This window comes from Pedobacter sp. N23S346 (genome assembly GCF_048515415.1).
In the GTDB taxonomy this organism is placed as follows: Bacteria; Bacteroidota; Bacteroidia; order Sphingobacteriales; family Sphingobacteriaceae; genus Pedobacter.
Genome location: NZ_JBLYEE010000018.1, coordinates 1 through 57,671, shown reverse-complemented (window position 1 = coordinate 57,671; position 57,671 = coordinate 1). Strand labels below are relative to the sequence as shown.

The window sequence follows — 57,671 nt, the reverse complement described above, 5'->3', positions numbered from 1 at the left end:
CTTTAAACTAGCCTTATCCTTTAAAAGTGATTTCTGAAAGGCAGCAGAAACAGCATAATAAGCCTTTTCAGTCGAAATACCGTATACAGATTTCGAATTAAAATAGGCATTGAGTTCTGCGCTGTAACCTCCACCCAACTTAAACGAATTCTGCGTATTTAAACTAAAGGAAACCTGGGCATTTTCAAATTCTCCAATTTCACCATCACCCTGATAAATATTATTGTAAACGTTTGCAAAATTCGTAGCATTCCACCAATTGAAATAATTCGTTTGTCCGGTAAAACTGATTCCGTAATTCACCAGGCTTTTCAAATTCTCTGGGCGCTCGTAGGTAGTATTAATATTATCTATTTGCCCCGAAACCCAGGTAATCACATCATTGGTTTTACTATAATTTAGTGCTGTAGTATATTTTCCTTTTAATACGTGACTAAATACTATATTCTGGGTAAGCTCTGGCATGAGAGACGGATTTCCTTCATAATATAAAAGTGGATCTCTGAATACCCTGAATGGGTTTAAATCACCATAATCTGGTCGCTGCACCCTTCGGCTGTAAGCCAATTGAAATTGATGATTTTCTCCTGCGGTTTTATTCAGCGCTAAATTTGGAAATAACTGAAAGTAATCTCGTTTTAGTACCGCGCCCGTTGTTACCTGATTGCCCACAGTGTTTGTATATTCTCCCCTTAAACCCAATTGAACCGTAAGCGTTTTAAAGGAGCTATTTAGATTGAGATAAGCTGCATGAATCTGTTCCTCGTATTTAAAATAGTTACTGCTTTGGGCATCATAAACCCAATTGCCATTCATTAAATTTTGGTAAACCAGGTTATTATCAGAGTTGATGTAAGAACTTTTTAAACCACTCTCCAATTTCACCTTCTCTTTAAGCTGATCGGTATAATCTATCTTTGCCACATATACATCTGTTTGGGCCGGTACATAACCCTTTCTATTGCTTAACTGAACTGCCGAAGAAGCCGTGGCAGCAGCATAAGTATCTAAATTTAAACGGGAGGTGAAGCCATTACTGGCAAAATCTAAATCTGCACTGAGTGTCCTGTTTTCCTTTTTAAATTGATGCAGGTAATTCAGGTTATAAGTTAAATTACGCCAACTTTGCTGATCGTAATTGGTTGTGGCCAGATTAGATTGAACTACTCCAGCCTGATCTAAAATGATGTTGTCAGTTTTACTATTGTGCAAATATTTACCAATATTCCCATTAATTAAGAATCCGATTGTATTTTGTTTATCCAAATCTAAATCCATCCCTAAACGGAAGTTATTAGTATTTAGTGGCTCATTTGTTTCTGTATGTTGATTTGAAATCCGATCATAATTACCAGTTACTATTCCACCGTTGTAAAACCTCCTTTTAAAATCTAAATATTCTGTCTCTCCCCTATATGCATAGTTATAGCTTGCATAGATATTGAAACCTGCATTTTTATAATTGAGATTAAAGCCCGATCCGTATCTGGCTTTTCGCCCTGCACCACCGTTAACAGCAATAGAACCATTCATTCCCTTGATTTGATTTTTCTTCATTACTATATTAATGATTCCGGCATTTCCGGCAGCGTCATATTTAGCAGATGGGTTAGCCATAATCTCAATTTTAGAAACAGATGAAGAATTGGTTCCCTTTAACAAAACGCCTAATTCTGACGGGGATAGATAAGTCAGTTTACCATTAATCATCACGTTTACACCCGCCCTGCCTTTTAATGAAATTTTACCTTCGTCGTCTACTTTCACACCTGGCGCCCTTTGCAACAATTCTAACGCAGTATTTCCTTCCGATAAAATGCTATTTTCTACATTGATCGTCATTTTATCTACGCTTTGTTCGATTACCTTTTTTTGAACAGAAATAGTTACCGCATTTAATGTCTGCGCATCCTCTATCAATTTTAGTTTCCCTAAAAACGCTACATGTTTTTGCTCCGTGAGCTGAAAAATTTCAGTTTGATGACTGATAAAGCCCATATTGGAGATCTTTACGCGATACTGTCCACGCGATACATTTGAAAAAGAGAACCGACCCAAAGAATCAGTCAGTGTTCCTTTAATTCCCTTTCCTTCTATATTTTGAAGGGCAACGGATGCAAATTCGACCGGAGAACCACTTTCCATCACAACCAAACCATTTATTGCTGCTTCAGATTGTGCAAACACAGATTTATGGATCAGAAAAAATAAAAACAGTAGAAAAATAACAGGCAATATTCTGCCAACATCAGGTTTTTCACCCGAAGCAATAGTAGAGATTCTCGACATAACTTATGTTTTAAGGGATACTGGATTTTTATGTTTTTTTGTCTTCTTCTTTTTACCCCACCAGATGTAAAAACCTGTTATGGGTAAACTTGCGCAAATTAAGCTGGCAATAAAGAAAAATATCTTGCTTGTAAGGCCGGCAAACGCACCGACATGTAAAGCATAATTTAGCTTGCGTAACTGATCTGGAAATGCTAAGTCTGACAATCTTTTTCCCGCAGATTTAGTTAACTGAAGTGTTGTAGGGTTGAAATATAGATCCCTCCAATGGCCATTAATCATATCAGTACAGGCATAAATAGGCTCTGTAGGTTCATCAGGAAAGGAAATGATGATTTGATCTTTATTATAAAGTGCGAATTCTTTTTGCACCTTTATCCAAACCAGATCTGCATGAGCCAGCATGGTAGAAGGAGCTGCATTGAAAACCTCATGATCAGGCTTATGTGGAACACTATTGCCACCTGCTAACCAGTAAACGCTTTTATTAAACCAAGAAAAGCTCATCATTAAGCCAGTAATGCACATTACCAGAGCCAGCAATAAGGAATAGAAACCAAGTACATTGTGCAAATCATAATTTATACGCTTAAACTTTGCCTTCCATTTTATTTTAAAACTTTGATCCTTCCCTGTTCTATTCCATTTTTTTGGCCACCACAGCACTAATCCTGAGATTAATAAAACGAAGAAAATTAGTGTTGACCATCCAATAACCTGCTTGCCAATTTTATCAGGCAACCAAAGTCTCCTGTGGCCTTCATCAATAAATTCAAAAAAATCTTCATGGTGAACCATGGCTGTAACTTTTGCGGTATAGGGATTTACATACACTACAGAATCAGAATTGATGGTTACCGCAGCAGACTTATTTTCGCCATGGTACCAAACCGAATGAACCTCCTTATCTGGTAATGCTTTTTTAACAGAAAAGTACAATTCAGATGGTGGCAAAATAACTCCCCCGGCCGGCTTTTCGGCAAACAACCAGGGAGAGCTAATATTTTTTATTTCCTGCTCCAAAACCAATATGCAGCCCGTTATTCCTAAAATAACAATTACAATACCCGAGGCTAAACCAAGCCAAAGGTGAAGCCATGCATTTAATTTTTTGAGCGATTTAAAGAACATTCTTTATCTGCTATTTGAATTTAACCAATTTAGTTAACCCATTCACGCCGTCTAATTTAGCTCCCCTAACAACAGTTCCAGAAGTTAAGTTGTAAGCATAAATATAATACCCTTCTGCAGTTAATGCCCCAATATAGGCTACATCGCCATCTAACAATACGTTTGCCGAATAAGGATTTGGAATACTCTTAGGGATGTTAAGTTTTGTTTTCGTTTTATTCACTACATCTATCAAATAATAATCAGCAATGTATTTTCCGCTATAGTCTTGCCAGGTAGAAATTTGGGCCTTATCAAAAATCTTAACAATTGCTTTTCCGTTTCCTAAATAAAACAAATCGGTTGCTTCTTCTTTTGTTCTATCTGTAAGTTCGAACTGATAATTTGCATCAATTGCTGTTGCACCATTAGCTACACGGTAAATTGAAAAAGAACCACCTGTTTCTCCTGCAATCCAGATTGTTGGTGCATTAATGAAATAAGCGTAACCACCATCAATAAATGTTCCTGGTGAATTTAGTGTATAATGTGCCGGTTGATTAAAACGCGTATCTTTAGTGATAGTAACAGCGCTCACATTTGGGAACTCCATTGAAGCCAAATAAACCTCTTTTAATGGCAGAGAAGTACTTTCATTAGTCAGGTTATAACTGATATAAAGTTTATTACCCATAAAAACTGCAGAATTTCCCCAATAATAATATCCGGCTATCGGTTTAGGAATATTGATATTTCCTGAAGCCGTGATGGTCATCGTTTCTACATTCAGCGTAGCATATTCAAATTGCAAGGCTTCTTTCATGCTAAACAACACTAAGGTTTTTTCATCTTTCCAGGCATAAAAACTGGAATAATAAGCCCAACTAATTTGAGTGAATGGAATTTCTTTGATTACCTGATTAACCTTATTACTTGAAGTAAACTTGATAAGATTCCCTGCATCATTTGTTCCATAAAAATATTCGCCACGCTGCGTGATAATACTAGTAGTAGTTTCAGCACCATTACCTGCTGTTGTTAAAGTACCTGAATTAAGAATTGTAGTATTTAATATGTAGGTTGCTGCTGGTGTGCCAGCGTTAACTACTAACCCATAATTTTTTTCAGTAACTTCTTCTGCTGTTGGCGAACTTTTCTTACAGGCTGAAAAAGCAATTATCGCGATAGCGACTAAAGACAAAAGAGATTGTTTTTTAAGTGTTGTAAACATGATTGTAAATTTATTTAATGAAATAACGGAGTTTGATAAATGCAGAGCGTCCTGGTTTTTGTAATCTGAAATTGTCATATAAGAGTTCGTTAGTGAAGTTATTTACCTCGGCTGAGATGTTGTATCGCCCATTCGCCATACTGTAAGCCAATGCGATGTTGTGAGAAAACTGAGTCTGAATCTTATTTTTCGATTCGATACTTCCCCTGCTTTCCCAGTTTAAGTAAAACCAATTTACAAACTGGCTCGATAGACTTAGTTGTAACCGTGTTCCCGGTTCCCAAATATCATTTTGACCAATTTCGAGATTGGCATTTGCATATAACCACGGCTGATTTGGCACCCTGTCGCCATAAGTCATATCCAATACCGTAGTATTTGGCTCGTAAAGTTGCTGACTTATAGCTTTTTGATAAGTACCATTTACACTGAAATTTAATAATGTTGCATAGCGATACAGGAGTTCTAGTTCCACACCATTAATTTTCGCGCCTGCGAGATTGTTATAAACTGAGTAAACACCGCCACTGGGAATAAAGTAAATAAAGTCTTTAGCATTCCTGTAGAAATAAGCACTTTCAATCCCTAAGCTGTGTTTTTCATTGATCTGGAGGTTATAGTATGCACCGAAATTGATGTTATCACTATTTTCTGGCTTAAGATTGATATTGGCTGTTACATCAATTCCATTCCCAAACAATTCATCACCTTCTTGTAACCGATAAGCATGTTCATACGAGAACTTTACACCTGCAGCCTCGCTAATGCGGTATCTGCTGGCGATACCATATCCAAAATAGTTATTTGAAATTTCCGAGTCGGTTTTTACATAAGTTTGATTCTGCGAAAAAACGGCATTTCGAACCAGAGAACTAAGCGAATAAAACTTACCGAACACAGATGTGGTTAGTTGCTTATTAAAAGCATTATTTTGATAGGCAAGACCAGCAACCTGTTTGGCTATGGTATTGGGTTCATCAAAAGTATTCGTTTTGATAAGGCCTAAATCTTCCGTTGCCTGTCGGGCAAAGTGGCTGTAGTTATAATTCAGGTTTAAGCTATGGTTAGGGTTGATTTCATAACTAAAATTTGCCCTTGCCAAACTAGATATATTTCTATAATGGTAAATACTTTTTATGCCATAAAGCTCGCCAGAAATAGGCTCTGCTCTTCCTCGTCCACCCCAGGAATAGACATAATTTGCCGTATCAGGTACAGTAGATCTCATGATTGATGTGGAAGCAAAAAGCGTTGCCGTTAAACCATTTGTTAGAAAATTGCTTTTCTTATATTTAATAGATGGCATAAAGAACTTTTCACGGTTCGTAACCTCTCCTATTACTTTATTTTGGTTAGCTCCGGTTTGTATTTCCTTGTACATATCCGAATAAAGGAAATTTACCTCGAATTGATCAGCCCACGATTTATTGGTAAAGCCAATACCTACCTGCCCCATCGTAGAACGATAAGCACTATGAAATCTCCTCACATCTCTTTCCACAAGCTCGTTATTTTCGACCACTTTAATTGCAGCATCATATTCAGGATTACTGCGCATCAAATAATCATTATCTGATGAATTATGAAAACCATTAAAAGTAAATGTCAGCCCTGTTTTTTTGTCTTTGTACTTACCCGAAAGTGCAGCCCTAAGCGTGTTGAACGAGCCATAACTCACACTAGCATCCAGATATTTCGAAACAGATTGATTGGTAACGATGTTCACTGCACCACCAAGGGCATCGGCTCCCAACTCTACCGGAACAACACCTTTATACACCTCAATACGTTCGGCCAGATTTACTGGAATGTTATTTAATCCCAACGAACTTCCAAAAGACTCCATTGGTATTCCATCAATAAAAAAACGAATCTGACGTCCTGAAAGGCCATTTAACGTAAAGTTGAAATCAGACCCTAAGCCACCATTTTCCCTGACTTTAACGCCTGTACTTTTATTAAGGATTTGATTAAGATCGGCACTGGTATTCTGAAATGCCTTAAGGTCTATCACGTTTACGGTAAAGCCAGATTGCTTGAGTTCAGTTGCTGTCGTTCTCCCCTGAACTTCTACATTCTGTAAACTGTTATCATCAGGCAGAAGAGAAACATTTAAGGCAAAAGGCTTTCGGGAAACCAAATTAATCTCCTGACTTTTAGACTGATAACCAACAAAAGATATCACAATGGTGTAACGTCCGGGATTGATGGCAGATAGTTTAAAAAATCCGTTCACATCGGTCGTTGCCCCAACCTTTGTACCTTTCAAAGAAATTGATGCGCCACTTATAGCCGTTGTTTGATCAGTTATATAACCATTTATCTCTGCTGTTTGCTGAGCAAGAACTGTGGTGGAGAGAAATAGGAAAAAGAGTAAAAATTTTAATCGATACATTATTTTAATATTGTGCATTTACAAGGGAGTAGCACAACTTTCATTTTTCCGAAGGTGGAAAATGAAAAAAAATTAAAAAAATGAAATTAGTTCGTCAACCTATCAATCCGCATGATGAAATCGGTATCACCAGCAAGTTGTAAGCCCTTTTTTAAAGTACCCGTTTTGATGTTATACAGCCAGATAAAATTGCCTTCCGTAGTAGAATTTACGGAGATATAAGCAGTGTTACCTTCTACAATTACGCATTCTCTCCTGGTGCCTTTATCTAAAGGAAGATTAAGTTTTTTGGCAGATTGAGTTTGTAAATCGATGATGTAAAACTCAAAGTGTGCAGTACTGTAGTGATCATTTAAATCTTTATAAAGATCTTTTCTCTCGGCCCTGATAATTGCTTTATTCCCACCCAAATACCACATGCCGTAAGCATGATTTTTTAGTTTTGCAGAAATATCAAAGAAATAATGCTGATCAATGCGATCTTCGTTTGTTTTAATTCGAAATATTCCCGTCGGCATTTCCGGCCGGTTTCCTAACGCAATACCAGGGCAAGACATGAAATAATAGTCTGAATGCTGATCTACAAAACCATAAGATTGAATGGTATTTTGTCCACCGGGATAAGTTGACCTGACATCCTTCTCCGTTTTTATCTTTTTCATTACCGGATAAGCAATTTCGGCTACATAAAAAGTATCGCTGGTAAAATAGTTAGATATGCCTTGGGGAGCATGATAAGTATAACCGACAAATAGCTGGTTTTTTCGCTTCTCTACAAAACCAATAGATTGTGTACTAAATTTACCTGAAGGATGATCTGTCTGAAGATTCCCCGCAGCAATAACTTTCATTGTTTTGATCTCAATTAAAGCATATTTGGTTTGGTTATAACCAGATAAGTTCAAACCTGTAAGCAATAAAGTATCCTGATTTACCCAATTGAAATTTTCAATGGAAAAATCTTTTAAAGTCAATGCACCACTCGTTTTGAGTAGACCAGACTCAATAAAAAATTTCGAGAATAAAGCAGTTTTACGATTAAGATGATAGAAAAACCCATTCTTCACAAAAACATCTCTGTCCATATCTTTTCCATCCAAAACTACGCCGCTGGCTTCTGGCTTGATTATTCCATGCTCTAACGTATTTTGAGTTAATAAATATTCTTTGCCATCCTTCGCTAAAATGTAGAGGCTGTATTTTGCCTGATGATCAGATTTTGATTTACAGCCATAACCCATCGCAAGAAAGGCAATTATTACCAGTTTAATCGCTAGGTTGCGCGGAATCAGGGTAGAGTATGCCATAAATTAAATTCCGAACTGAGTAGTAATTTGCTGTTGCATGACTGGAGGCATATCTAAAAGGTTTTTTTCGCTGATTACAATTACACCTTTTTTGCCATTGCTATTTTTTAGAATAATATAAGTCTGGCCCTTTTTCAAAACGGTAGGCTGCTCAAGGCCATGAGCAATAGAGATATCACGTTTTGGTGAAATCAGAATGCTTCCGGTTAAGTCTATAGCTCCATCTACACTACTAATTTTGGCAATGGTATTTGGCCCAACCGAAGCGCTGTAACCTTGCTCATCAATGTGCTTTACCTGATGGCTTGAAGTATTAATAAAAGATATTGATGCTGTGGTCTGTACGTTGTTTGGTGTAAAAAACATATAAGCTAAACTTCCTAAAATAACCATAAATAATGTGGCTGCAATAGCACCTATCCACATAAAATACATTTTAGTTTTTAAATGTAATGGTTTAGCTTCGGGAGGTATAATAGATCTGATCTCCTGCCACATTTCCTTTTTAAGCATCTCTTTGTCATCTGGCAAACCATCCAGATCCAACTCATCAACATCTTCATTAAAGAGCCATTCCTCTACCTGTTTCCGCTCTTCTGGCGTACAGCTATTTGAATGGTATCTTTCTAAAAGTTCGTTGTTAATGCTCATATTGAATAATATCCGCCTAAAAAAGATGGGATTACAAACTTAATAAATTATCGCTTCTAAATAGAAGTAGCTTAATCACCGATTTACCGTAAGTATGCATTTAAAAAAATTAATAGCTGGCTAAACCAGTCTTTAATCTGGTCATTGCTTTTGTGATATGGTATTCAACGGCTCGTTCAGAAATGGAAAGCAATTCTGCAATTTCTTTATTCGCCATGCCTTGCTCCCTGCTCATCTTATAAACTCTTTTGCACTGGCAGGGTAAAGTATCTACTAATACCTCAACCTTTCCTTTTAGATCATTAAACAAAACCTGCTCTTCGGTGCAATTACTTGATACTGAGCAATCCATTACATGAAATTCATTGTGCTTTTGCCTGTTAACCTTATTCCGAATGTATTCGAAGGCTTTAAACTTTGCAGATCTGACCAAATAATGCTCTATTTTCTCTATTTCAAGTTCGGAACGGCGCTCCCAAAGCGACTTAAATATTTCCTGAACCATACCCTTGGCCGGCTCTACCTCTTTGATATTATTGTAACAAACCGCAAATACTTTTTCCCAGTAAAGCTCATAGACCTTTTCGAAAGATTGATAGTCAATCTTTATGCTGCTTTCCTGATATGAGTTATGGTGAAGTTTCAAAACAATTCTTGGTTCGCGACAAAGGTAGCTATTTAGATTAAATAAAAATAAGGTTCTTGTATTTGATGGGCCAGTGAACCCCTATCTGCCTAGCAGCACCTATCCCCGGGAGGGAAAGGGCGTAGGAAAAAGCATTTATCTTACCTAGCGATGGGCACTCGCTATCTCCACCCTGCTATCCGGCCTAGGAGATGATGGAAGGAGAAGCCGTTGAAATTTTTGCATCACCGTTCAAACACCCCAAACCCAAGGTAACGCGAACGGCTCCTAAAACAAATCCTTTATTATAACCAAATCGAGCCCTTGCGCTACCGCTCCTCAAATTTCGACGAGCTAATCCGACATCAAATCCAAGCCTTGATTTTTTTGTTACTTTTTTGATCAAGCAAAAAAGTAAGAGCCCTTCGGCGGCCAGCCGAGGCAAGCCAGCGCAGCGGAAAAACAGCCTACGAACGAATTACAGTTCTTTGGTCTCTTTATTGGCTTTAGTAAGTTCAAAATATTCTAGGATGCCTTCTGGCAATAAAAAACTGATAAGGGTTTGTTCGGCTGGATTCAAGGGATATGTAGTTCTTATAAACTACAAAAGAAAGAAATTATTCCATTCCCCCAACTTTTCCGATTGATGCAGAATCATTTAATGCGAAGGTCAAAGCGTTCAGAGCAACATCCAGAGGTGTGCGAGATATCAAATTCTTCTTGTTCAGGTTATCGAAAATATATGCTTAATTTTTATCTCCCCCAACTTTTCCGCTTGATCCGGTTTTATCTGAATAAATTGGATTGAAATAAAATAAAAAACCCCTTAAATCATACGAATTAAGGGGTTTTGATGACTTTTAGAAGTCTAATCGTCGGGATGGCAGGATTCGAACCTACGACCTCCTGCTCCCAAAGCAGGCGCGATACCGGGCTACGCTACATCCCGAACTTTTTGGTATCACCTTTTTTTAATCCTTTTTAAAAGTGGATTGAACTTTTGTCGGGATGGCAGGATTCGAACCTACGACCTCCTGCTCCCAAAGCAGGCGCGATACCGGGCTACGCTACATCCCGAACTTGGTATCTTCTTTTTTATTCCTTATTTCTAAGGGCTGCAAAGTAACAATTTTAAAATGACATATTCACATTTTATTATTACTTTTTTTTTGTGCGGAGAGGGCGGGATTCGAACCCGCGGTACCGTTACCAGTACGACAGTTTAGCAAACTGTTCCTTTCGGCCACTCAGGCACCTCTCCTTTTCAACCTCTAAATTTGTCCTACCGACCTTGTTTTGAGGTCTGCAAATATAGTAAAACAAGTTATTCTACAAAAGAAAATTACAAAACTTGTTGATAATCTATGCGCACATGATAGATACTCATAAGCATCGTCTTGAATATCAATTTGATAGTTTCAATATCTTTTAATGTTAAATCGCAGTTATCTAATTGATTTTGTTCCAATTTGTAATTAATTATCCGTTCAACGATGTCATTTATGCTCTGCGCATCCGGATTTTTCAGACTTCTTGAGGCTGCTTCGACAGAATCTGCTAACATTAACACACCAGTTTCCTTGCTAAAAGGGATCGGTCCGGGGTAGCGGAAAATGTTTTCATCCACAAATTTTTCAGGAGAATTTTTCAAAAACGACTGATAAAAATAATCTACCCGCGTATTTCCATGATGTGTTCTGATGAAATCAATAATCGCTTCCGGGATTAAATTTTTCCGAAGAATCTCAATTCCCTTATGCACATGCTGAATAATAATCTGCGCACTTTGTTCATATGGCAGTTTATCGTGCGGACTAACAGCTGTATTTTGGTTCTCGATGAAGTATTGCGGGTTATCAACCTTTCCAATATCATGATAAAGTGCTCCTGCCCTAACGAGTACCGAATTACCACCAATTTTAAATATTGCAGCTTCTGCCAGGTTCGCCACCTGTAAAGAGTGCTGAAAAGTACCAGGGGCCTTAAAAGCCAGCTCACGCAGTAACTTATTGTTGGTATTGGTCAGCTCAATCAGTGCCACATCAGAAGTGATCCCAAAAATACGTTCAAACAAATAAATTAATGGATAAGCAAGCAGTGAAAGTAGCACACTAAACACAAATGGAATAAAATTACCCCATTCAATTTCACGGAATGAACCTTCTCTAAGCAATGCAATACCTACAAACGACACAAAATAGGCCATCAGGATAAACAAAGCCGAAACCAGAAACCGTTCACGTTTCACAAAGTTCTTTATACTAAATATGGCCACCATGCCCGCAGTAACCTGATAGAAAACAAACTCAAAACTATTTGCCACAAAGAAACCGGCAATTAAAATTACCAGTAAATGGAGATAGAGCGCCAGCCTGGTATCAAACAGAATCCTGATGATAATCGGGACGACACAAAATGGAATATAGTATAAACTTGGAATTTCGATCTTAATTGCCCAGGTAAGTGCCAAAAGCATACCAGTCGTCACAATAAGGATCAGGGACAACTGACGATTATCAGAAAAGATATCTTTCCGAAACAGGAATAAAAACGACATCAATATCGTTAACATAAAGCTCACCAGCACTACCTGACCAAGGTATACCAATGCCTTGCTCCCAATGGTCTTGGTTTGCGCATCGTAAGTGGCTTTGTAAGATTCTAATTTCTGATAAATCTCATCATCAATCACATCATTCTTCGATACAATTAACTCCCCCTTTTGCACCATCCCTTTGGTTGTAGAAATATTATCTACCGTATTTTGCTGAATAATCTGCGTTAACCGCTCATCAAATATAATATTCGGGGTAATGTGATCTTCCGCCAGGTTAGCAACCAGATCAACCATTACCTGGTTCGGTGATTTAAAATTGGCTTTGAAATGAAGCAATGCAGTCTCAGTTGTAAAAACATCCTGCGTGTTTTTCTGGTTGGCTACATTATTTTCCATCAGGGAAAAATCATAGTGTTTACCGTTTGTTTGCTGCTTGGCATTTAGGCCGATAATCCCCCGCTGATAAATATTACTGAGCAGCCGGTAAGATTCCGTTTTAAACTTCAGCTTATCCTTTTCATCCAGCTGTTTGGATTTCCACTTAATATCGAACTCATTAATATAGGCTTCCAGCGCATTGCGGCTAATAGACGGATCGTACTGGTAAACCGGCAACACATCTTTCAGCGCGTTCTTCTTATCGGTATTTACCTGTGGATTGGTTTTTAAAATGGCGAAGCTAAATGGAGAGATCAAATCCTTATTCATCCATACTTTCCCCTTTTCAAATTCGTATCTAAACCGGGGTTGTTTTGGTAGGAAGAGCGTAATAACGAAAACCGTAAATACCATCATTACATATTTCAGATTCGATGAATATTTACGATAAAGGATTTTGTGTGAATTTTTCTTGATTTTAGCCAAAACGATTAGATTATTGTATTGTCAAAAATAACATTTTTATCTAATATACATTTTACTGATTTTGTTTGCGATTACCGGATTTTATAATTTACTTTATGATATCAAATTAATATCAATTATGTATCAGGAAAAAATTATTAGCCCGCCATCCGGGTATCTAACATTTGCACTATCGCTATTATTATTAGCCGGATCTATTTTCTGCTTTGTTTCAGAATCATTTATCTGGGGAGCCATAATACTAGCTATTGATCTGTTCCTGATCTTCCCGGGCTTTCTCATTATCAACCCCAATCAATCAATGGTATTAACTTTATTCGGCAAATACACCGGCACTGTTAAAGCTGATGGTTTCTTCTGGGTAAATCCACTTACCACCAAAAGAAGACTTTCTTTAAAGGCCAATAACCTGAACGGACAACAATTAAAAGTAAACGATAAATTGGGCAACCCGATTGAAATTGCAGCCGTTGTGGTATGGAAAGTGAATGAAACGGCAAAAGCGGTATTCTCTGTAGAAAACTATATGCAGTATGTAAATATCCAAAGCGAAGCTGCAGTAAGGCACCTGGCTAATATCTTTCCGTATGATCATTCTGAAGGGGAGGAATCCAGCATCACGCTAAAAGATGGCGCAGAACAGGTAAGTGAAATTTTAGAAAAAGAATTAAATGAACGTCTTTCCAGAGCAGGAATCGATGTTTTGGAGGCACGTATTTCTCACCTGGCTTATGCCCCGGAAATTGCCAGTGCCATGTTACAACGCCAGCAAGCCACCGCAGTAATTGCAGCCCGGAAACTAATTGTTGAAGGTGCAGTTGGTATGGTAGAAATGGCACTGGAGAAATTATCGCAAAAAGGAATTGTAGAACTGGATGAAGAACGTAAAGCCGCAATGGTGAGTAACTTATTGGTAGTGCTTTGTGGCGACAGACACGTACAGCCCGTAGTAAATACCGGAACGCTGTATAATTAATATGGAATTCCAGGAAAAACAAGGATTAAAAATCTGGTGGTTATACCTTATAACAGGGGTAAGTATTTTTCCTGCGCTGGCTATAATGCTATTTGACAAGAGTGGACTTAATTTGGAGGAGCTCAAAAACATGTATTTTGCGCCCCTCCTCGCCTTATTTTCTCCATTCTTAATTATTTTTTTGATTGAGAAAAGTACACTCACCTTAAAGATAGATCAATACGGCATAGCTTACCGGTACTTTCCATTTCAATTTAAATATAAAAGCCAACGCTGGGCGAACATAGAAAAAGCATACATCAGAAAATATGATGCTTTTTCTGAATATGGCGGCTATGGGGTAAAGAGCCGGCTTTGGTTTAAAATTAACGACAAGGCTTACCTCTTAAATGATGGAAACCGCGGTTTACAGCTCGAACTCAAGAATGGTAAAAAATTGCTTTTCAGCACGAATAAAATGGAGGAAATGGAGTTGTTCCTTATTAATATGAAAACAAGGTATAATATACAGGCAATACAATAGAAATGGCGGAGAAAGATAAAAAAGCTTTTGTATTACGGATCAGTCCTGCTTTATTAAAAGAAGTAGAAACCTGGGCTGCCGATGATTTCAGAAGTATAAACGGACAAATTGAGTTTCTCTTGAATCAGGCACTCAAATCGAGAAAAAGAAGTAAAACTAAAGAAGAATAATTACAAGATCAGCTGAATGGTTATTTTTGTTTTAATCACTTCTCATTTTAGATATTCCTCCAACGAATTATCAAGTTGACACATCTCCTAAGCGTATTTTTATGCACTTTGCTAACTAACTTTAAAAAGCACAAGCCCTACCGAAGAGCGCCGCTAAAAACAATATTAAATGTGAAAAATTACCATGCCTCCGCGGCATAGAGCGGGAAAATATCTATATAAATTAACTTTGTCCACACGATAGTCCAAAGAGGAATATAGTTATTTGTAGTTATTTCCTATGCATCAAAAGATAGTTCCAGATTGGGGAGGTTAAAGGCAGCAAATAAATATCAAAATCAGTCTTTCTTATAACAACCGATATAAAACACTTAAATTCACACTAAATGACAGCTTAATCATTACTGTCATTTCAAAAAATACATAACTTAGCGGTCTAACCAAAAAGTTCATAAAAATTTAATTCATGAAAGAAGTTGTAATTGTATCAGCTGTAAGAACCCCTATTGGCAGTTTCGGCGGCTCCCTAGCTCAATTTTCTGCTACACAATTAGGAGGTTTTGCCATAAAGGCTGCAATAGAAAAAGCTGGTCTGGCACCAGAACAAATCCAGGAAGTATATATGGGAAACGTATTGTCTGCTAATTTAGGGCAGGCACCTGCAACCCAGGCTGCAAAACTGGCCGGCTTACCAGATCTACCAGCTACCACTATCAATAAAGTTTGTGCATCAGGCACCAAAGCCATTATGTTGGCTGCGCAAAGTATAGCAAATGGCGATCAGGATATTATAGTTGCCGGCGGAATGGAAAGCATGAGTAACGTACCTTTTTATCTGGATAAGGCCAGAAATGGTTATCGCCTAGGGCATGGACAGATTACCGATGGCCTGGTTAAAGATGGTCTGTGGGATGTTTATAACGATTACCACATGGGCTCAGCGGCAGAACTTTGTGCAAGCGAATGCAACATCACTCGCGAAGAGCAGGATAATTTTGCAATCGAATCCTATAAAAGAGCGCAAAATGCACAGACAAATGGCAAGTTTGCAGGTGAAATTATTGCCATTGAAGTGAAAGACCGGAAAGGTGAGGTTACGTTCGTAGATACAGACGATGAACCTACAGCGGTGAAATTTGATAAAATCCCATCATTAAAACCTGTATTTAAAAAAGACGGAACCGTTACGGCTGCAAATGCTTCTACATTAAATGATGGCGCAGCGGCGCTTGTATTAATGAGCGCAGATAAAGCCAAAGAATTAGGCATAAAACCATTGGCTAAAATCTTAGGTTTCGCAGATGCACAACAGGCACCAGAATGGTTCACCACATCACCATCTAAAGCGATTCCTTTAGCTTTACAAAAAGCCAATATTGACATTAAAGACGTTGATTACTTTGAAATAAACGAGGCTTTTTCTGTAGTTTCCATCGCAAATAACCAAAAGATGAACTTAAAAGCAGACCAGGTAAATGTAAATGGTGGCGCCGTTTCTTTAGGTCACCCGCTTGGCGCATCCGGGGCCAGAATTGTGGTCACTTTACTGTCAGTGCTGGAGCAAAATAATGGCAAAATTGGCGTTGCAGGCATATGTAATGGCGGTGGTGGGGCCAGCGCACTGGTTATTGAGAAAATTTAATAAATGAAAATCAAATATTATATCCTTTTCATTTTTGCTTTGTTGAGCCTGAACACTATGGCGCAACAAAGCAAAAACAATCTTGATGTTTTTCAGGATTCGCTTATCCGGATTTCAACAGCTACCATAGCAGCAGAAACAGATCCTAAGAAAGCAGAAATTAATGGCCGGTTTGTAAAAACTTTGGTAGAAGCCTTAAAAACGCCCAACTCTTTTGCTTACCCGTTCGATTCATTGAAAAATGTTTCAGTGATTAAATCACCAGATAAATCTTTCCGAATTTTAAGCTGGTATGTGCAGCAGGAGAATGGAACTTACCGGTATTTTGGAACTATCCAGATGAATACCGGCAATGGTCCGCTAAAACTTTATCCTTTAATTGATCAAACAGATAATATTACCGATGAAAATGCCATCGCCAGCAACCAGGTATGGTTTGGTGCACGTTATTATGAAATTGTTCCGGTAACCAGTGGCAACCGCCTGCCTTATTATATATTATTGGGCTGGAAGGGAAATACTCAGAACACCACGAAAAAGGTAATAGAAATCCTTTCGTTTGATAAGGAACAGGTAAATTTCGGGGCACCTGTATTCGACGGTAAAGAACTGAAGGGTAAAAACAGGGTGATTTTCGAATATACCAAATCCAATGCAATGACGCTGAAGGTAGATCAGAAAGCAGGAATGATCGTTTTTGACCACCTTGCGCCTCTCGATCCTGAAATGGTAGGAAAGTATGAGTTTTATGGATCTGATGGCACCTTCGATGGATTCAAGATAATTGGTGGACGATTAAAATTGCAGGAAGGCTTAGAATTAAATAACGATCCTAGCGCAATGGACGAGTTATATGCCGATCCAAAGAAAAATGTAAAACCAATTCGAAAGTTCTGATTTAGGAAAATCCTAACATCTTCATTACCTCCTCACTAAGTTAAAAATTTGTGAGTTTGCCCTCTGCTGACTATATTGCGCCTTGCAAACTAGCTTAAACAACACACAAATTCTGAATTCATAAACTAAAACCAATAAATGTTTTATGCAAACATCAATTGAAACCAAAGACGATTTCTTTAGCAGCAAAGTATTGGGTCATCCGGCAGGTTTATTCGTACTTTTCTTTACTGAGATGTGGGAAAGATTTTCGTACTATGGGATGCGGGCCTTGCTCGTTTTATTTCTAACTTCATCTATTTTAGGGGATAACCCCGGTTGGGGCTGGCCTCGTGAACATGCCTTAGCCATTTATGGCTCTTATACTTCTCTCGCTTATCTCACCCCAATTTTAGGCGGTTTCATTGCCGATAGATTTATTGGTTACCGCTGGGCAATCATTCTCGGAGCCTTCCTGATGACCCTCGGTCACTTATCTATGGCTTTCGAATTCAATCCAATTTTCATGTACCTGGGTTTGTGCCTTTTGGTTGTTGGAAATGGATTTTTTAAGCCAAACATGACTTCAATTTTATCACACATGTATAAAAAGCATCCTGAAAAGAAAGATGGTGCTTATACTATTTTTTACATGGGCGTTAATTCTGGTGCTTTTTTAGGCATGCTTCTTTGTGGATACATTGGCGAAAATCCTAACTGGGGCTGGAGTTATGGCTTCGGATTGGCTGGTATTTTTATGTTTGTGGGCATGCTGCAATTCTATTTCACTAAAAACATTTTTGGCTCTATCGGTTTAAAGCCAGAGAAAAGCAATGTGGTTGTAGATGAAGACGAAGATCCGGCAGAGGCTCAGAAAAATCCTTTTTCCATCTTTGATATTGTGCTAATTGCCTTAATCTCAATCATTGGTCTGGTATGGATTATTAATGATCCTGTTTCAAAAATTACAGGTTCAACCATTTTTAACTTTAGAGTAGGTTCGCTTACCGGAGATAATCTGGCTATTATTATTGCCTTAGCACTTTTCATTTTCATTCTGGTAAAAAGGATTGCACAATATGCACCGAAACTTCGTGATAAAATGATCGTGGTTATTGTACTCGCTTTCATTACGATTTTCTTCTGGGCATCTTTCGAACAGGCAGGTGGCTCCATGACAATCTTCGCCAAAGACTACACGGCCAGATTGCTGGAAGGAAACGCAAAAATCATCTTCAACGTGGCCAATACTTTAATTACGGTGGTACCATTGGTGATTATTACGTATGTATTGTTTAGCTTATTCAGGAAAACTTTTGGGAAATTTGCCCTTGGAAATATTATTCTTGCTGCAGGTTTCTTATTGATCTGGGGGCTGGTAATTTACATGTTAAAAAACCAATACAGTGATGTAAAAGCCGAAGTTCCGGCAACCTGGTTTGGTGTACTGAACTCATTATTTATCATTTCCTGCGCTCCAATTGTATCAAAACTCTGGGAAAGCAAATTTAATCCTTCTGCAACTATGAAAAATGGCATGGGAATGATTCTTTTAGGAATCGGATTTGCAGCTTTAGCTTACGGATCAAGTTCAATTCCATCGGGTGCAAAAGTAGCTTCAGTGAGCATGATCTGGCTTATTTTAGCTTATTTTTTCCACACCATGGGAGAATTGTTCATCTCTCCGGTAGGTTTATCATACGTTTCAAAGCTTGTTCCGGGTAGAATGATTGGAATTATGTTTGGTATTTGGTATTTGGCTATTGCCATCGGAAATAAAATAGCGGGTACAATGGGTGGAATGATCGATAAAATTACTGCTCAATATTCAATGTCTACCTTCTTTTTAATTTTCACTTTAATCCCTGTTGGCCTGGGTATTTTCATTATGTTGCTAACGCCGATGATTAAGAAACTAATGCACGGGGTTAAATAATATGCAAATTACAACTGAAAAAACGCCTTCTATTGAAACATTAGAAGCGATTCAAAATTTTGAAGGTAAATATCCGAAGCAACTCTGGTATTTATCCCTGGTAGAAATGTGGGAACGTTTCTGTTTCTATGGCATGCGTGGTGTACTGGCATTTTTCATGGTTGATCAATTGGGATTAACCGATCAAAAATCCAACCTGCAATATGGTGCGATCCAGGCTTTTGTTTATGCCTTCACCTTTATCGGCGGGATCTTTGCCGATAAGATTTTAGGCTTTAGAAAATCGCTTTTCTGGGGTGGTTCACTGATGATTGTTGGAAACCTGATTCTTGCCTTTTCACCACATGATTTGTTCTATGTTGGCATTACACTATCCATTATCGGTACAGGCTTTTTCAAACCCAATATTTCATCCATGGTTGGCGAGCTTTACCATGAAAAAGACAATAGAAGAGATGCAGGTTACGGATTGTTTTATGCGGGAATCAATGTGGGTGGCTTGCTAGGTGGCGCCATGTGTATCTACCTGGGAAAATATGTTTCCTGGAATTTATGCTTCCTTTCGGCTGCTTTGGTAATGGCCTTTGGGATTGGCACTTTCATCTTCACTAAAAAATATCTGGGTCCGATTGGTAATTCTCCCCTACTACATTTACAAAAGGCGAAGCGAACTGTTTATGAGATTGTGGTTTATATCGGTTCCCTTTTATGCATCCCGCTGATTTTCATCATGGTGAGGAACACGGCTTATACTGATTATTTTATGTATACGCTTGGGGTAGTTGCATTGGTCTATTTTTTCTACGAAATGTTCAGTATCAAAGAAGTTAAAGCAAGATATAAATTGCTTGCGGCTTTCATTTTTATTCTATGTTACTTCATTTTTATGGCGATTTCAGAACAAAGTGGTGGATCACTTTCTCTGTTTGCGAAAGACAATTTAGACCATGGCCTGTTGTTCTTTTCTATCGATCCAAACGTAGTGAACAACAGCGTAAACTCATTCTTTGTGATTGTGTTTAGTCCTTTGGTAGGCTTATTATGGATTGGTATGTACAAGCGCAAAATTGAACCCAATACCGTGGTAAAATTTGGGTTAGGATTTGTATTATTAGCCGTGAGTTTTTACGTTTTTTATGCCACCAGATTTTTCGCAAATGAACAAGGCATCAGTTCTTTAAATATTTTTACACTGGGTTACTTACTGCTAACGCTGGGTGAATTATGCATTGGCCCGATTGGGATGTCGATCATCACTAAATTATCACCAAAAAGGATGTTTGGGATGATGATGGGCATGTGGTTCCTTTTCAGTGCTTTTGGTCAGCTTGCTGCCGGGAAATTAGGTGCAGAGATGTCGAACATCGAAAATGCATCCCTAATGGCTAAATTAACATCTTACACTGAAGGTTATAAATCCCTTGCCCTCTACTCTTTAATTGCAGGAATATTTTTAATTGTATTCTCTCAGTTGATTAAGAAACTGATGCAAGAAGTGAGATAGAAAACATTTTTTAATACATTTTAAACCGTATCAATCCTGTTGATGCGGTTTTTTAAATTTATAATATTTACTTTCGCCCTCTAAAGCTAAAATCACTTTTAGCCCAAAATGCATTTTATATAAAACGAACAAACGTGTCAGACAGTTTAGTAATCATTCCTACCTATAATGAAAAGGAGAATATTGAAAGAATTATCCGAAAGGTATTTTCATTAAACCAACCTTTTCATGTGCTGATTATTGATGATGGCTCACCGGATGGCACTGCAGATATTGTAAAATCATTACAGGCTGAATATGAAGGTCATCTTTTTATTGTAGAACGTGCTGGCAAACAGGGGTTAGGTACAGCATATATCTATGGATTCAATTGGGCGCTGCAAAAAGACTATCAATTTATTTTTGAAATGGATGCTGATTTTTCTCATAATCCAGACGACCTTGCCCGCTTGCGTAAAGCTTGCATTAACGGTGCAGATGTAGCCATTGGATCAAGATATGTGAAAGGTGTAAATGTGGTTAACTGGCCAATGGGCAGGGTTTTAATGTCGTACTTTGCCTCCATGTATGTTCGTTTTATCACCAGGATTAATATTCAGGATGCAACTGCCGGCTTTAAATGCTACAAGAGAATTGTATTGGAAACTATTCCTTTAGAAAAGATCCGCTTCGTAGGCTATGCCTTTCAGATTGAAATGAAATTCACGGCCATTAAGTTTGGCTTTAATGTGGTTGAAGTACCTATTATTTTCACGGATAGAACGGAAGGAACCTCAAAAATGAGTACCCGAATTTTCCGCGAGGCTTTTTTAGGGGTAATTCAAATGAAAGTGAGCAGTTGGTTTAGGGATTATAAGAGAAGGGGTTAGAAAAAGAGGTTAGCGTAGGTTAGGGGTTAGTATAGGTTAGAAAAAAGGTTTAGAGAAGAGGTTAGTGTAGTTTAGAAGGTTAGCCCTATCCACCTCAGGATTTTATAGTTCAATTGATCTATTTGTCTGTGGCTAATAGAATATATATATATTCACCTGCCTAACTTTGCACCCAAGACTCACGACTTTGGACTCTCGACTTAAGACTCAAAACTCCCAATTCAAAACTCCGAACTCAAGACTCCCTACTTCCTCTAATCATCGCGCCATAATCCTGTTGTTTTTCCATGGCGGTAATGGTCATGATTAATCTTTTTGTACGGGTTGGTTCTGTTTTAGCTTCATTGATCCATTTGATAAAATAGTTTTGATGAGATTTCGGTTGTTGCAGGAAACGAGTGAGAAGCGTTTCATCTTCAGCGAGGCACACCTCTAAATCTGCAGGCATTTCAATTTTAAAGTCAAGATCTTCTTCCAGCCACAATTCTACTTTGGCTCCTGCTTCTTTTCTTATCTTTTTCCGAAGGGTGGTATTAATGGCAATGATAAAATCGCCTTCCCCCATTGGTACGGTCGCTATTCCGGCAATTTCCAGGTCATCGAGCTTTCCTTTCACCCTGAAAGATACTTTGCAATCAGGCTTAAGTTCATTCGCTATGGTAGCAGGTATGAAGATATAACTCCAACCTGTTTTTTCACCCATTTGCCCGAATCGTTCTATTTCTGCCTTGATGTGGATCATGTTTTCTTAATAAATTAGATGATAATGTACACTTCTCCCTCCACCGGAAGATGCTAAAACGCCAAGTTTTTCAAGTTCCTGTAAATCGCGGGTGGCAGTTGCTTTTGATGTTTTAGTGATAGAAATATACTTTTTAGTAGTCATGCCTCCTTCAAATCCAGCTGGCCCAAAACTATACATCTTTTGCAAAACCTTTAACTGGCGCTCATTGAGATTACCTTTAACGGAGTCAAATACCTTGATCTTTCTCAATGTAAAATCAATCATTTGTTTAGCCTCAAGCTGTGCATTTAAAGCTATCTCTAAAAAGTATTTCAGCCAATCAGAAATATTATTACTCTTTTGAGCATTTTTCAGTGCCAGGTAATAAGCATCTTTATTTCTCTCAATTGTATTAGAAAGACTTAACATAACCGGTCGACCGAGGGTTTGGGAAAGTACTTGTTCAGCAATTGCTCTTCCAATACGTCCATTTCCATCTTCATAAGGATGGATGCTTTCGAAATATAAATGAGCTATCCCTGCCCTGATTACAGGATCCTTAATTTCTGTTGATCCATTAGGTTTCGTATTAATTAACCATTTAAAAAAAAGATTCATTTCTTTTTTAATCACAGCTGATGGCGGTGCTTCAAAATGAATTTGCTCTTTATCAATCCCACCGGATATAATCCGCATGGGCTCATCACCTTTTCGCCATGCAGCCACATTAATATGTTTACTGTCTCCAAAAAGGAGTTTATGCCAGTGATGCAATGTTTGTTCATTTAATTCTTTATCGAAGGTATTTCTTACTTCAATCATCAAATCGGCGATACCAGATGCCCTTTTATCTTTTACAATTTCAGCGGTCTTATTTAGTCCAAGATTATTTTTAATAGATGACATTACATCTTCCCGACTAAGAAATTCACCTTCAATAGCAGAGGTGTTAATCGCTTCAGAGAGAATTAATTCTAGTAACGTTTGTTGTTTAATCTCATTCGGTAATGCATTTATCAAAGCATTAACCGCACCAGTTTCCTGAGCAAAGTCGTAAAGTTTTCCTTCTATTTTTAATGTAGAAAAAGTGAAATTTGGCCAGTCTGATAATTCCCAGTTATAACTCATGAGCCGAATATACGATTTATTCGGCTCAAAAAATAACCAATTCATGAGCCGATTAACAATCCTATTCGGCTCATGCTTAATCTGCAGCTACCGGATTCATGTGAATATCCAGCTTGGCGAACTTTAAAACCTCCACACTGGGGAAGCCGAAATCTTCCACTATCTTACCCAAAATCAAATAACACCCCTTCCCTTTAAACGGATAGATTGGTGTAGTATTCGGAAAATGGGTGGTATCAAAAAAATCACCATTCGCATCCAGAAAAGTACCAAACCACATTTTGGTATTCTTAATTGTATGTACTGTTTTTTCACAAACATAATTGCCTACCATCCGAACTGTTTTACCAACATTTCCGCTTAGATCTGCCGCCATTACATCGCCACGGTAACTCGTTTTCAGGAAATCGAACATATCAAAATTTAAGGGATAGCCCAGCAGCTCCAGTTCCACGTAAGCATCTTCGAGTGCTGAATTTTCTAATGCAGGCAAACTGTATTCTTTACTTTCCAGATTGAATAGTTCTGCAGCATCGATCTTTTTTTGCTTATGGCCGAGGTAATTATAAATTTCCCAAAGCAGTGTTTTTTTGTCTTTCCCGGTAAACCTTAAAGCACCAAGTCTGATTAATAAAATGGCCTGCTCCAATGTGATCTTCGTTCGCTTTACAAACTGCTCCAAATCTTTAAAAGGGCCATTTCTCCGTCGCTCCTGCGGAATCTGCTCAATCATTTTATTCTCCAGACCTTGCACTGCCATAAACCCGAGATAGGCCTCGTTGCCATTGATGTTTACCACTTCATCGCTGTGGTTTACACAGGGCAAATGTACTTTTGCACCCATTTTCTGAAGCTCATGAACGTAAACCCAGCGGCTGTAAAACCCTCCATAGTTATTTAAAACGGCTACCATAAATTCTTTCGGATAATAGGTTTTAAGGTATAAACTCTGGTAACTTTCTACGGCAAATGATGCAGAGTGCGCTTTTGAAAAACTATACCCGGCAAATGAAGAAATCTGTCTCCAGACTTCTGTAATCAATTCTTCTGAATGCCCTTGGAGCTTAGCAGAGTAGAAAAACTTATTTACCAGTTCTTCAAAAGCAAGCTTTGAACGGTACTTGCCACTCATGGCCTTTCGCAATACATCGGCATCAGCCAGATCCAGGCCGGCAAAATAATGGCAAACCTTGATCACATCTTCCTGGTAAACCATTACGCCATAAGTTTCTTTCAATTGTTCTTCCATCTCCTTGCAGAGGTAAACCACTTTATCTGGAGCATGATAACGCTCGATAAAAGATTTCATCATGCCTGAACTTGCCACACCCGGCCGAATAATCGAACTGGCAGCCACCAGTGTTAAATAATCTTCGCATTTAAGCTTTTTGAGCAATTGCCGCATGGCAGGCGATTCAATATAAAAACAGCCTACAGGTTGTCCTTCGCGCAGAATCGCATTTAATTTAGGGTCATTCTTAAAATTCTTGAAATCATGAATATCAATCTCCTTATTTTGGTTTTGCCTGATGAGCTGAACAGCCTCCCGTATGTGTCCAATTCCCCGCTGACTTAACACATCAAACTTTTCATAACCAATGGCTTCTGCCTCATACATATCCCACTGCACGGTAACAAAACCTTTTGGTGGCAAATCCAATGCGGTGTAATAGGTAATTGGTTCATCAGAAATTAAAATGCCACCCGCATGAATCGAGCGTTGGTTGGGCATACTTCTCATGTGCTGATGAACAGCCACCACCCTTCGGTAAGTGGCATTCTGCTGATTTTCGCGTTCTTTGGTTGGATCAGTAAAACTATCGATTTCTTCTTTCGGCAATCCCAACACTTTTCCAATTTCACGAATAATTGCCCGGTCTTTAAACGTGCTCATCGTTCCTAAAAAGGCAACATGCCATTTAGGGTATTTTTTAAAAACGTATTTCTGGATCGTCTCCCGCTCATCCCAGGCAAAATCGATATCGAAATCTGGCGGACTGGTGCGCTTCTCGTGCAGGAACCGTTCGAAATATAAATCAAGATCTATAGGGTCTACATCGGTAATCCGCAGGCAATAGGCTACAATACTATTGGCTCCCGAACCCCTGCCCACATGATAAAACTTGCACTTGCCCATGGCGTAACGAACAATATCATAGGTAATTAAAAAGTATGCACAGTAATTTTTAAACTCTATGATTTTGAGTTCCTTTTCTATCCTTGCCCTGGCGACTGGATTATCATCTCCATAACGATAAGTTAAACCTTTGTACGCAATTCGCCTGAGCAATACCTGATCAAATGCCTCCCCTTCTTTGGTATATGCAAATCTATTTTTAGACTTTACCTGAGGCTCGAAGTAAACGCTCAGGTCGCAGGCATCCATTAGCTTTTGTGTATTTTCGATAATAAAGGGAAAAGTCTCGAATTTTGATTTAAGTGCTTCTTCTGGAATTAAAACTTCGTCTAGACTACATTTGGAATCAGCAGGCACCATACTCAACAATGTATTCATTTCAATGGCCCTCAGGTATTCGTGTAGACGATGCTCAACGCGATTGCCCACCGTAACCGGATGCCAAACCACCAGTTTTTCCTGCTGCTGAAGTAATGGATGTTTATAAAGGAAATTTAGCTGACTGCTTTTGATGCCAACAAATTCATTTGATTTAAGCTTGCGGTTAAAGCTTTTAGTGAAGGGATAAATGATAAAAGCATTTTCAAAAGCAGGTGCATCATTTGGCAATGCCTGATCTTCAATGTTGTGGATACTTAGAAACTCATTCAGTTCACGCATCCCTTCTTTACTTTTTGCAATACCAAAATATAAAAGCTGGCTATCTTTCTGAAATTCGATCCCTGCAATTGGTTTTAAATGATAGGCTGTATTTCCTGCCTGTATCTCATCTGGTTCTTTGGCAATTCCTTGCTTACAACATTCCCTTATAAATTCAATTGCTCCGGTAGAATTGTTGATATCAGTCAATACCATTTGATGAATACCTAAAGCACGGGCCTTTGATACGATGGTTGGAATACTCATCGTTCCATATTTCAGGCTGTAAGAGGAATGTATATTGAGAAACATTTTAGTTTTCAGTTTTTCGTCTTTTGTTTATTGTTTCCTTATTTTCCATTTTGCCTCTTCCATCTTCTCCTCCCTATTTCCTTACCCATTTCCCATCCTCCATTACCCATTTTCCCTCTTCCCTAAAATATCCTGCCCTACCCATCCAGTTTTGTTGCCGTACCCAGATCAGAATTGATGAAGGTTCTGATTCTCGATTTTTTACGTTCTTCAACCGGTTGATTCTCTTCTTCTTGTTGCTCCTCCACGTGTTTTTTTCGGGGATTATATTTGATAACCTTCCCATGCTCATCCCGTTCCGGGCGCCTTACAATGCAGGCTTTCACTACCGATTCAATACCATAATGGTTGCGGACTTTATCCATTGCCTGATATAAATCGTATTCTTCTTCGGAGGTGTGATATAAACCAATCTGTTCAAAGCCACTTACCAAATGCGAGAGCCGAACGCCAATCAGGCGCAACAACATCCGTTTCGAATAAAGCTTTTTAAACAAGTCGTGCGCTTTGTTAATTAGCAAAGAATCTAGCGAGGTATAAGGAATCCGGGCCTGTTGAGTTACAGTTTCAAAATTTGAATACCGGATGGTTACAGTAATACAGGCCGTTAGTTTTTGCTGGCTCCGAAGATCATAAGTTAAATTGGTGACCATTCCACTCAGTATGGCTCTCATTTTTGAAATATCCATACTATCACTTTCAAAGGTTGTTTGTGTACCAATCGATTTTCTCTCGCGATATGGCACCACTGGAGAAAGATCAATTCCGTTGGCTTTTTGCCAAATCCCTAAACCATGTTGGCCTAGAATTTTAAACATCAGTTCCTGAGGAATTTCGGCTAAAGTCTGCACTTTTCTCACCCCCATTTCACTCAGTTTTTTATGCGTGGCATCGCCAATTCCCGGTATTTTATGAACAGCCAAAGGATTTAAAAAAGGCTGAACCCCCGGAAAAGGAATTTCCATTTCACCGTTTGGCTTACACTCATTGGTTACAATTTTAGAGACGGTTTTATTTACAGATAAACCAAAAGAAATGGGCAAACCAGTTTGCTTGATAATGGTTTGCCTGAGCTCGGAAGCAAACTTCATGCAACCAAAAAACTTATCCATACCCGTCATATCGATATAATGTTCATCAATACTGGCCTTTTCAAAAAGGGGAACACGTTCTGAAATAATCTCCGTAATCTCATGAGAGGCCTTTGAATAATCATCCATATTTCCCCTCACAAAAACAGCCTGCGGACAAAGCTGCTTGGCCATTCTGCCCGGCATCGCCGCATGTACACCAAACTTCCGCGCTTCATAACTGCAAGATGTAACCACTCCCCGATCTGTACTACCACCTACAATAATCGGCATTCCAATTAATTTGGGATTCTTTTTTAATTCCACCGACACAAAAAAAGCATCCTGATCCATATGAATAATCTTTTTATCCTTGTCCGTCATCCCATCACCAGTTTAAATTCTTACATATTCCATAAAACAAAATTACTATTATTTTTAGCTAAATGGATTTTAAAGCTATGCAAATTATCAACAATATACTAACATTTTTAGTTTTTATGTTCTAGATTCAATTAGCCATCTGAAAAAAGATAAATGAGGCAATGGCGGAGGTTTTCAAGACAAAATAGTGCAAACTGCAAAAGCAAGACAAAAAATACGCTGATATTTCTAACAGCGCATTCTAAAAAAACTAATTTACTCCTGCAAGAACCTCCATATAGCTGTTATTGTCTAACTATTGTAAGTTCAGTACGCCTGTTTAACTGGTGTTTCACATCGCTTCAGGTAATAATACCGAAAAACAAGGCATTAATAACTGGGCAAATTCCGATTCCCAATACGGGGATTGTCAAACCGAATTGATTCAAAATCAGATCTGATGCAGAGCTATTAAAATTTGAAGAAACTGGGGGAAGGATCTCTTTCGAAAAAGACTAATACCTTTTAATAAAAAGAAAGAGGGAAATTGGTAAGAGTAACTACAGGATAGCAAAAAGTTTGTAAATCGTAGGAATCTAAACGTTAGGGCTCCAAGTACAAAACAGTGTAAATCGAAATAATTTAGTAAACGACTTCTGTTATTCACTAATTAACGAGAAAAAACATAAAATCTTTTGAAGCACCTGTAGCATTTATAATGCCTTACCGGAACAAAGGGCATAAGTACTTTAAAAATAAAACCTCTTGGCACCCGGTAAGTCTCCGGATTTTTGCAAGATGGACATGCAGGACATATCTCTGGCGGGTGACTAATTACATTGGATGACATAATAATAAGGAGTTTGATGGCTTAAACAAAAATATCCATAATCATTGGAAAATCATATAGTTATGAGTAAAAATACTTTCTAAATTTAAATAAAACAGTAAAACCATCGTCATATTTAGCTTTCTATTTTCAATGGTGTTATTTATAAAAAACTTTTTGTTGTTTAAGCTTGTTAAATACTAAAAGCAGTGAAAGCGAATATTAAAAAAAGTGATATGAGTAATAAGGAAAAAGACAACAACGAAGATAAAACAAAAGGAACAGCTAAAGAAAAAGCTTCTTTTGATCAAAATGGAAAAGGTGCATCAGAAAAATATGGCGCAGCCGGATCTACCCCCAACGAATCTGCAGACGAAGACGGTACTGGTACAGCAAAGAAGCAAGCAAAAAAATAGAAAGAGTAAACTCTTTCTATTTTTCGTAAATGCTCATTTTTTCAGCAAGTTCGATAATACTTTTGATCTTTAGCTTTTGGAATAACCTAAGCTTGTATGTACTTACTGTACCCATTTGTAACTTAAGTTGGTTAGAAATTTCTAAAACACCAATTCCTTTAGTTAACAATTCTGCAACTTCTAACTCTCTCCCTGATAACTTAGTGAAAGGATTATCTGCATCATTTCCTAAAATACTATTGAACATATTTTCTTTAACGTTTCTGCTCGAATAGCGGCTACCAGCTAATATTGTTGTAATTGCAGTTACGATCTCGGATTCCTCTGCATTTTTGGTTAAATACCCCGAAGCTCCGGATTTTAAATAAGGAACAGCATAAATGTTCTCATTCAGAGATGAGAAAACCAATATTTTAGCAGCTGGCTGAACTGATTTGATTTGATCAATTACCTTCAAATTATTGCCACCTGGCAAATTCACATCGATAATAATTAAGTTAGGTGCTTTTTCGGCTTCAACTAAAGCCTGTTCAAGCGTAGAGGCGTTAATAATCTCTACTCCCGTCCAGAAATCAGAAATTAAGTTTTTTAAACCCCGGCGGATGATTTCGTGATCATCAGCAATTAGTACAGTGAAAGTACTTCCAGTATTCTTAGGTTTCATTGTGTTTTAATAAGGATATAAATATAAACAAAGTTATCAATTTTATCGTAATTCGTAGTCTATTCATTTCAAAAAAAGACTGCTTTTTTGATCTCACAAATGTAAACATTATTATACAATTTTACTCATTTCTACACACTTTTGAAGAAAAAAATGCTTATTTATAAATAATGTTTGTCTAATAAACGCGCAAGCTATAAAATTCTTGTATAGTTTTACTAAATCGTTGTACTTAGACCATATAATGTACTAAATCGATTAATTTATTGAGCCATCCAAACGAGACATGGTCACAATTTTTAGAAATTATTTTCAATCGTTTATTAGTGTTTCTCTAGAATATATTAAGCCTGCATGGCTCAGTGGGGAAGAGATTTAGTGCACTTAAAACAGTTATCTACATCAATAACTCTGATCACGAACTTGACTTGAACGAAACCAATACATTGATAATAAAGTAGATATACTAATCTCAACGAGTATCTATCCGTTTATTAATTTATCGGGTAATTAAAAGCGATGTAATATCAACTGTGATATCTATACAATCTCTCTCAAATTAATTCCGAATATAAGCTTTATTAATGATTGATGAGTTAGATTTAATGTTTCAACATAATCTAAAAATTACATTCAGATGTCATTTAGATTATAAAAGAGCAAGTAAATTTTATAAAAGTTTGAGAATTCTTTCTAAAGCTTTTAATACTGCATTAGAACGAGGATTTATAATGACTTCGCTAGAAATTTAACAGATGATAAAAAAAATTCATCATCATTAAATTCGTGCTCTAATTCTACTTAAAGTCTCTAATCGAATAGCCAAAAATGAAGCGATGTGCTTTAAGGAAACACGATTTATCAAATCAGGAAAGGAGACCAAAAATCTCTTATATCTTTTCTCTGCAGATGATATCCTGCAAAGATAGGCCCGCTCCTCTGCCGAACGATAGTAAAGTTCCATAATTTTCCGTCCGACAATATTTGCTTCCGGATAATTTTCATACAGATATTCGGTAAGTATGTGCGGAATGGCAATCAAATCTACATCTTCAAGGGCCTGTAAATGTTCTTCAGAATCTCCATCTAGCCACAGATTCCTGATCGTACCCACAATTTCATTCTCTTTAGCAATCCAGGTGGTAATTTCGGTGTTGCCATCCTTAACAAATCCCCGTACAATGCCTTTAACAATAAGAAAGAGGTATTTATTGTGATCTATCGGAGAGATAATAAATTTATTTTTTTTATAACTTATAGGGAAAGTATGCTGATTAATGCGCTTTTCAATATCCTTATTAAGTGGATGAAATTTTTTAAAAATTGAAATAAATGGCGAAAAATTATTAAATTTTTTCCATCTATCTTCTTCAGATAAATTAACGGCGATCATTTATAAACAACTAATGTGGTGGCAACAGCCTCGCTTGAAACTGCAATTATCAGAAATAAAAGCAAGACTAGATCAAAGAAAAGATTTTTTTATTGACATTTCTCAAGGGTTACTGATTTTAAAGAATTTTTTCTACTCCCAATCCGAATAATGCAAAATCATATTTAACCGGATCATTGGCATCGAATTGTTTTAAATGTTGTGTCAGTTCCACGGCAGTAAGCCAATCAGTTTGTTTTCTATTGATTAATCCCAGCAAACGCCCTACCCTATCCACATGAACATCGCAGGGGCAAATTAAATCAGCTGGCTGAAGCGTGTTCCAGATACCGAAATCTACACCTTGATTGTCTTTTCTCACCATCCACCTCAAAAACATATTTAAACGTTTGCAGGTAGACTTTTGTGTTGGCGATGAAATGTGTTTCTTCGTACGATGCGGAAAATCTTCCAGGGAGAAGAAATAAGACCTGAAATAATTTAAAGAATCTTCAATAGAAATACCTGCGGATAGAGTATCTACAAATGCATTTGATAGGATTCCATCAGACAAAAGGGATTGCTTAGGCACAAAGGCTTGCTCTAAACTATCAAACCGCTGATAATGAGACTTAAAAAAAGACACAAAATACAGTAAATCAGTATCATTAAACGTTCTGTGTTTAAAGTTTAATAATCCTTTCAAATCATCATCACTGTGATGGATCATAAACTCGTAAGGCGAATTACCCATCCGCCCAAGCAATTCCTTGCACTTATTAATAATGGTTTTTCGCTGTCCCCAGGCTAAAATTGCAGCAAAGAAGCCTGCTATTTCAATGTCTTGTTTTCTGGTGAAAAGATGCGGGATGCAAACCGGATCATTCGAAATAAAATCAGGTTGATTATACTGCGCTACTTTTTGATCGAGAAAATTTTTGAGTTCTAAAAATTGCATCAGCTTTGAGTATAAACAATAACGCAGGAAAATATTTGCCTGGAGAGAAGAATAAAAAGCAAATTCACTTAAGCGCTATCATTTAATTGAAGTCCTCCATCTTATTGAAATAGAAGATCAAGGCATCCGGTTAAAAATTTTAGGAAAGGGGAATCGGGCAAATGAAATCATCTGCCCGAAATATTTTATGCCAGCGCATTTCCAAGATCTTCCAAGAGATCTTCGATATCTTCTACTCCAACGCTTAAGCGAAGTAGATTATCCGTTACACCAACCTTTTCACGCTCTTCTTTCGGGATAGAGCCGTGAGTCATGGTAGCCGGGTGGTTAATTAAAGATTCTACACCACCCAGAGATTCTGCCAGTGTAAACACCTTAAAGTTAGAGGATATTCTGAATGTTTCCTGTAAATCTGCCCCTTTAAGCGTGATGGAAATCATCCCCCCAAAACCGCGCATTTGTTTCTTAGCAATATCGTGATTAGGGTGATCTTCAAAACCTGGCCAGTAAATTTTATCAACCTTCGGATGGTTTTTAAGGAAATGTGCTATTCGCTCACCATTTTCACAATGCGCTTTCATGCGCAGGTGAAGTGTTTTAATTCCTCTCAAAACCAGAAAGGAATCTTGCGGACCAGGCGTTGCGCCACAAGCATTATAGATGAACCAAAGATCTTTGTACAATTGCTCATCGCTTGTAACCAAAGCACCCATTACCACATCAGAGTGACCACCAATGTATTTAGTTACCGAATGCATCACGATATCGGCACCTAAATCAATAGGATTTTGTAAGTAAGGTGATGCGAAAGTATTGTCTACTGTTAAAATCAGATTTTTTTCTTTGGTGATTTTTGCGACACCTTCAATATCGATGATCTGCATCGTTGGATTAGTTGGTGTTTCTATCCAAACCAGTTTTGTTTTAGCGTTGATATATGGCAACATATTTTCTGGCTTTGATAGATCCAGAAAGTGGAATTTAATCCCATATTTAGAGAAAACTTTGGTAAAAATCCGATATGAACCACCATATAAATCGTTACCTGTAATTACTTCATCCCCAGGAGATAGTAATTTTAAAACCGCATCGGTAGCGCCCATCCCGCTAGAGAAAGCCAGACCATACTTTGCATTTTCCAATGCCGCGAGACAATCTTCCAGTGCTTTACGTGTAGGGTTTGTACCCCTGGAGTATTCATATCCTTTATTATCTCCCGGCGATTTTTGCCAGTAGGTAGAGGTTTGATATATTGGCGTCATTACTGCGCCGGTTGTTGGATCAGGCTCCTGGCCTGCATGTATTGCTTTTGTTCCGAACTTCATTTCTTAAATAGATATGAGATGATTAATTTAAGATCATAAGTTTTAAATGCTTATGATCTCATTTATTTTAAATAATATAGAAGAAGAAGACTCTCTACTCCAAGCTCCTTTGATACACCAGAAGAGACTCCGAACTCACAACTCCAAACCCTCTTCTAACACACCAGAAAGAGACTCTCGACTCCGAACTCACAACTCCAAACTCCCTTTAATACGCTCTCGCGAACAATACCCTTTGGATTGATGGCTTGCCTGAATAAATACAAACGCCATCTTCGAGTTTATTGTCTAAAGGAATACAGCGAATGGTTGCTTTAGTTTCTTCTTTAATTTTTTGTTCTGTTTCTGAGGTTCCATCCCAATGGGCAGAAATAAAACCTGCTTTAGAATCCAGTAAGTCTTTAAATTCCTGATAAGAATTAGCTTCTGTGATGTGTGCATCTCTATAAGCCAATGCTTTATTGAACATATTGGTTTGAATATCTTCCAATAATTTAACAATGTAGATATCCAGCCCTTCCTGAGGAATAGTTTTTTTCTCCTTAGTATCTCTTCTGGCAATTTCCACTGTTTTATTTTCCAGGTCTCTGCCACCAATTGCAATACGGATTGGTACACCTTTCAACTCATAATCGGCAAATTTGAATCCCGGACGTTGTGTGTCGCGGTTATCATATTTCACAGAAACGCCCATCCCTTTCAAACGCATGGTTAGTTCATTTACATATGCTGTAATTTTGCCTAAATCTTCATCGCCTTTATAAATGGGTACAATCACTACCTGGATTGGCGCTAGTTTTGGTGGAATAATCAAGCCCGAATCATCACTATGTGCCATAATTAATGCACCCATTAAACGAGTAGATACTCCCCATGATGATGCCCAAACGTAATCAAGCTTGCCATCTCTACCAGTAAACTTTACATCAAATGCTTTTGCAAAATTCTGCCCTAAAAAGTGTGAAGTTCCAGCTTGCAAAGCCTTACCATCCTGCATAAGCGCCTCAATACAATAGGTATCTAAGGCACCTGCAAATCTTTCATTTGGTGATTTTCTACCCCTGATTACAGGCAAAGCCAACCAGTTTTCTGCAAAATCGGCGTAAATATGTAACATACGTTCTGTTTCTTCAATTGCCTCCTGCGCGGTAGCGTGAGCTGTATGCCCTTCTTGCCATAAAAATTCTGCGGTACGCAAGAACAAACGGGTTCTCATTTCCCAGCGTACTACGTTGGCCCATTGATTGATTAAGATTGGAAGATCGCGGTAAGACTGAATCCAACCTTTATAAGTATTCCAAATGATAGTTTCAGATGTTGGACGAACGATTAATTCTTCTTCCAATTTGGCGGTTTCATCAACAACAATGTTGCCATTACCATCATTCTTTAATCGATAGTGTGTCACAACTGCACATTCTGTGGCAAAACCCTCAACGTGAGATGCTTCCTTAGAAAAAAATGACTTAGGAATGAACAAAGGAAAGTAAGCATTACTGTGACCCGTATCTTTAAACATTTTATCGAGTACTGCCTGCATATTTTCCCAAATTGCATAGCCATTGGGCTTAATAACCATACATCCCCTAACTGCCGAATGTTCGGCAAGGTCGGCCTTTAATACGATATCATTATACCATTGGGAATAATCTGCTTCTCTACTTGTTATTTCTTTGCTCATCTTATGTATTTGGAACGTAATTTGTGTGTTAAATAATGTGAAATTAGATCACAAATTTATAAATTTATGCCTACAAAACGATTATCAGTAGCTGGCATTTACAATATCTTAGTAATTGACCTAAATAAAGCTACCGAAGGTCGTTAGATTAGTTAGCAATAACACACACAACTAAATATAAGCACAATGAAACCAATTAAAATTTTTCCCATTGTTATGATTGCCGCCGCAGGACTGGTGGCATCATGCTCAACATCGAAATTGGCAACAACTAGCCAAAATGATGATGTTTATAATTCTGTGGCAAAAGCCAGAGAAGTGGAGATAGCTCCTCAACAACAATACGCACAGAATCAAAACCAGGATCAAGGTCAGGATCAGGATGGTTACGATGAATATTATGGAACCAGTAATCCTTATTATGACATGGATTATTCTTCCAGAATCAATCGCTTTTCTAACGGCACCAGCTGGCGTGGATATTATGACCCCTACTACGATAACTTTTCTTATGGCAATTCTTACGGCGCTACCAATTATTTAGGTTATGGTGGTTTAGGCTGGAGTTCTGGTTATGGCTTAGGTGGCTGGGGCGGAGGCTTTGGTCTGGGATTTGGTTATGGTAGCATTTGGAATAATCCTTTTTACTATGGCAACATGGGCTTTGGATGGAACAATTTCGGCTGGAATAACTGGGGACCATACTCTTATTACGATCGCTTCGGTTGGGGCGGCGGCGGTTTCGGCGGAGGCTGGGGTTATGGCGGTGGATTCTACGGTGGTGGAGTTTATACAGGAAACAACAACTATAGAGCAAGACCAGGAAACACATTAAATAGCAGAGGTTATGGCAATAATAACGGAAGCACAAACACTGGCAGACCAACAAGATCTGGTGTAGCGCCACAAAATGGAAATAACAGACAGGGTTATTCGCCTAATTATAATGCAGGCAGACCATCAAGAAGCCAGGTTAATGGAGATGGAAGACAATCTGGCGGATATTCAAGACCAGATGTAAATTCTAGCAGACCAGGTAGAAATGAGAACTATGCACCTCAACCACAAAGACAAGAAACCAGACCAACTTATTCTGCACCTCCGGCAAGTAGAGGCAGCAGCGGTGGTGGTTCTTATGGTGGCGGAGGCGGTGGTGGCTCAAGACCTACCAGATCAGGAAGAGGATAATTTAGCAACAAACACAACAAATGAAAAGATATATTTTAGCAACTATAGTGGCTACAGTAGCTTCTATAGGCACATTGCATGCCCAAAGTTATGCTCCCGATGCATTTCGTTTTTCTCAAACCAACTATGGCAGTAGCGCCCGTTTCAAAGGAATGGGTGGCGCCCAGATTGGCGTAGGTGGCGACATCAGTTCAATCAGTGCTAACCCTGCTGGTTTAGGATTATTTACCAAATCAGAATTTAGTATTACACCTGAATTTAATTCAGTTGATAACAATAGTTCTTTTTTAGGAACGAATACAAAGGCAAGTAAAAGCCAAATCAACTTAAATAATTTAGGCGTTGTTTTTTATAGTCCGGCCGCTAAAATGAAAGGTTCGGATGTAAATAAAGGCTTAGTAAGTACCGTTTTCGGAGTGAGTTATACAAGAAATAACGATTTCTTAAATAACATTGATTACGGAGGAGTAAATAATAACAATTCTATTAGGAATGCTTACGTAGATCAGGCAAATGATATTGGTATTGATAGAACAATTGCTGGCGATGCTTACAACAGCACTTTGATTAATTATGGTGCGCCTGGATTTACCAATAGCTATTCTGCAGCTCCTTTCGGAAACAATAACTTTAATCAAAAATGGGTTGAAAACAGATCTGGTTCTACTTCAGAATTTAACATAGCTGGTGCTTTAAATTTCTCTAACAAATTATATTTAGGTGCTACTGCTAGTTTTGTAAATGTTAGATATGTTAGCGATGCCATTTTTACAGAATCCGGAATTACGAACTGGTTTAATGAAAATCAAAATAGTTTTACTGGAAATGAAAACTATAATTTAACTCATCTTAGGAATCAGGAAACAAAGGGTGGCGGATTTAATCTTAAGTTGGGGATGATTTACAGACCAGTCAGTGAATTAAGAATTGGTTTGAATTTTCAAACACCAACATGGATGAATCTTGAAGATAATACAGCTGAAACGCTGCAAGCCAATTTAGCTGGAAACAGTAATAACGGTGCTGATACATTTAATAATGCACCTCAATATTATACTTTTACTTATAACTTACGTACACCATTAAAAGCATCTGCAGGTTTAAGTTATGTAATTGGTGGAATGGCTTTAATTTCTGCTGACGTAGATTACATTGATTATTCTACAATTCGCTTTTCTGCAGATAATGGTTCAAATATAAATGATATAGCTGTAAACAATCTAGATGTGAAAGATAGATACAAAGAAGCAGTAAATTATAGAGTCGGTGCAGAGGTTAAAGTTAGCCCTGAAATTAGCTTAAGGGGTGGATACGGATTAAATGGTAATGGTATTAAAGGTGGTGATAAATCATTTTATCAAGGTCAGTATTATACCGGAGGTATTGGTTATCGTGTAGATAATTACTATTTTGATGTAGCTTATCAGAACTATAAAACTAATTTTAATTCATCACCATATGAGCTTTACGATTTCTCAGAGCCTGTTGCTGATGTAAAAAGCAATAGAAACAATGTTTTCTTAACTTTTGGAGTTAGATTCTAATTTAAAAATATTCGATAAAAAGAGCCTTTGATTTAAACATCTAAGGCTCTTTTTATTTTGTAGAAACATTAATTTCCTTTTCGCCATAAGCCACGCCATCTGAAGTGATGCCTTGCACAATGATCTTAAATTTCCCGGTAAGATCTCCCGTATTAAAAACAAGCTTAGTATTTCCCGTCTTGTTAAGCACTACCTGATAATTCCAATATACGGTTGCGAAACTAATCGGTTCGCTCTTATTGGAAACATCAGACATATAAAAATCTTTAGCCAAACTAATACCTTTCAGAATTCGTAAATTCGGCTTATCTTCATGATCGGTACAACCAGCATAAATAATTGTGCCTCCGCCAGATCGCGTGTAGCTTTTTCCCTTAAGCGGTTTTCTATTATCTGAATCTCCGGCATGATTTGCGCAATTGAAAATATTATACCTGCACACATAATCGCCACATCCGTTCGGTCCACGATCAGCGAAATTAATAAGATTGTCTTTTTTAGTTTTAATCACTACATCTTTTAACTTAATGCCGTTAGTAATATTTATAGATTGATTTAAATCATACAATTGTGCTGTTTGATTTACCAAAGGAGTGATTTTCTGATTTATTACTTCATTTTTAATCTCCTTCAAAGGATCATTTAGAAAAACCTCATAATCAGCATATCTCTTATCGCCAATGCTTAGCCAAACTCTACCACGGTCTTCGGAAAGTAAATCAGCAGCGGTCAGATTAAACTTCCCTGAACTATCGGTATTAATCACATTAATATTTGAGCCAGCGAAAGTATTCAATGCCAGCGGTGCCTTCAGTTGCTTCTTATTTTTTAATATTTCGCCTCTATATTCCAATGAGACAAGTTTTTGCTTTACCTTTGGCAAGGTTTCTGTCGGCCATTGGTATCTCCTCCATCCTTTCACCATCAACACCTCATTCAAATAATTTATATCACTATACTTCAGATTGAATTGATGAGGTGGCAAATCAGTAAGGAGTTGCTGAAAAAAATAAAAATCGGTTATGTTTTGATTGTTATCAATTGATAATCGATTGGCCTGGACGCAACTCACAGAAACCATTGCGGGCAGGAGTTTATCTTGTCCGCCAATAGCACTAAGATCTACCTCAACCGAATCTCTCGTGGTATAGTTTTCTTTATCTGTAGTTATTGAAATGCGGTTGATGTTGTTATAATGTGCAAAAAAGATCCGTTCTGCAATGGGTTTATATTCTTCATTTAATACCGTAAGTGCATATAAGCCGATCGGAATAGAATCCAGTTTGAACCGCATATTTTGCGGACGATTTGCCTGCAGATCAAAACTGGATTGCAATAAAATGTTTGAAAAATCATGAACTACAACATGAACATGCTGCTGATCATTACTTTCTATCTGCGCCTTTAACTCATGATTTGAAATTGCAGAGCCGAGTCTAAGCGCCACACCATCTTTTAAAATAGTAGGCAGGGCATATTGATGAACCCCATCTTCCGCTCCAATTATTCGAGCATGATAACGTTTAATGCGGTTTGGTTGAAAGACGAAACTCCCAATACCCTGCGAATTAGTATAAATAGTATCCAGAACTTTTTCATCTTCATATAAAACAGCTTTACCCTGAACTGCATTTCCATCCTCAGCTTTGAGCTCAAAGCCCACTTTATTTGTCAGTCCATCTACTAAATATCCACTTTCTGGGTAAAAACTTAGCTGATACTTTTTTTCATCTTTAACTGGCAAGTTAAAATTTACATGCTTTATGTGATTATCCTTTTTAATAGAGATTTTAAGCAAATTATTTTTCTTCGTGATTTGTTCAGTGGGATAATTTATCATCAGCTCGCCAATCACACTGCTCTTTGCTTTACCCGTTTTGATGGTTTGGTCAGCACTGCCGATCTGATAATTGATCTCGGCGTTTACTACAAAGCGATTATTCCCGGATAAAATTTGCAATAACACTGTTCCATTTTTCGTTTGCTCATCAAAAGTTTTAAAAATAGAAACGTTGGCAATTAAAGAATTAATCGTAGTTGATTTTATAGTAATCGGTTGTGTAAACTTTCCATCAAACTGATCATTAATTTTCATATTTGTATGGGCAACGAACCGATATCTGCCACTTGGAAGCGAATCAGGCAACACTAAACTTCCGAAACAAATACCATGCTCGATTAAGAACTTTTCCTGCAAAACGATGGAAGTGTCTGCGTTATTAACTAATGATAGATAAAGGGTATGATATCGCTCAGATTCCGCTACAGTATTAAGCAAATAGCCTGTAAACCAAACCTGATCATTATTGGTGTAGATATTTTTATCAAAATGAATAAACAGACTAGACTGATCTGTGTTTAGACCGTATTGTTTTAAATTGTTAGCTACGCTATCCAGCTTAAGATTTTGTGCCTGCACAAAACTACTTAAGAAAAGTAAGCAACAACTGGTGATGAATTTTAAAGGCATAATGAGCAATATGCCTAAAATTCGAGATTTTATTTCATTTATTCAATTAAATCACATCATGAAGTATCTTTCCCGGTTTCCCCAGTTCATCTATTTTTTGCTCAACCTTACTGTCTTTAATCAGTTCTGGTGCATGATGCGGTTTTTTCCGGGCATCTATAATCAGCGAACCTTTGCATCCCCAGTGCTTATTAATGGTAAAATCATTAATACCATAAATATCAGCTGCCGGATTGCTTCTTGTAAAAGTTACCCAAACCAGGTTATCAATATTTGCTGCCGTAAATTCAGCATCATCAGCAATAACGATTAATGGCAAACCTTTTAAATCCTGATCAATTAGGGAGATATTTAAAGCGGCAATTTCTGCAGCAGTTTTTTCTGCACTTACATACTTATCGCATTCTAAAACCAGCACGCCTGGAGTTGCAATCTGAAATGCATAGCAACCATTGCCCGGTTTAAGATCAGCAGGGATTTTATGCCAAAGTTCCCGTTTTTTATCTCCTGCTGCTGCTAAAACCACTTTTGAGCCGCTGTTTAAACCATCCCCACTATAATCTAAAGTATCTATTGTAGTATTGGTGTAGAAATGCACATCGCGGGTTAAATCGATTCGCTCTAAAATATGAGTCAAAAATTCTTTAATATGATGCGTACTTAACTTTTCATCGTCTTCACGTGCAGTGATGAAAACATATTTGGCAAGACTAAGCTGATTTTTACCTAAAATATGATTGGCAATCGTCAAAATTTCCTGTGGTCTTCTCTCTTTTAAATAAGGTGTGTATCGCTCGCTGCCAATGGCGAAAAGTAGCGGATGAACGCCAGCTGCGTCAACAGCATGAACTTCTTTCAAACCATGAATTTCTTGCGGAATAGCAGAACCCGTAATTTCATGAATCAATGCGCCGAAACTCGTATCTTCCTGGGGTGGACGGCCAACTACCGTAAATGACCAGATGGCATCTTTCTTATGATAAACGTTATGCACTTTCATCAAAGGAAAGGGGTGCGTTAAACTATAATAGCCTAAATGATCTCCAAACGGACCTTCTGGTTTATTTTCATTCGGGTAAACTGTTCCGGTAATAATAAAATCAGCATCTGCTGAAATACAAAAACCTTCATCGTCGTAGAAATAGCGAAATCTGCGATCGCCTAACGCACCTGCAAAAGTCATTTCTGATAAACCTTCAGGCAATGGCATTACCGCCGCCAAAGGATGCGAAGGTGGGCCACCGACAAAGATGCTTACTTTTAACGGCTGTCCGAGTTTATTAGCCTTCGACTGGTGAACGCCAATTCCCCTGTGAATCTGATAATGTAAACCTATTTCTTTATCCTTTATATAATCATTACCAGCCAACTGAATCCGGTACATGCCAAGGTTTGCATTCAGGATTCCCGGCTTCTCAACATCTTCTGTATATACCTGCGGCATCGTTACAAAAGGACCTCCATCCATTGGCCAGTTCACAATTTGTGGTAATGCACTGATGCTTGTTTTCAAGAATTTACTTTTGGCAGATGGCGTTTTCATCGGCAAAGCGGATAAGGCAGACATTGCCGAACCGGCATATTTAAATGGATTTTTGAGTGCTTTCATTGGATCATTCCGCAAGGAAACCAATTGCTGTACTTTTAGTAAAGTATCTCTAAAAATAAATTTAGAGCGCTCCAACGTGCCAAATAAATTCGAAACTGCCGGGAATGGACTTCCTTTAACTTTTTCGAACAGTATTGCCGGCCCTTGATTTTCGTAAATCCGTAGGTGAATAGCAGCCATTTCCAGGTGAGGATCAACTTCCTCTTTTATCCTGATTAAATGACCATTTTTTTCAAGATCTAATACACATTCTGCTAAACTTTTGTACGCCATGCTCAAAGATAAATATTTAGTATTTCCGAAAAACAAAAAAGCCTTAGGTAAAAAGATTTTACAAAAAATCCATTTAACTAAGGCTCAGACATTATTTATTAATATTATTTTTTTCCAGCAAAAGAGCGTAACATCCAGGTGTTTTTCTCTTTAAATTGCATAAAACGGTTCACCATATCGTTTGATCCATCGTCTCCAGCTGAATCGGTTGCTTCTAAAAGTTCTCTTTCGATTTCTATTAATTTCGCCATATCATCAAGAATGGCATCAACCATATCAAGATCTTTCATACCGATGGTATCAATCTCTTTAATTTGCGATTCCTTAATGTAATCTGCAAAACGGCTATGTGGTGGTTTCCCTAATGTAAGCACACGCTCGGCAATTTCATCAATTGTTAACTGTGCATTGGTATATAATTCTTCGAATTTTACATGAAGTGTAAAGAAGTTTTGTCCTTTGATATTCCAATGGCATCCCCTCAGTTTCTGGTAATGAATATGATAATTAGCCAAATAATCATTTAAAAGATCAACCACTGGTTTAACCTCTTTTTCGTTTAAGCTTATTTCTTTAGCGTCCATTTTCTACAGTATTTATTGTTGTTTTGATGTGTACCTAACAAACAAGTTTTATAAAAGTTTTAATCTAAACCCCCATTCATGCAATACCTTATTTATTAGTTCGTTTATTAATCAATAGTATAGCAATTAACGCCTTTGCAAGTAATTGTGAATGAATTATATAGATTTAAAAACAGTATTAAGTTAATATCCTTATACTTAATACTGTCTTCAGAAACTGAATATGGTTAATAATATTATTCGTATAATTGCTTGATTTGACTTAGAAATTTATACAAAATAAATGCATAAAATATATTTATCTGCTGTTGTTCTATTTGCCTTGAATATTGCAAATGCGAAAGCCAACACAGCAAGAGACTCTATCGGCGTAGAAAATAATAATGGCAAAAAACTCATCGTTCATCAAATTGTAGCAAAAGACACCTATTATTCCATCGGAAGAAGATATAATGTTTCTCCAAAGGATATCATGGTCTTTAATGAAAATAAATATTTGCAGATCGGTGTAATTATCAAAGTTCCTACCAATCTTCCCTGGGGATCAAATAGCAGTACCAGTCCTGTTACAGCAGCTTCTTCTGATGGCGGTATTATAGAATATACTGTTAAAGCAAAAGACAACCTGAATGCTATTGCAGAAAAATACGGTACAACAGTAAATGAAATTAAGAGATTAAATAACCTTAAAGGAAATAATCTAAGCATCGGCCAGGTACTTAAAATTTCAGCAAAAAATGGTACAGTAACTGATACTCCCGTAGCACCTGTGCAAACTGCCAAAGTAGAAACTCTTGCTGTTGTACAACCAACTACGCCAGTTTCCACAGATCAAACGATGATCGAACACACCGTGGCCGCACGAGAATTTTTAGGAAAAATTGCTGAGAAATACGGCACAAGCGTAGAGGAAGTTAAAAAGGCTAATAACCTATCCGGGAATAACCTTCGCATCGGACAAAAACTAAAAATTCCGGCTACTAAAAACGTAGATGAAAATAAAGTAGTGAGTGTTTCAGAACCAATTACCACAACAACAGATACCCCGCAATCTCCTGACGCTACCGGCACACATACGGTGTTAAGAAACGAAACGATTTTTACCATTGCCAAACAATATGGTGTTACGGCTTACCAGTTGCGGAAATTAAATAACTTACCAGATAATGCCATCACCATTGGCCAGGTATTGAAAGTTCCGGGAGGTATCATTACCGACGTGCAGGTACCAAAAGAAAAACAGGCTGAGCAAACGGCAAAACAAGCTCCGGCTACATCAAAAGAGGAAAGCTTTATTCACACAGTAGCAGATGGCGAAACTATTTTTACCATTGCTAAAAAATACAACATCACAGCTTACCAAATCAGATCGGCAAATAAAATGGATGAAAACACCATTAAAACTGATCAGAAGTTAATTATTCCAAGACCACCTCAGCCAAGATCTGTAAATGACTTGTCTAAAGAAGAGCAGGAAAATGAACCAGATAGCACGATGGTTAAAGACCCAAAACTTCGTCGTGATCCGAGCGTGTATGGCTTAAGTCAGATTGAAGAAAAAGGTACTGCAATATGGATTGCTGATGCTGATTTAGATGGTACAAAAATGTTAGTTTTACACCGCAGCGCACCCGTTGGTCGTGTAATCAAATTAACGAATCCAATGACAAACCGCACTACCTTCGCCAAGGTTGTTGGTAAATTTACAGAGAACGAATCGACAAAAGATGTTATCATTGTAATGACTAAAGCTGTTGCCGATTCATTAGGTGCTTTAGACAAGCGATTTTTATGTAATTTAACCTATAGTGCTCAATGAGTTTAAACAAAAAACCCTTTGTGATTGGTATTGCCGGCGGTAGCGGATCTGGTAAAACTTTTTTTTTAAACTGCTTTCTTCACCATTTTAAACAAGACGAAGTAACACTGGTTTCTCAGGATGATTATTACATTCCTGCCGGAGACATGAGTCAGGAAGAAAATAAACTTTATAATTTTGATCTTCCATCTACAATAGATAGTCAGCAATTTTTGAAAGACATTAAACAATTGCTAGATGGTGAAGTGGTTTATAAAAAGGAATATAGTTTTAATAACCCATTGGCTGTGGTCAAAATCCTGGAGATTAAATCAGCACCTATCATTATTGTTGAAGGGCTCTTTATTCTACATTTTAAAGAAATTTCAGAGTTATTAGATCATACCATTTTTGTAGATGCTGATGAACAGGTAGCCCTGGACAGGCGTGTAAAACGGGACGGTTTAGAACGCGGTTATCCTGAAGATGATGTAATTTACAAATGGCACAATCATGTGGTACCTGCCTATAAGGAATATCTTCTACCCTACAGAGAAAGTTGCAATAAAGTGGTAATGAACAATACCAATGAACCAGATGAACTGATTGCCATAACGGAAGACATTTCAAATGATCTCCGAAACAATATTTTGGTAAACATATATTAAACGAGAAAAGGATAGCTTCTGTTATCCTTTTCTCGTTTAGAAGAAATTAACTTAATCAAAGTTCATTTCTGGAATTTCGCCTTCTATAATTAATTTACCAGCAGTAGCCTGTTGAATAAATTCAATACTCACTCCTGGCGCACGTTCCAGCAGCTGAAATCCACCTTCGGGTAAAACAGCCAGTACCGCCAGCTCAGTAACAATCTTCTTAATACACTTTACGCCTGTTAACGGCAGGGTACATTTACTTAATAATTTGCTTTCGCCAGCTTTGTTAATATGTTGCATGGCTACGATGATATTTTTTGCAGACGCAACTAAATCCATTGCACCACCCATGCCTTTAACCATTTTACCTGGAATCTTCCAGTTAGCGATATGGCCATTCTCTGAAACCTCCATCGCACCTAAAATAGTCAGGTCGACTTTTTGTGCCCTGATCATGCCAAAGCTCATGGCTGAATCGAAGATTGACGAGCCTGGCAAAGTGGTAATGGTTTGTTTTCCGGCGTTAATTAAATCGGCATCTTCTTCCCCTTCAAAAGGAAAAGGCCCCATGCCGAGCAACCCATTTTCAGATTGTAGCACAACATTAATGTTTTCAGGAATATAATTAGCCACCAGCGTTGGGATGCCGATTCCAAGATTTACATAGTAACCGTCTTTTATTTCTTTCGCGATGCGTTTCGCTATTTCTTCTTTTGATAGTGACATAAAGTAATTTTGAATGAGAGAGAAAATGAATGAATGAGGGATTGATTGAATGAATGAATAATTGAATGATTGAATGCTACTTACAGAGGACTTAAGATTTCACACGAACCGTTCGCTGCTCAATTCTTTTTTCATAATCTTTTCCCTGAAAGATGCGATGGACATAAATTCCCGGCGTATGAATATGATCTGGATCTAATTCTCCAACAGCAACCAATTCCTCTACTTCAGCAATAGTGATTTTTCCGGCCATTGCCATTACCGGATTAAAGTTCCTGCTTGTCGATCGGAATACCAAATTACCTGTAGCATCGCCTTTCCATGCTTTTACAATCGCGAAATCCGCATCGAATGCATATTCCAGCAAATAATCTTTCCCATCAAAATTTCTAATTTCTTTACCTTCGGCTACTTCGGTTCCTACACCAGCTGGTGTAAAAATAGCGGGCATGCCATATCCTGCAGCCATACAACGGGTTGCAAGTGTTCCCTGAGGAATGAGATCAACTTCCAGTTCTCCACTCAACAATTGCCTCTCAAATTCAGCATTTTCGCCAACATAAGAGGAAATCATTTTCTTAACCTGACGTTGCTTCAATAGCAAACCAATACCAAAATCATCTACACCAGCATTATTAGAAATGCAGGTTAGATTTTTGATTTGTTTTTCCACTAAAGCATTGATACAATTTTCTGGAATACCACAAAGACCGAAACCGCCGAGCATAATGGTAGCGCCATCTGAAATATCTTTGATCGCCTCTTCAGCGCCTGATACCACTTTATTTATCATTTTATGAATTTTTGGTTAGTTTGCTAATTTAGTAAATGCCTTGTGATTTTAAACAAACATTTGCTTTTAAATCTTTTTAGAATAATATTAAATTGGAATTAATCTAAACAACACTTACCTTTGCAGAGCAATGATTTACGAGAGAGACGAAGACAAAATACTAATTATCCCTACCGATCCTGAATTTCAAAAAGGAATGGGATTTATCTTCAGCTGCACTGCTGAACACAAAAAATGTTGTGAAAAATATAAAAAAGGAAAGCGCTGTAAGAAATGTCCTGGAGATAAGAAGTAATAGATTTTTTTATATAGTTGTTTCATATCAACAGTTTTCCGTTTTGAATAGCATCTTCAGTTAACGTTTTTCGTCTTACGTTTGTTTTCATTTCCCATTCACCATTTCCCATCTTCCCTTAAACGTTTCTCATTTTACGTCTTCAATTTCCCGTTTTCCATTTCCCCTCTTCCATCTTACATCTTACATTTACCGTTTCCCTCTTTAATTCAGGTACACATACGTAATTCCGTCTCCGCCTCTATCCGCATGTTCGTCTTCCATCCTATTTACCTGACTATATTTGCGAAGATATTCTCTGATCATCTTTCTTAAAATACCATCGCCTTTGCCATGAATCAGTTTGATAGATGGGAAGCCCAGCATAATCGCCTTATCCAGATATTTTTCTACTTCAAATAATGCATCTTCTGTACGTTTTCCCCTTAGGTCTAACTCCGCCCGGAAACCAGAAACAGCATCATTCATTCGCCCTGCGAATGAACTTCCAATGCTTTGCACTACTTTCTTTGCTTCTTTATTACTGATCCGTTCTACACGATTCTTTTTAACTGTAGAACGTAAATCGCCAATGGCTAAAATCAATTCATTGCGGTTAATTTCCAGCACAATTCCAGTGGTTTCACTGTCGGTAAACTTTACCCAGTCACCAATGGCGATCTCACCACCCACCACCACCGGGGCAGGTTTTGGTCGCTCTTTTGGTACCGTATTTTTAATAAGTTCTTGCTGTAAATTCTGACGAAGCTCTTTTGTAATGGCCTTATCAGCTTGTTTTTCCTTAATTTCAGCAATGGTATTTTCGACCAGCTTATTGGCATTTTTAATGATGTTTTGTGCCTCCTGCTTTGCTTCCTTTATTAAAATCCGTCGGTTTTCATCCAAAAATTCCCTGAGTTTTTCATTCTCAGCGATTAAATTTTTAGCCTTGTTCTGTTGATTGGCCAGACTTACCTTTGCATCGTAAACGTTCTTTTTATCCCGTTCCAAATCAACCAGCATGGTATCTACCCGGTTCTGGTTTGAACCCGTCTTTTCTCTGGCCAACTGGATAACTTCTTTCGGTAGTCCAATATTCTGTGCAATTTCGAAAGCATAAGAACTTCCGGGTTTACCCATTTCCAGAATGTAAAGCGGCTTCATCTTTGCATTATCGAAAAGCATCGATGCGTTTTCAAGGCCAGGCGTATTGCCAGCAAAAAGTTTGAGGTTAGAATAGTGGGTGGTAATTACCCCGCGAACTTTCTTATTATTCAAGACTTCGAGAACAGCTTCTGCCATTGGTCCGCCGAATTGAGGATCGGTACCCGTACCAAATTCATCAATCAAAACCATTGTTTTTGGCGAGGCATGTTCCACAAAATAACGCATCTTTTTCAAGTGCGCACTGTAAGTACTAAGATCACTTTCAATGGATTGATCATCACCAATATCAGCAAAGATATTTTCAAAAATCCCCACTTCACTGTTGGCATCAACCGGAATTAGTAATCCTGTTTGCAGCATAATTTGCAGTAAACCAACCGTTTTCATACAAACAGATTTACCACCTGCATTTGGTCCGGAAACTAAAACCACACGCGTTTCGGCATCAATATGAATATTGAGTGGCGTAACGGTTTTCTTTTCTGTTGCAAAAGAAAGTGCCAGCAACGGATGCCTCGCATTGATCAGTTTCGTTTTCGGTTCTTTAAGTAAACCTGGCATTTCTGCTTCGATATCTAAAGCAAACAAAGCCTTTGCACGTACGAAATCCAGCTTGGTTAGGAAACCGTGATAGGAAAGCAATAAAGGAGAATAAGGGCGTAAATCATCAGTAAGTGCTACTAAAATTTTAATGATTTCTCTTCGTTTATCGAATTCTAAATCCCGAAGCTTATTGTTGAGTGTAAAAACCTCTTCTGGTTCTATGTAAACGGTTTGGCCTGTAGCAGATTCATCGTGAACGAAACCTTTCAGTTTACGCTTATTTTCTGCCAATACCGGAATACACATCCTGCCATCGCGAATGGTTAAGCTTCCATCTGCCACCCAGTTATTGGCAATGGCTTGTTTGTAAATCGAATCCATCCGCTTCCGCACATCCTGCTCAGCACGTGAAATCGAAGAAGTAATTTCCTGTAGTTCTTTCGAAGCATTTGGCTTTATTTTTCCTTTCTGATCAATTACCGTTTCTATTTTCCTGAGAATATTTTTTTCAATCGGTAGATGCTCAAAAAGGGCTTCCAGCGTTGGGTAAACTTCCGCCCGCTCTTCAAAAAACCGCAAAACAGAAAAAACAGTTTGCAGGGAAGTGTAAACCTGAAACCATTCATCTTCCTGAAGATAAGTGCCTTCTACCCTGATTTTATCAACCAGAGATTTAATATCAAAAAAGGTATTGATTTGTAATGGCTCCTGATTTTGCAGGATACTTTTAAATTCGTTGGTTTGACGTAAAAATTTATCGATCTGATCAAAACGATTCATCACTTGCATCTTTTGCACCATTGCCTGCCCCATCGGACTTAAACAATGCTTGCTAATGAGTTGCCTTATCTCTACAAAACCTAAACGTTCTAAACAATTTTCGGGATATAACATATTATTGTACTGCAACTGATAACGGTTTCAAATCACCATTTTTTCTGGTATTTAAAATCGAATCAGCCTGTGCTTTTTTCTTTTTAATTTGTGCATCGGCTTTAACCTTAGATGACGAATCGGTTTTCATCTTTTTTCTAATGGATAAAGAATCTGCTTTGAATTTTTTAACAATCTTAAGCGAATCGGTTTTAAATTTCTTTTTTAACAACAACGAATCAGCGTGTTTAATGTTGGCCTTTTGCTTATCTAAACGAGTCGAAATCACTTTATACATTTCCTGTAATTTTTCAGGATTTTGATAATAATAATTTAGGCTCCGGGTGTATTCCGCAGAATCGGTATCAAACTTTTTATAAATACCTTTGTAGTAAGCTGAAGCAACTTTCCTGGCAGAATCCGGAACATAAATGGTAGAGATATAGCCATCTGCCACATGAATATCAAATAAAATTCCTCCCATTCTTGCGGTATCAATGATGCCATCTGGTGTTTTAGACTTGCAGCTAAAAGCCAGAACAACCACCACTAAACCCCACATTAATCTTTTCATGCTCAATTAAAATATTATTTTTTGCCCAAATTGCGGCAAGGTTGTTAATTTTACCCAAAAATAGTTATAAATGAGCATAGCTGATAATCTTAAACAATATAAAAACGAAGTTGAGGCTGATGGCGTAAAACTGATCGCCGTTTCAAAAACACAATCTGCCGATACAATACTGGAAGCTTACAACGCTGGTCAGCGTATTTTTGGCGAAAACATGGTGCAGGAGATGGTGGAGAAACAGGCGCAACTACCTACTGATATCGAGTGGCACTTAATAGGCCATTTACAAAGCAATAAAGCGAAATATATTGCCCCATTCGTCAGCATGATTCATGGCGTTGATAGCCTGAAACTACTTCAGGAAATTAACAAACAGGCAGTAAAAAATAAAAGGGTTATAGACTGTCTATTACAAATCTACATCGCCGACGAAGAAACCAAATTTGGTTTGGCTCACGATGAAGCCATTGAGTTACTTCGCTCAAGCGAATTTGCCGAACTGAAAAACATTCGGATTGTTGGTTTAATGGGAATTGCAACGAATACTAAAAACGAAAAGCAAATCACCATTGAATTTAATGAATTGAAAATATTTTTTGATGGCATTAAAGCAAGCTTTTTCCCGAAAGAAGAATCTTTCAAAGAGATTTCGACAGGCATGAGTGCCGATTACAAAATCGCAATAGAAGAAGGTAGTACCATGGTGCGCATTGGAAGTAGTATTTTTGGAAAACGTACCATCAAACATTTTAAAAACACGTCAGAAAATCTTTAATGAATTTAAATATAAGAACTGCAAAAGCCATAGATTGTCCGAGGATTCTCGAGCTAATTAATGAACTGGCTATCTACGAACGTGCGCAGCAGGAAATTACGGTAACCCTGGATCACTTTATTGAAGCTGGATTCGGGGAAAACCCTGTTTGGAAAGCTTTCGTAGCAGAGGTTGATGGAAAAATTATAGGCTTCGCCTTATATTATATCCGTTACTCTACCTGGAAAGGCTCGCGGATATATTTAGAAGATTTTTTCGTTTCTGAAGCATTTAGAGGGCAGGGAATTGGTAAAATGCTCTTCGAAAAGGTTATTGAAGAGACTAAAAACGGCAATTTTAATGGAATGGTTTGGCAAGTGCTGGACTGGAACGAACCCGCAATTAACTTTTACAATAAATACAATGCATATTTGGAAAGCGGCTGGTTAAATGCTGCACTTTCTACAGATCAGGTTAAGGCATTTTAATATGGATATTTTTAAGTTTGGAGGTGCCTCTGTAAAGGATGCGGCTGGTGTAAAAAACCTTTGCAATATTGTACGCGATTATCAAAACGGCAAATTGCTGGTGGTGGTTTCTGCCATGGGAAAAATAACGAATAAGCTGGAAGAATTAACACATGCTTATTTAAATGGCAGTGATGAAACCCATGCCATTTTCGATGAAATAAAGCATTTCCATTTTCACATCATTGAGGAACTTTTTCAAGGTAAATCCAATTCAGTTTATGATGATGTGGCTAATACTTTTGTAGAGATCGATTGGTTGATTGAGGATGAGCCTGATAATGATGCCGATTATATCTACGATCAGATTGTATCTATTGGTGAAGTAGTTTCCACTAAAATTGTGGCCGCCTGGTTAAATGAAAGCGGGAATAAAGCATTGTGGGCCGATGCCAGAAATTTTATTCAGACAGATAATACGTATCGCGAAGGAAAAGTAGATTGGGCTAAAACAAATCAAATCATTCAACGCGATTTAGTGCCTCTGCTTAATGATCAAATTATAGTCACCCAAGGTTTTATTGGCGGTACGAGCGAAAATTACACTACCACGTTGGGTAGAGAAGGCTCAGACTATTCTGCTGCTATATTTGCCTCTTGCCTGGATGCTGTAGCATTAACCATTTGGAAGGATGTTCCAGGTGTACTCAATGCCGATCCCAAATGGTTTGATGAAACCGAAAAAATTGCCCAGCTTTCCTATCATGATGCCATTGAACTGACTTATTATGGAGCGACTGTGATTCATCCAAAAACGATAAAACCTTTACAAAATAAAGGAATTCCGTTATTCGTACGCTCATTTATTCAGCCAGAGGGCGTTGGAACAGCCATTACAAAAGATAATAATCCGCTTCCCATTCCATCTTTTATATTCAAGGTTAACCAGGCGCTGATTTCCATCTTCCCTAAAGATTACTCATTTATTATTGAAGAGAACCTCAGCAATATTTTCGAACTTTTCCATAAACATAAGATCAAAATCAACACCATGTTAAACTCGGCCATCAGCTTTTCGGTAAGCGTTGATGATCAGCCGGAAAGGATTGAGCGATTGATCAAAGACCTTTCTACGGAGTTTAATGTGAAATACAATAAAAACCTCGAGTTAGTAACCATTAGATACTATAATCAAAGCACGATTGATCGGGTAACGGTTAATAAAGATATTTTACTCGAAGTAAAGAGTCGCCATACCTGCCAGATGGTGATGAAGAATAGATAGTCAGAAGTCCACAGTCCGAAGTCGGAAGACAAATGCCCATCTTGATACCTGATACTTAATACTAGATACCGAATACTCGCTACCTAATACTTGATATTACCCCAAAAAAATGAACAATAAACTTTTAGCCAAATCTGTCCAAGATTACATCAACGCAAATTTAAACGCAGATGTAAATCAGATTGCTTTAGCTAAAAGTAAATTCGAAGGGATAACATCTGCGGAATTAGCCGGACAATTACTGAGTAAGAAAAAATCGGAAAAGAAACTGCTTACGTGGTTTCAAACCCCTGGCATTTATTATCCGCCTGCATTATCCATCGAACAAACATCATCAGAAATTACAGCGCAGTATAAATCAAAATTGGCAGTTGGTGATAAATTAATTGATCTGACAGGGGGCTTTGGCATTGATGCTTATTATTTTTCTAAGCAGGTTACTGCGGTAACCCACTGTGAAATTAATCCCGAACTTTCTCAAATAGCGGCATATAATGCCGAAATCCTTGATGCTACTCATATCCAATTTGAAGCCGTTGATGGTATGGAATTTATCAACAATACCATTCAGCAGTACGACACTATTTATGTAGACCCTGCACGGAGAGCCGATAAGGGCAAAGTATTCATGTTGAAAGACTGCACGCCAAATGTTACTGCTAATCTGGATTTATTATTGCAAAAATCTAAAAGGATTATCATCAAAACTGCTCCCCTATTGGATATAACGGCAGGCTTAAATGAATTAAAATGCGTGAGTGAAATCCACATTGTAAGCGTAAAAAATGAATGTAAAGAACTAATCTGGATTATTGACAAAGACTTTTCTGGTGAGCCTAAAATCATAGCGGTATCGTTGAATGAAACAGAAAAAGCATTTGGCTTTGAAAAATCTGAAAGCAATGTACAAGTAGCATTCCTTAATGATCTCTCAGGCTTAAAATATTTATATGAACCAGACGCTGCATTGTTAAAATCGGGTGCCTTTAATTTGATTGCAATCCGATATCAATTGGTAAAGTTGCATCCGCAAACACAACTTTATGCAAGCAACACGATTAACAGTGATTTCCCAGGAAGAATTTTCGAACTTAAAGAACAATTAACCGCTACTGACTTAAAGAAAGTAAATGGTTTAATAGGAAATGTTTTGGTAAGGAATTATCCGGCAAAACCGGAAGATTTGGTCAAAAAGTATAAAATTAAACCTGATCATGATCAATTCTTTATCTTCACAAAAGTGGCCAACGGCGAAAATATTATTATTAAGGCATCAATTATTCAACACTATTGATCACAACCATAATGATTTATCATGGATCGGCTCTTTTATAGAATTGATTGTAAACGAAAAGAGCCTTTCAATGAGAAGGGCTCTTTCTATCTAGCAATTGTGCTTAGCTAACTTTTTTTACATTTATTGCCTGTAACCCTTTTTTACCATCGGCTACTTCAAATTCTACACTGTCTCCTTCTTGTATACCATCAATTCCGCCTAAAACATCTTTAAAATGAACAAATAAATCGGTATTATCCTCTTGCAATATAAATCCAAAACCTTTTTGAGTATTAAACCACTTAACTTTTCCTGTTGCCATAAAAAAAAAAAATAACAATAAATAAATAATTCTTTAGATCTTGTCCTTTATTTTCTCAAAACAATTAAAAAATTAATTACTTATTAAGCGTCAATCTTCGAACAAAACTATCAAATATAATAAATACAGATACAACATGACCGAAACGATCCTTTGTTAACGATAATGTTGCGTATTTATAAAAAAATACGTACTTATTTGTTCGGTTGTGGTGTAGTACGCAGATATGGCTTGATCACTTTGTGTCCTTTTGGAAATTTATCAGGAATATCTTCCGTTTTAATACTATTAATTACAATCACATCTTCACCATCTTTCCAATCGGCCGGTGTGGCAACCGTATATTGAGCAGTGAGTTGTAAAGAATCAATTACCCTTAACACCTCATTAAAATTTCTTCCGGTAGATGCTGGATAAGTAATGGTTAGTTTTACTTTTTTATCAGGGCTAATGACAAAAAGCGATCTCACGGTCTGCGTTTCTGAAGCATTTGGATGAATCATATCATAAAGATTTGCAACCGTTTTATCAGCATCTGCAATTATTGGAAACTCAACCGATGTATTTTGAGTTTCATTGATATCCTTAATCCACCCTTTGTGAGATTCTGCTGAATCAACACTCAAAGCCAGTACCTTTACATTACGCTTTTCGAACTCACCTTTTAAAGCAGCGGTCCGGCCGAGTTCTGTAGTGCAAACTGGCGTATAATCTGCCGGGTGAGAAAATAAAACTCCCCAGCTATCTCCTAAATATTCATAAAAATCTATCTTTCCAATTGATGTTTCCGCTTGAAAATTTGGTGCGGTATCGCCTAATCTTATGCTCATAATAATATTGATTTTAAGTTGATTTAAACAAATCTAATCAATACTATAGTAAATACATAGATTTAATATTGCTTTTAGACATCAAAATTATAATTGCACAAAAAACCCCTGAAGAAGTTACGCAACAGGGGGATTCAAATATTAATTTGTTTGGGTTATTTAATTATAAACTTTGATCATGAACACATAATCCTGTAATTTCTCAATCTGTTTTGTACGTTTCAATCCAGACATTAAGCTTTTCTTCGTAGATGAAAGTTTGCTGGAACCTAATGAATCTTGAGGGATAGCACGCATGGCTTCGAGAATATACTTAGATTTAATGGCAAATGCGGCACCTTCTGTTTGATCCGGCTTTCCGCTGATAATTCCGACAAGATTACCATTAGCATCTAAAAGTGGTCCACCACTATTTCCCGGATTAACAGGAATAGAAACCTGGTATTGCGTAGTGTCTCCAATAAAACCATTTTTCGAACTTACATAGCCTTCACCTAAAACAGCATCATCTTTAGGATAACCTAAGGTATACACTATTTCGCCAATACTGCTGGTATTCTTCTTGATAGAATAAGGAATAGCAGATAAATGATTGAAATTTTTGTCACTTATTTTCAGGATTGCGATATCGTTCTGAGGATCAGTATAAATTGATTTTACTTTAAAAGATTCACCCTTGTTATTTTGAACATATAAAGAATCAGCACCATTAATTACATGCAAATTAGTAAGGATATAACCATTGGTAGAAATAGCAAAGCCGGTACCACCAAAACTATTTTGAACCGCAGGTTTACCCGGACTTGCATTGGTATTGTTTATCTTCCTGATTAAACTGTTCTGGGTTTTGATTGCTTTGTTTACCTGATTGCTCAACAATACAAGCTGTTCTTTTTGCTTGGTATTGTGCTGAATAGAATAAACGGAAACCAGCGATAGAACGAGGAATGACGCAGCAACGGCAATTACCGACTTATGTTCACGCCATAACTGCACCACACGTGAAGGATGAGGACCAAGCTTCGTAGCCAGACTATCTACATCTATTTCTGTATGAATGCTATTTAATTGTTCCTTAAGACGGATTTGCGCCGCAAACATTTCCATAGATTCCATAAAGAACTTATGGGAAACCACTTTATGATCTACAGCCGGATCATTGCGGCGTAGCTGTTCAAAAGCTTCGGTTTCTTGTGGATTAAGTTTACCTAACAGATAATCTTCAATAATTGCATCTAACTCCAAATCGTTTCTCATTTCAATTATTATGGTTGAAAAAATATTTTTTTTAACCGTTGCAGGCACTTATATTTCTGAGTTTTCGCATTATCAGTATTGGTGTACCCAAACTTTTCGCAAATATCCTGCATGGATAAACTATGTATATAAAAATCTTGAATAATGGTTTTACAGGGTTCGCCAAGATGATCCAGAGCCGACTGCATTTTTACAAATTGCAAATCTTTTTCTTCGTGTTCTTCTACATCTTCCTCAACAGCAAACACATCTTCATAATCGTTAATATTGCCTGTTTTTCTACTACTCTGACTTAATTTTTTCAACCAAATCCTCCGGCAAACCGAATAAATATATGTTTTAAGCTTACTGCTGAGCTCGAAGTTTCCCTCCTTAATTTTGTTATATAAAATAATAATTGCCTCCTGATACACATCTTTTGCATCATCTTCATCACCATTATTATTCAGGATAAATTGCAAAACCATCGCAAAATAAGCCTTATATAACTTGTTAAGTGTATCTTCAGAGTTATTTAGAATACCTAAAATAACCTCTCTATCCGTTGGAACTGAACTCTTTAAACTGTTATTCACTAGTTAATACATTTTTCGGTAAATAGTAACCCAATATTAGACAAAAAAAATTACAGCCACTAACAGAGTTTAATACCTCCGCTATACAAACGGTAACCCAAAAAGATTATTAAAAAATATTTTCACTTTTTCGAAAATTGTTGGGTTACCTTTCTACCTTTGCGGCATTAACAAGAAAATTAATTACTTAAAAAATTCAAAAATGAAAAATGCATTCAAATTAGGCTTTTTAGCTTTAGCTTTATCTTTATCAGTTGTTGCTTGTAACTCAGAAAAAAAAGCTGAAGGTGCTGACACAACTTTAACTGATTCTTCTACTATCGTTACTGACACTACTGGTGTTGATACTGTTGTTAAAGATTCTACAGTAAAAGATACAACTGTAAAAGCTACTACAACTACTACAGAAGAAGTTAAACACTAGTCTAACATTACTTATATAAAAAAGTCCTTAAGATCAACCTCTTAAGGACTTTTTTATTTTTTTTTAAATTTTATGGGTTACCTTTTTAATATCTACGTATTAAGGGTAAATTAATTAATTAATTACTAAAAAATATTCAAACATGAAAAATGCATTCAAATTAGGCTTTTTAGCTTTAGCTTTATCTTTATCAGTTGTTGCTTGTAACTCAGAAAAAAAAGCTGAAGGTGCTGACACAACTTTAACTGATTCTTCTACTATCGTTACTG

The 57,671-nt window shown here is 37.5% G+C and carries 46 protein-coding genes and 3 tRNA genes (1 of these 49 running past the window's edge); 18 read left to right on the top strand and 31 right to left on the bottom strand.

What is annotated here, in order from left to right; all coding sequences use genetic code 11:
* From ACN1CD_RS21930 to ACN1CD_RS21880, 11 genes are all read right to left on the bottom strand, one after another.
* Positions 1-2,289, bottom strand: partial view of a TonB-dependent receptor domain-containing protein gene (locus tag ACN1CD_RS21930; RefSeq protein WP_419132556.1) — the 5' portion only. Its footprint begins 201 nt before the window's first position; 2,289 of the gene's 2,490 nt are visible here — the first part of the coding sequence; it begins with the start codon at positions 2,287-2,289; the stop codon falls past the left edge of the window.
* A 3-nt stretch (positions 2,290-2,292) separates the two neighbouring features.
* Complete coding sequence (locus ACN1CD_RS21925) at positions 2,293-3,420, bottom strand: PepSY-associated TM helix domain-containing protein (protein ID WP_419132555.1); 1,128 nt, start codon at positions 3,418-3,420, stop codon at positions 2,293-2,295.
* Positions 3,421-3,430: 10 nt separating this feature from the next.
* Positions 3,431-4,630, bottom strand: a complete 1,200-nt coding sequence (locus ACN1CD_RS21920; protein ID WP_419132554.1) for a hypothetical protein — start codon at positions 4,628-4,630, stop codon at positions 3,431-3,433.
* Between the two features lie 10 nt (positions 4,631-4,640).
* Complete coding sequence (locus tag ACN1CD_RS21915; RefSeq protein ID WP_419132553.1) at positions 4,641-7,025, bottom strand: carboxypeptidase-like regulatory domain-containing protein; 2,385 nt, start codon at positions 7,023-7,025, stop codon at positions 4,641-4,643.
* Between the two features lie 86 nt (positions 7,026-7,111).
* Complete coding sequence (locus tag ACN1CD_RS21910; RefSeq protein WP_419132552.1) at positions 7,112-8,332, bottom strand: hypothetical protein; 1,221 nt, start codon at positions 8,330-8,332, stop codon at positions 7,112-7,114.
* 3 nt (positions 8,333-8,335) lie between these two features.
* Complete coding sequence (locus ACN1CD_RS21905) at positions 8,336-8,983, bottom strand: hypothetical protein (protein WP_419132551.1); 648 nt, start codon at positions 8,981-8,983, stop codon at positions 8,336-8,338.
* 109 nt (positions 8,984-9,092) lie between these two features.
* Positions 9,093-9,629: an RNA polymerase sigma-70 factor gene (locus ACN1CD_RS21900; RefSeq protein ID WP_419132550.1), complete on the bottom strand. Its 537-nt coding sequence runs from the start codon at positions 9,627-9,629 to the stop codon at positions 9,093-9,095.
* Between the two features lie 854 nt (positions 9,630-10,483).
* A tRNA-Pro gene (locus tag ACN1CD_RS21895) sits at positions 10,484-10,557 on the bottom strand.
* Positions 10,558-10,611: 54 nt separating this feature from the next.
* Positions 10,612-10,685, bottom strand: a tRNA-Pro gene (locus tag ACN1CD_RS21890).
* 97 nt (positions 10,686-10,782) lie between these two features.
* Positions 10,783-10,869, bottom strand: a tRNA-Ser gene (locus ACN1CD_RS21885).
* Between the two features lie 81 nt (positions 10,870-10,950).
* On the bottom strand, positions 10,951-12,957 hold the full coding sequence (locus tag ACN1CD_RS21880; protein ID WP_419132586.1) for an HD family phosphohydrolase: 2,007 nt from the start codon (positions 12,955-12,957) through the stop codon (positions 10,951-10,953).
* Positions 12,958-13,147: 190 nt separating this feature from the next.
* Here ACN1CD_RS21880 and ACN1CD_RS21875 point away from each other — a divergent pair, with 190 nt between their 5' ends.
* The 8 genes from ACN1CD_RS21875 (at position 13,148) to ACN1CD_RS21840 (ending at position 21,525) form a co-directional block, all read left to right on the top strand.
* Positions 13,148-14,005 (top strand): SPFH domain-containing protein, encoded by an 858-nt coding sequence (locus ACN1CD_RS21875; RefSeq protein ID WP_419132549.1) that lies wholly within the window; start codon positions 13,148-13,150, stop codon positions 14,003-14,005.
* 1 nt (position 14,006) lies between these two features.
* Positions 14,007-14,528, top strand: coding sequence for a hypothetical protein (locus ACN1CD_RS21870; protein WP_419132548.1), 522 nt, complete (start codon positions 14,007-14,009; stop codon positions 14,526-14,528).
* A 2-nt stretch (positions 14,529-14,530) separates the two neighbouring features.
* Entirely contained in the window at positions 14,531-14,698 is a 168-nt protein-coding gene (locus ACN1CD_RS21865; protein ID WP_419132547.1) for an Arc family DNA binding domain-containing protein, read from the top strand.
* A 466-nt stretch (positions 14,699-15,164) separates the two neighbouring features.
* Positions 15,165-16,340: an acetyl-CoA C-acyltransferase gene (locus tag ACN1CD_RS21860; protein ID WP_419132546.1), complete on the top strand. Its 1,176-nt coding sequence runs from the start codon at positions 15,165-15,167 to the stop codon at positions 16,338-16,340.
* Between the two features lie 3 nt (positions 16,341-16,343).
* Entirely contained in the window at positions 16,344-17,237 is an 894-nt protein-coding gene (locus ACN1CD_RS21855; protein WP_419132545.1) for a hypothetical protein, read from the top strand.
* A gap of 145 nt (positions 17,238-17,382) precedes the next feature.
* Positions 17,383-19,152 carry a peptide MFS transporter gene (locus ACN1CD_RS21850; RefSeq protein WP_419132544.1) on the top strand — a complete coding sequence of 590 codons (1,770 nt, stop codon included), beginning with the start codon at positions 17,383-17,385 and terminating at the stop codon, positions 19,150-19,152.
* A gap of 1 nt (position 19,153) precedes the next feature.
* On the top strand, positions 19,154-20,656 hold the full coding sequence (locus ACN1CD_RS21845) for a peptide MFS transporter (protein ID WP_419132543.1): 1,503 nt from the start codon (positions 19,154-19,156) through the stop codon (positions 20,654-20,656).
* 134 nt (positions 20,657-20,790) lie between these two features.
* The gene (locus tag ACN1CD_RS21840; RefSeq protein ID WP_419132542.1) at positions 20,791-21,525 is read left to right on the top strand and encodes a polyprenol monophosphomannose synthase; all 735 of its coding nucleotides are present in this window, start codon (positions 20,791-20,793) and stop codon (positions 21,523-21,525) included.
* A 235-nt stretch (positions 21,526-21,760) separates the two neighbouring features.
* Here ACN1CD_RS21840 and ACN1CD_RS21835 read toward each other — a convergent pair whose 3' ends face one another.
* The 4 genes from ACN1CD_RS21835 to dinB all read right to left on the bottom strand — a co-directional run bounded on the left by ACN1CD_RS21835 (position 21,761) and on the right by dinB (position 27,919).
* Positions 21,761-22,267 (bottom strand): YdeI/OmpD-associated family protein, encoded by a 507-nt coding sequence (locus tag ACN1CD_RS21835; protein WP_419132541.1) that lies wholly within the window; start codon positions 22,265-22,267, stop codon positions 21,761-21,763.
* A 6-nt stretch (positions 22,268-22,273) separates the two neighbouring features.
* Positions 22,274-23,422 (bottom strand): Fic family protein, encoded by a 1,149-nt coding sequence (locus ACN1CD_RS21830; RefSeq protein WP_419132540.1) that lies wholly within the window; start codon positions 23,420-23,422, stop codon positions 22,274-22,276.
* A 31-nt stretch (positions 23,423-23,453) separates the two neighbouring features.
* Entirely contained in the window at positions 23,454-26,465 is a 3,012-nt protein-coding gene (gene dnaE / locus ACN1CD_RS21825; protein ID WP_419132539.1) for a DNA polymerase III subunit alpha, read from the bottom strand.
* A 137-nt stretch (positions 26,466-26,602) separates the two neighbouring features.
* Positions 26,603-27,919: a DNA polymerase IV gene (gene dinB, locus ACN1CD_RS21820; protein WP_419132538.1), complete on the bottom strand. Its 1,317-nt coding sequence runs from the start codon at positions 27,917-27,919 to the stop codon at positions 26,603-26,605.
* A 1,044-nt stretch (positions 27,920-28,963) separates the two neighbouring features.
* On the opposite strand from dinB, the gene ACN1CD_RS21815 reads away from it, so the two are divergent.
* On the top strand, positions 28,964-29,143 hold the full coding sequence (locus ACN1CD_RS21815; protein WP_419132537.1) for a hypothetical protein: 180 nt from the start codon (positions 28,964-28,966) through the stop codon (positions 29,141-29,143).
* Positions 29,144-29,159: 16 nt separating this feature from the next.
* Here ACN1CD_RS21815 and ACN1CD_RS21810 read toward each other — a convergent pair whose 3' ends face one another.
* The 5 genes from ACN1CD_RS21810 to proS all read right to left on the bottom strand — a co-directional run bounded on the left by ACN1CD_RS21810 (position 29,160) and on the right by proS (position 35,143).
* Positions 29,160-29,807 (bottom strand): response regulator, encoded by a 648-nt coding sequence (locus ACN1CD_RS21810; RefSeq protein WP_419132535.1) that lies wholly within the window; start codon positions 29,805-29,807, stop codon positions 29,160-29,162.
* Between the two features lie 778 nt (positions 29,808-30,585).
* Entirely contained in the window at positions 30,586-31,200 is a 615-nt protein-coding gene (locus ACN1CD_RS21805) for a Crp/Fnr family transcriptional regulator (protein WP_419132534.1), read from the bottom strand.
* Positions 31,201-31,318: 118 nt separating this feature from the next.
* Complete coding sequence (locus ACN1CD_RS21800) at positions 31,319-32,137, bottom strand: TIGR02757 family protein (RefSeq protein ID WP_419132533.1); 819 nt, start codon at positions 32,135-32,137, stop codon at positions 31,319-31,321.
* A gap of 185 nt (positions 32,138-32,322) precedes the next feature.
* Positions 32,323-33,462, bottom strand: a complete 1,140-nt coding sequence (locus ACN1CD_RS21795) for a cystathionine gamma-synthase (protein WP_419132532.1) — start codon at positions 33,460-33,462, stop codon at positions 32,323-32,325.
* Between the two features lie 208 nt (positions 33,463-33,670).
* Entirely contained in the window at positions 33,671-35,143 is a 1,473-nt protein-coding gene (gene proS, locus ACN1CD_RS21790; protein WP_419132531.1) for a proline--tRNA ligase, read from the bottom strand.
* A gap of 186 nt (positions 35,144-35,329) precedes the next feature.
* Here proS and ACN1CD_RS21785 point away from each other — a divergent pair, with 186 nt between their 5' ends.
* Both ACN1CD_RS21785 and ACN1CD_RS21780 read left to right on the top strand, forming a co-directional pair.
* Positions 35,330-36,331, top strand: coding sequence for a hypothetical protein (locus tag ACN1CD_RS21785; RefSeq protein ID WP_419132530.1), 1,002 nt, complete (start codon positions 35,330-35,332; stop codon positions 36,329-36,331).
* 20 nt (positions 36,332-36,351) lie between these two features.
* The gene (locus ACN1CD_RS21780) at positions 36,352-37,875 is read left to right on the top strand and encodes an OmpP1/FadL family transporter (RefSeq protein ID WP_419132529.1); all 1,524 of its coding nucleotides are present in this window, start codon (positions 36,352-36,354) and stop codon (positions 37,873-37,875) included.
* A 52-nt stretch (positions 37,876-37,927) separates the two neighbouring features.
* Here ACN1CD_RS21780 and ACN1CD_RS21775 read toward each other — a convergent pair whose 3' ends face one another.
* From ACN1CD_RS21775 to ACN1CD_RS21765, 3 genes are all read right to left on the bottom strand, one after another.
* The gene (locus ACN1CD_RS21775) at positions 37,928-40,345 is read right to left on the bottom strand and encodes a hypothetical protein (RefSeq protein WP_419132528.1); all 2,418 of its coding nucleotides are present in this window, start codon (positions 40,343-40,345) and stop codon (positions 37,928-37,930) included.
* Between the two features lie 46 nt (positions 40,346-40,391).
* Positions 40,392-42,227 carry a UbiD family decarboxylase gene (locus ACN1CD_RS21770; protein WP_419132527.1) on the bottom strand — a complete coding sequence of 612 codons (1,836 nt, stop codon included), beginning with the start codon at positions 42,225-42,227 and terminating at the stop codon, positions 40,392-40,394.
* 104 nt (positions 42,228-42,331) lie between these two features.
* Positions 42,332-42,811, bottom strand: a complete 480-nt coding sequence (locus tag ACN1CD_RS21765) for a Dps family protein (RefSeq protein ID WP_419132526.1) — start codon at positions 42,809-42,811, stop codon at positions 42,332-42,334.
* 283 nt (positions 42,812-43,094) lie between these two features.
* Between ACN1CD_RS21765 and ACN1CD_RS21760 the strand changes: the two genes are divergently transcribed.
* Positions 43,095-44,630, top strand: coding sequence for a LysM peptidoglycan-binding domain-containing protein (locus ACN1CD_RS21760; RefSeq protein ID WP_419132525.1), 1,536 nt, complete (start codon positions 43,095-43,097; stop codon positions 44,628-44,630).
* Positions 44,627-45,277, top strand: coding sequence for a uridine kinase family protein (locus ACN1CD_RS21755; RefSeq protein WP_419132524.1), 651 nt, complete (start codon positions 44,627-44,629; stop codon positions 45,275-45,277). The genes ACN1CD_RS21760 and ACN1CD_RS21755 overlap by 4 nt, the downstream gene beginning before the upstream one ends.
* 51 nt (positions 45,278-45,328) lie before the next feature.
* Here the strand turns inward: ACN1CD_RS21755 and ACN1CD_RS21750 are convergent, their stop codons facing one another.
* The 4 genes from ACN1CD_RS21750 to ACN1CD_RS21735 form a co-directional block, all read right to left on the bottom strand.
* Entirely contained in the window at positions 45,329-45,991 is a 663-nt protein-coding gene (locus ACN1CD_RS21750) for a CoA transferase subunit B (protein WP_419132523.1), read from the bottom strand.
* Positions 45,992-46,082: 91 nt separating this feature from the next.
* Positions 46,083-46,784: a CoA transferase subunit A gene (locus ACN1CD_RS21745; protein ID WP_419132522.1), complete on the bottom strand. Its 702-nt coding sequence runs from the start codon at positions 46,782-46,784 to the stop codon at positions 46,083-46,085.
* 499 nt (positions 46,785-47,283) lie between these two features.
* A complete protein-coding gene (locus tag ACN1CD_RS21740) occupies positions 47,284-49,662 on the bottom strand; it encodes an endonuclease MutS2 (protein WP_419132521.1) in 2,379 nt (792 codons plus the stop codon).
* Position 49,663: 1 nt separating this feature from the next.
* Positions 49,664-50,215 (bottom strand): DUF4296 domain-containing protein, encoded by a 552-nt coding sequence (locus ACN1CD_RS21735; RefSeq protein WP_419132520.1) that lies wholly within the window; start codon positions 50,213-50,215, stop codon positions 49,664-49,666.
* Between the two features lie 70 nt (positions 50,216-50,285).
* On the opposite strand from ACN1CD_RS21735, the gene ACN1CD_RS21730 reads away from it, so the two are divergent.
* The 4 genes from ACN1CD_RS21730 to ACN1CD_RS21715 all read left to right on the top strand — a co-directional run bounded on the left by ACN1CD_RS21730 (position 50,286) and on the right by ACN1CD_RS21715 (position 54,012).
* Positions 50,286-50,987 (top strand): YggS family pyridoxal phosphate-dependent enzyme, encoded by a 702-nt coding sequence (locus ACN1CD_RS21730; RefSeq protein WP_419132519.1) that lies wholly within the window; start codon positions 50,286-50,288, stop codon positions 50,985-50,987.
* Positions 50,987-51,454, top strand: a complete 468-nt coding sequence (locus ACN1CD_RS21725) for an N-acetyltransferase family protein (protein ID WP_419132518.1) — start codon at positions 50,987-50,989, stop codon at positions 51,452-51,454. Before ACN1CD_RS21730 ends, ACN1CD_RS21725 begins: the two co-directional genes overlap by 1 nt.
* A 1-nt stretch (position 51,455) precedes the next feature.
* Positions 51,456-52,718, top strand: a complete 1,263-nt coding sequence (locus ACN1CD_RS21720) for an aspartate kinase (RefSeq protein ID WP_419132517.1) — start codon at positions 51,456-51,458, stop codon at positions 52,716-52,718.
* 109 nt (positions 52,719-52,827) lie between these two features.
* Complete coding sequence (locus ACN1CD_RS21715) at positions 52,828-54,012, top strand: THUMP-like domain-containing protein (RefSeq protein WP_419132516.1); 1,185 nt, start codon at positions 52,828-52,830, stop codon at positions 54,010-54,012.
* A 103-nt stretch (positions 54,013-54,115) separates the two neighbouring features.
* Here the strand turns inward: ACN1CD_RS21715 and ACN1CD_RS21710 are convergent, their stop codons facing one another.
* From ACN1CD_RS21710 to ACN1CD_RS21695, 4 genes are all read right to left on the bottom strand, one after another.
* On the bottom strand, positions 54,116-54,316 hold the full coding sequence (locus ACN1CD_RS21710; protein WP_419132515.1) for a cold-shock protein: 201 nt from the start codon (positions 54,314-54,316) through the stop codon (positions 54,116-54,118).
* A 194-nt stretch (positions 54,317-54,510) separates the two neighbouring features.
* The gene (locus tag ACN1CD_RS21705) at positions 54,511-55,146 is read right to left on the bottom strand and encodes a peroxiredoxin (RefSeq protein WP_419132514.1); all 636 of its coding nucleotides are present in this window, start codon (positions 55,144-55,146) and stop codon (positions 54,511-54,513) included.
* 159 nt (positions 55,147-55,305) lie between these two features.
* Positions 55,306-56,403 (bottom strand): S1C family serine protease, encoded by a 1,098-nt coding sequence (locus tag ACN1CD_RS21700; protein WP_419132513.1) that lies wholly within the window; start codon positions 56,401-56,403, stop codon positions 55,306-55,308.
* 8 nt (positions 56,404-56,411) lie between these two features.
* Positions 56,412-56,978, bottom strand: coding sequence for a sigma-70 family RNA polymerase sigma factor (locus ACN1CD_RS21695; protein WP_320463222.1), 567 nt, complete (start codon positions 56,976-56,978; stop codon positions 56,412-56,414).
* 202 nt (positions 56,979-57,180) lie between these two features.
* On the opposite strand from ACN1CD_RS21695, the gene ACN1CD_RS21690 reads away from it, so the two are divergent.
* Positions 57,181-57,402 carry a hypothetical protein gene (locus tag ACN1CD_RS21690; RefSeq protein ID WP_419132512.1) on the top strand — a complete coding sequence of 74 codons (222 nt, stop codon included), beginning with the start codon at positions 57,181-57,183 and terminating at the stop codon, positions 57,400-57,402.
* Positions 57,403-57,671: the final 269 nt, after the last annotated feature.

Excerpts from the sequence above, each read along its gene's own strand:
- ACN1CD_RS21925 (WP_419132555.1), bottom strand. The coding sequence starts at position 3,420 with ATGTTCTTTAAATCGCTCAAAAAATTAAATGCATGGCTTCACCTTTGG.
- ACN1CD_RS21920 (WP_419132554.1), bottom strand. The coding sequence starts at position 4,630 with ATGTTTACAACACTTAAAAAACAATCTCTTTTGTCTTTAGTCGCTATC.
- ACN1CD_RS21915 (WP_419132553.1), bottom strand. The coding sequence starts at position 7,025 with ATGTATCGATTAAAATTTTTACTCTTTTTCCTATTTCTCTCCACCACA.
- ACN1CD_RS21910 (WP_419132552.1), bottom strand. The coding sequence starts at position 8,332 with ATGGCATACTCTACCCTGATTCCGCGCAACCTAGCGATTAAACTGGTA.
- ACN1CD_RS21905 (WP_419132551.1), bottom strand. The coding sequence starts at position 8,983 with ATGAGCATTAACAACGAACTTTTAGAAAGATACCATTCAAATAGCTGT.
- ACN1CD_RS21880 (WP_419132586.1), bottom strand. The coding sequence starts at position 12,957 with ATGGTATTTACGGTTTTCGTTATTACGCTCTTCCTACCAAAACAACCC.
- ACN1CD_RS21875 (WP_419132549.1), top strand. The coding sequence starts at position 13,148 with ATGTATCAGGAAAAAATTATTAGCCCGCCATCCGGGTATCTAACATTT.
- ACN1CD_RS21870 (WP_419132548.1), top strand. The coding sequence starts at position 14,007 with ATGGAATTCCAGGAAAAACAAGGATTAAAAATCTGGTGGTTATACCTT.
- ACN1CD_RS21865 (WP_419132547.1), top strand. The coding sequence starts at position 14,531 with ATGGCGGAGAAAGATAAAAAAGCTTTTGTATTACGGATCAGTCCTGCT.
- ACN1CD_RS21860 (WP_419132546.1), top strand. The coding sequence starts at position 15,165 with ATGAAAGAAGTTGTAATTGTATCAGCTGTAAGAACCCCTATTGGCAGT.
- ACN1CD_RS21855 (WP_419132545.1), top strand. The coding sequence starts at position 16,344 with ATGAAAATCAAATATTATATCCTTTTCATTTTTGCTTTGTTGAGCCTG.
- ACN1CD_RS21850 (WP_419132544.1), top strand. The coding sequence starts at position 17,383 with ATGCAAACATCAATTGAAACCAAAGACGATTTCTTTAGCAGCAAAGTA.
- ACN1CD_RS21845 (WP_419132543.1), top strand. The coding sequence starts at position 19,154 with ATGCAAATTACAACTGAAAAAACGCCTTCTATTGAAACATTAGAAGCG.
- ACN1CD_RS21835 (WP_419132541.1), bottom strand. The coding sequence starts at position 22,267 with ATGATCCACATCAAGGCAGAAATAGAACGATTCGGGCAAATGGGTGAA.
- ACN1CD_RS21830 (WP_419132540.1), bottom strand. The coding sequence starts at position 23,422 with ATGAATTGGTTATTTTTTGAGCCGAATAAATCGTATATTCGGCTCATG.
- dnaE (WP_419132539.1), bottom strand. The coding sequence starts at position 26,465 with ATGTTTCTCAATATACATTCCTCTTACAGCCTGAAATATGGAACGATG.
- dinB (WP_419132538.1), bottom strand. The coding sequence starts at position 27,919 with ATGACGGACAAGGATAAAAAGATTATTCATATGGATCAGGATGCTTTT.
- ACN1CD_RS21815 (WP_419132537.1), top strand. The coding sequence starts at position 28,964 with ATGAGTAATAAGGAAAAAGACAACAACGAAGATAAAACAAAAGGAACA.
- ACN1CD_RS21810 (WP_419132535.1), bottom strand. The coding sequence starts at position 29,807 with ATGAAACCTAAGAATACTGGAAGTACTTTCACTGTACTAATTGCTGAT.
- ACN1CD_RS21805 (WP_419132534.1), bottom strand. The coding sequence starts at position 31,200 with ATGATCGCCGTTAATTTATCTGAAGAAGATAGATGGAAAAAATTTAAT.
- ACN1CD_RS21800 (WP_419132533.1), bottom strand. The coding sequence starts at position 32,137 with ATGCAATTTTTAGAACTCAAAAATTTTCTCGATCAAAAAGTAGCGCAG.
- ACN1CD_RS21795 (WP_419132532.1), bottom strand. The coding sequence starts at position 33,462 with ATGAAGTTCGGAACAAAAGCAATACATGCAGGCCAGGAGCCTGATCCA.
- proS (WP_419132531.1), bottom strand. The coding sequence starts at position 35,143 with ATGAGCAAAGAAATAACAAGTAGAGAAGCAGATTATTCCCAATGGTAT.
- ACN1CD_RS21785 (WP_419132530.1), top strand. The coding sequence starts at position 35,330 with ATGAAACCAATTAAAATTTTTCCCATTGTTATGATTGCCGCCGCAGGA.
- ACN1CD_RS21780 (WP_419132529.1), top strand. The coding sequence starts at position 36,352 with ATGAAAAGATATATTTTAGCAACTATAGTGGCTACAGTAGCTTCTATA.
- ACN1CD_RS21775 (WP_419132528.1), bottom strand. The coding sequence starts at position 40,345 with ATGCCTTTAAAATTCATCACCAGTTGTTGCTTACTTTTCTTAAGTAGT.
- ACN1CD_RS21770 (WP_419132527.1), bottom strand. The coding sequence starts at position 42,227 with ATGGCGTACAAAAGTTTAGCAGAATGTGTATTAGATCTTGAAAAAAAT.
- ACN1CD_RS21765 (WP_419132526.1), bottom strand. The coding sequence starts at position 42,811 with ATGGACGCTAAAGAAATAAGCTTAAACGAAAAAGAGGTTAAACCAGTG.
- ACN1CD_RS21760 (WP_419132525.1), top strand. The coding sequence starts at position 43,095 with ATGCATAAAATATATTTATCTGCTGTTGTTCTATTTGCCTTGAATATT.
- ACN1CD_RS21755 (WP_419132524.1), top strand. The coding sequence starts at position 44,627 with ATGAGTTTAAACAAAAAACCCTTTGTGATTGGTATTGCCGGCGGTAGC.
- ACN1CD_RS21750 (WP_419132523.1), bottom strand. The coding sequence starts at position 45,991 with ATGTCACTATCAAAAGAAGAAATAGCGAAACGCATCGCGAAAGAAATA.
- ACN1CD_RS21745 (WP_419132522.1), bottom strand. The coding sequence starts at position 46,784 with ATGATAAATAAAGTGGTATCAGGCGCTGAAGAGGCGATCAAAGATATT.
- ACN1CD_RS21740 (WP_419132521.1), bottom strand. The coding sequence starts at position 49,662 with ATGTTATATCCCGAAAATTGTTTAGAACGTTTAGGTTTTGTAGAGATA.
- ACN1CD_RS21735 (WP_419132520.1), bottom strand. The coding sequence starts at position 50,215 with ATGAAAAGATTAATGTGGGGTTTAGTGGTGGTTGTTCTGGCTTTTAGC.
- ACN1CD_RS21730 (WP_419132519.1), top strand. The coding sequence starts at position 50,286 with ATGAGCATAGCTGATAATCTTAAACAATATAAAAACGAAGTTGAGGCT.
- ACN1CD_RS21725 (WP_419132518.1), top strand. The coding sequence starts at position 50,987 with ATGAATTTAAATATAAGAACTGCAAAAGCCATAGATTGTCCGAGGATT.
- ACN1CD_RS21720 (WP_419132517.1), top strand. The coding sequence starts at position 51,456 with ATGGATATTTTTAAGTTTGGAGGTGCCTCTGTAAAGGATGCGGCTGGT.
- ACN1CD_RS21715 (WP_419132516.1), top strand. The coding sequence starts at position 52,828 with ATGAACAATAAACTTTTAGCCAAATCTGTCCAAGATTACATCAACGCA.
- ACN1CD_RS21710 (WP_419132515.1), bottom strand. The coding sequence starts at position 54,316 with ATGGCAACAGGAAAAGTTAAGTGGTTTAATACTCAAAAAGGTTTTGGA.
- ACN1CD_RS21705 (WP_419132514.1), bottom strand. The coding sequence starts at position 55,146 with ATGAGCATAAGATTAGGCGATACCGCACCAAATTTTCAAGCGGAAACA.
- ACN1CD_RS21700 (WP_419132513.1), bottom strand. The coding sequence starts at position 56,403 with ATGAGAAACGATTTGGAGTTAGATGCAATTATTGAAGATTATCTGTTA.
- ACN1CD_RS21690 (WP_419132512.1), top strand. The coding sequence starts at position 57,181 with ATGAAAAATGCATTCAAATTAGGCTTTTTAGCTTTAGCTTTATCTTTA.